We start from the raw sequence: 57,671 nt of genomic DNA, 5'->3' as shown, positions 1-57,671 counted from the left end.
CCTGCTGGAATCGGAAAATCAAAGGTCCACTCATAATCGATCACAACCTGTCTGTCCTTCAGGATCAGGATATTGGCAGGTACCAGATCAATATTGGACATTTCTGCGCACGGATACTCTCCGTTCAGCTGTACATCCCCAAATACCCGGATAAACTCCGGTGTTTTTATAAATGTGCTTCCACTGTGAATACTCTGAATCTTTTTCAGATAAGAAAAGAACAGTTCCTCCAGCTCTGAAAATTTCCCCTGAGCCAGAAGCCGATCCAGCTTTTCTTCCAGAGTCATTCCCTCCAGATACTCCAGTCTTGCAGCTCCGTTTACTGTTTTGCAGAGATTAAGTTCCAGCCCCTGCTTTTTATAATCTTCTGTAAGTTCTGCACAGATCCGTTCCAGACCGGCTGTATGCTCACAGGCCTTTTCATTTGCAGGAAGCTTCTGCACATATCTCTCAAATCTGCCCGGCTCACAGATATCTGTTCTCAGAGCAAAACGCACGTCCCGCTCGTTGGAAAACTTGGTATACACAATCTCCGGGCAGATCTGTTCTTTTCCGATCAGGAGAAGAAAGGAATTGGAAAACTCCGGAAACATATCATTATCCAGAAGCGAATCATAAACAGGAGATTCCTGAAACAGCTGCAGACGCAGCCGGTCAAAATTCGTTTCCATACGGTTCAGCTCTCCCTTTAAAGGAAGCCGCCTGTCTGAATATATGGTCATGGGAAGCTTGTAATCTGGAAACGGATAATACCACTGGGCTTTCAGATTCCCTGCTTTTTCCAGAATTTCTGTAAGCTCTTTTTTGGTAAAGGTCTTTACACCCTTTGTTGTCGGATAGCCTTCCAGCCCCTCGAATAATGTTCCAAAGTGATCCTCTGTACAGCCTGCCCAGTATTTCAGTCCAAAACGGTTTTCGATGGCAAGAACGATCTGTCCGCCCGGTTTCAGATGACGGGCAATGGTTTTCAGAAAATCCACATAAGGGGTATCACTCTGAATATAGTTTTCCCCATACTCAAAAACGCCGATCAGAGTAATGTAATCATACTTCTCCGTCAGCGCAGGCTCGATCTCCTGAAAATTTCCCATAAGTATTGTGAGATTTTCGCAGTCTTTATGTCTCCAGGCATTGATCTCACTTCGTTTTTTGGACAGCTCAATACAGGTGACTTTCTCTGCTTTTTCACAGAGCGCACCTGTAATAGCGCCACAGCCGGAACCGATTTCCAGCACATTTTCTTTTCCGGTAAACGGAAGCCAGCTTAAAATATTTTCCCTTACGTGGGAAAAATGATAGAGAATGGGCCAGCTTTTTCGCTGTGCGATCACCTGGTTCCACTGCTCTTTGGGATAAGTTCTGGCAATTTCCAGCATTTCATCCTCTATGGCTCCGTCACTGTATAAATCCTGTCCCGGATAACAGGTATCATCCAAGACTGCCTTACCGATTTTTTCTATCATGCTTTTTCTCCGTAGCGAATCTCCACTTTTGAGTTCATATCATAAAATCCAACTGTGTTCTTGTTGGAAACCACTGTGATATTACATGCGTCATACAGCCTGTGGAAAACTGTAAACTCTCCGTCCTTATATCCGGTGCAGCCAAAGGAAAGGAGATATTCCCCTCCCTGCAGGAACATTTCCTGCTCAAAGGTCACAGTACAGCAGTCTCCTGACTGAGAATGTTCCACCGATTTTTTTTCAAACAGAGTGTTGGTCCCTGTGATCTCTGTACCCTTGATATCCTTAAAGGTATAGGCCATGATCGGTTCCTGAATATCCTGATGAAATACCACCTTCATCCGAATCCGGAAGCTGCTGCCCTTTTCAATAGTATTGGTACAGCGGCCTTTATCATCCAGAACTGCAAAATCCACAATCTCCGCAAGCTTGGTTCCATATTCCAGCATATTGGGATTTACCTGGAACTGCTGGCTCCAGTTTTCTTTCTGCTCTTCTTTCTTTTCCTCGGCTTTTGCAGGATCCTGACCTACCAGAAGCTGCTTGTACATATCCACCATCTGTTTTGGAGAACCTTCTTCCAGCTTCACTCCCTTGTTCAGAAGAATCACTCTGTCACAATACCGGGAAATGCTGCTCAGGTCATGGCTGACAAAAAGAATGGTTTTTCCCATTTTTTTAAATTCTTCAAATTTCCGGTAGCACTTTGCCTGAAAGAACACATCTCCTACAGACAGCGCCTCGTCAACGATCAGAATTTCCGGATCAATATTAATGGCAACCGCAAATGCCAGACGGACAAACATACCGCTGGAATAAGATTTTACAGGCTGATAAACAAAATCTCCGATATCTGCAAAATCCAGGATATCCTGAAGTCTGGCATCTACCTCTTCCTTTGAAAATCCCATCATGGTTCCGTTGAGATATACGTTTTCGATTCCTGTATATTCCATGTTAAATCCGGCTCCCAGCTCCAGAAGAGCGGAAATCCTTCCGTCCACCTTCACTTCTCCTGCAGTGGGATTCAAAACTCCGGTAATGATCTTGAGGATTGTGGATTTTCCGGAACCGTTTGTTCCGATGATCCCCACAGTTTCTCCCCGCTCCACCTGAAAATTCACATCTCGCAGAGCATAATGCTCTCTGACCGGAACCTTAAAGCCCAAAGTTTCCCGCAGTCTGTCTGAAGGCTTATTATATAATTTATACATCTTGTCCAGATGTTTTACCTGAATTGCAAATTCACTCATTTTTTTCTCCGTTTACAGTACATCTGCAAAATGTACCTGAAGTTTTTTGAACAGTCTTGTTCCAAGGAAAAACAGTACCAGTGTAAAGGCCCAAAAATACAAAGTCAGAGCCGGATGCTGCCAGAATCCCACATGATCGATCAGAGAATCACGATATCCCTGTACCACATAAAATACCGGATTCAGCTTCAGGATCTTTGTAAGGATTCCCGTAAGACCAAGGTCGCTGAAATTCCACATAATGGGAGTTACCCATATTCCTACCTGAAGCGCAATGTTGATGATCTGACTGAGATCCCGGAAAAATACCACTACTGCGCTGGAAAAATAAGTCACTGCCAGGATCAGCATAAAAATACAGAAGCTGTAATAAATAAGCTGAAGCGCATACCAGGTAGGCGGATAGCCCATACAGGTATAGATCACCAGAACGATCAGCACAAAGAAGCAGTGGACAAACCCGGCTGAGATCACTTTTACCACAGGAAGGATGCGGATATTAAATACTACCTTTTTTACCAGATAATTGTATTCCAGAAGAGAATTTGTACCGCCTGTAAGACCGTCCTGCAAAAAGAACCAGGGTACCAGACCTGCCACCAGCCAGAGAACAAAAGGAACTCCTCTGTCAGCTCCGCTTCTTAAAGCCAGACCAAACACAAACCAGTACACACAGATGGTAACTACCGGCTGGATAAAGGCCCATATGGTTCCGAAATAGGAACCTGCATATTTTGTTTTAAAATCGTTTTTTGCCAGGGAAAAAACCAGTCGTCTGTTCCTGTACAATTCCCCTGGCAGCCATGTCTCTTTTTTCAATCCTTTTTGCTCCTGTTTGCGGAATATTCCTGAAAACTTCCCCATTTTTTATCCTTGTCAGAAAGAATCAGTTCCATTCCCTCCGGAATCGGCCATTCTACTGCAATATCCGGGTCGTTGTATGCAAGTCCTCCCTCATCATTTGGATGATAAAAATCTGTGCACTTATAGGCAAACTCAGCAGAATCAGAAAGAACAAGGAATCCGTGTGCAAAGTTCTTGGGAATGAAGAACTGTTTTTTATTTTCTGCAGAAAGCAGAACTCCGTACCACTGTCCATAAGTAGGAGAACCTTCACGAAGGTCCACAGCAACATCATAAACCTCTCCGCTTACTACACGGACCAGCTTATCCTGCGGGTAATTGATCTGAAAATGAAGTCCCCGGAGAACGCCTTTTCTGGAGCTGGACTGATTATCCTGAACAAACTCCTGGTCAATACCTGCTGCCTTGTAATCATTGTAATTGTAAGTTTCCATAAAGTATCCGCGCTCATCGCCGAACACTGCAGGAGTGATCACTTTTAATCCTTCAATATGGCAGGTCTCTACTGTAATTTTTCCCATTTTATAAGCCCTCCGCTACTTCGATCAGATATTTTCCATATGCAGTTTTGAGAAGCGGCTGCGCCAGCTCCACAAGCTGCTCTTTATTGATAAATCCACGTTTGTAGGCAATTTCCTCAATACAGGAAACATAAAGTCCCTGACGTTTCTGGACTGCGGAAACAAAATCAGCTGCGTCCAGAAGAGAATCATGGTTTCCTGTATCCAGCCATGCAAAGCCTCTTCCCAGAGTTTCTACCTTCAGAGTTCCTCTGTTCAGATATTCATTGTTGATGCTTGTGATCTCAATTTCACCTCTTGCAGAAGGTTTTACATTTTTTGCGATCTCCACTACATCATTGTCATAGAAATAAAGTCCCGGAACTGCATAATTGGACTTCGGATGCTCTGGTTTTTCCTCAATGGAAAGAGCGCGGCCATTCTCATCAAACTCTACCACACCGTACTCTCTCGGATCTCTTACATAATAGCCAAAGATTGTTGCACCCTTTTCCTCTTCTGTTCTCTTATATGCATTCTGAAGCACTCTGGAAAAGCTCTGACCGTAAAAAATATTGTCACCCAGAACAAGGGCAACCGCATCATCTCCAATAAAGTCCTCTCCAATGATAAATGCGTCTGCCAGTCCCCTGGGCTGTTCCTGAACCGCATACTCAAAACGCATTCCAAGCTGTTTTCCATCTCCCAGAAGCTCTTCAAACACCGGAAGATCTCTCGGTGTGGAAATGATCATAATTTCTCTGATCCCTGCCAGCATCAGCGTAGAAAGCGGATAGTAAATCATAGGCTTGTCATACACCGGCATGATCTGCTTGGAAATTGCCTTTGTCAATGGATATAATCTTGTTCCTGAACCGCCTGCTAAAATAATACCTTTCATATTTCTCCTCCTATTTTCTGGAACCGTACATTTTTTTCTCTTTAAAGTAAAGGGCTGTCATTAATGCCACCAGAATCACAGCCATCACTGCCATCACTCCAAGAAGGACTTTTGACGTATCGGAAAGTCCATCCTCAGCTTCCTGTTCCGGCATCTCCGGTTCTTCCTGTACTGTCTGTGCGCCGGAAGTGTTTTCCCCTGTTCCCGCTGCTGTCTGCACAGCCTGCGGTGTGGGAATTGCGGCCGGCGCCGCATAACCTACATACTGTCCGTTATAAAAATAACGGTTCAGCATTTTTCCGTTTTTGTCCACCTGCTCTACAGTAAGCTGATCCGCTGTTACACCTTTTGGTACAGTCATTTGTTTTCCGTTGACTGTCAGCGTATCAAAATGATCAAATGCATAATCAAAAAGCGCGATACTGTCTGTACAGTTTGCTCCCAGATCTGCTGTCCGCATGGTAACGGCAATATATGTTCTTCCGTTCCGCTCCGCAGCAACTACAAGGGTATGACCTGCGTCATTGGTATTGCCTGTTTTTCCGCCAATGCATCCTTCATAATAAAGATTGGATTCTTTTGCCATAAGAGGCATATGAGTATGCATTCCCCTTGCCTCGCTGAGATTTGTAGCCGGAATCGTATAATTGGCTGCGCTGATCACTTTCCGGAACCTGGGGTTCTGAAGTCCTGCCCGCATGATCTTCGCCAGATCATAGGCTGTCGTATAGTGATTGGAATCCGGAAGCCCGCTGGCATTGGCAAAATGTGTGTTTTTGCATCCAAGCTCCCTGGCCTTCTCATTCATCATATCAATGAACTGAGCTTCTGTTCCCCCTACATATTCTGCCATCTGAGCGCACACTTCATTGGCAGATTTGATAATGGCCGCATACCAGCAGTCTTTCATGGTAATGGTTTCACCCAGCTTCATTCCAATATTGGAGCTGTCCCAGGTCACATCCCGGACCCCGGTTTCTGTAAAGGTTACCGAATCCTTCGGGGAGCTGTTTTCGATTGCTGTCAGCACAGTCATGATCTTTGTGGTACTTGCCGGATAACGGTACTCATCTTTTCCTTTGTCATAAAGTACGGCGCCTGTATCCGCATCGATCAGAACTGCTGTCTCAGAAACTGTGTCCGGTCCTTTCGGCCATCCCTGGATACTATCGGAGCTTACTGCTGCCGCCGTACCGAAATTCACAGTTACCGCCTGCACGGACACTGCCGGGATCAGCAGCGCCGCAATTCCGGCTGCCACAGTGCCTGCTATTTTATTTTTCATTATGCTTCCTCCGTCAAAACTCAAATGAAAGTATTTTTTCTGTAATGTATTCCACATCAGATATTTCCAGATTATAGAACATAGGCAGTCTTAAAAGCCGTTCGCTTTCCCGAGTGGTATAAACATCCTCTCCGTTAAAACGCCCAAATTTTCTGCCTGCCGGAGAGCTGTGAAGAGGTACATAATGAAAGGCAGTGCAGATTCCGTTTTGTTTCAGATAAGAAATCAGTCTGCTTCTGGTCTCCAGATCCCTGACCTTTATATAGTACATATGAGCATTGTGCTTGCAGCCTTCCGGTACAAAAGGTCTCTGGATCTTTCCCTGATCCTCCAGGATCTTCAGTCCCTCATGGTAATAGTCATAGATCTGATGCCGTTTGCAGTCGATTTTTTCCGCTTCCTCAAGCTGAGCATAAAGATACGCGGCATTCATCTCGCTTGGAAGATAAGAAGAACCGTAATCGATCCAGCGGTATTTATCTACCTGTCCCCGAAAAAATTTACTTCTGTCTGTTCCTTTTTCTCTGAGGATCTCTGCCTTTTCCTGATATTCATTTTTCTGGAAAACAAGGGCTCCGCCCTCTCCCATAGTATAATTCTTTGTTTCATGGAAGCTGTAGCAGCCAAAGTCTCCGATTGTTCCCAGAGCTTTTCCATGGTAATAGGCTTCCACACCCTGGGCAGCGTCCTCCACTACCTTCAGATGATATTTCTCTGCAAGAGCCATGATCGCATCCATCTCGCAGGCAACGCCCGCATAATGAACCGGGACAATCGCCTTTGTTTTTTCTGTGATTGCCTGCTCGATCAGGTTTTCATCCATGTTCATAGTGTCCGGCCTGATATCCACAAACACGATCTTCGCTCCTCTCAGAACAAAAGCGTCTGCTGTGGATACAAAGGTATAGGAAGGCATGATCACCTCATCTCCGGGCTCTATATCACAGAGAAATGCCGCCATTTCCAGAGCATGCGTACAGGAGGTTGTCAGAAACACCTGATTTGCCTGAAACCGTTCCTTCATCCATGCAGAACACAGCTTCGTATACTTGCCATCCCCGCACAGCATTCCCTGGTCTACAGCGTCTTTAATATATGTCAGTTCTTTTCCTACAATTGCAGGCCTGTTAAAATCTATCATTTGTTATTCCTGTTTCTTAATTATCTGCGTTGTCAGTTTTCTCGGAAATATTTTCTTTGTCACGGATCACATACTGAGGTGTCCTGTTTACATTCAGCATCAGTTTTCCCAGATATTCTCCCATAATGCCCAGCATCAGAAAGCAGATGCCGAACAGTACCAGCAGGGCGCACATCAACGAAGACCAGCCAATGGCAACTGCCGGATCCAGAAGTTTACGGATAAAGACAATAACTGCGCCTATAAAACCTGCTGCCGAGAACAAAGTCCCGAAAAATGTGGATACCCTCAGAGGGATCACCGTAAAATTCAGACAGGACATAAACAGTTTCAGTCCCCGTTTGAAATTATAGTTGGAGGTTCCCACCTCACGCTCAAAATGTTCGATCTCTATGTTTGCAATATTATGTGTGGTCCGGAAAAACAATACCTGAAGAAACGTATTATAGCCGTCATATTTGACAACCTCGTCTCTCACATACTTTCTGCAGCACCAGAAACTGCTCATCTGGATATCCTTCGGACGGTCCAGCAGATGCCACAAAAGGAAACGGCTTACTGCGCCGGTAAGATTTTTAAACCAGGAAAATTTCCTCTGTTTAAACACTCCGAACACAATATCATAGCCCTCTTCCATTTTGTCAAGGAACTGAGGGATCTGTGACGGATGATTCTGCATATCGTCATCCATTCCCAGGATCAACTCTCCCCTGGCATAATTCATTCCGGCCATAATCGCATTGTGCTGTCCAAAATTCTTAGCCAGGTTGATTCCTTTTACATTTGGATATTTTTCCGTAAGAGCATGTATGGATTTCCATGTGTTGTCTCTGGAATAATCATTTACCAGAACAAACTCACACTCGTAATCTTTCAGTTTCTCAAATTCTTCAATTGCAAGCTCCACCACTTTACCGATGGTCTGCTCTGAATTATAGCACGGTATAACAATAGATACCAGCATCTCTTTTGTCCCTCGTTTCTATAAGTTAAATATGACGATCCCTGCAAGTATCAGGGCAAAACCCATAAGTTTCCGCCTGCTGAATCTTTCTTTCAGAAAAATATATCCCATTACTGATACAAAGATGTAACCTGAAGATTCCAGGATCGGCGACATGGAAAGAGGCACATGTTTCAGAGCCAGCATGGTCAGTATCACAGAGCAGAAAAAAAGCCCGTAAGCTCCGATCACCATAGGATTCATATATTCTTTCAGAGTGCTTTCATAGGTTTTATCTGCTGCTTTTTTCAGAATGATCTGAGATACAGATGAGATAAAAACCGACAGAAGCAAAAGGCATACGGATATTCCAAGACTGCTCATGAATCCTCACCATCCTTTCCGGTATTATCACTTGTCACAAGATAGATTCCTGCAAAGATCACAGCTGCTCCGGCGATCATATTCCAGGTGATCTTTTCTCCAAAAATCAAAGCCCCCCAGACAATCCCCCAGATCAGAGTTACAGGACGATTTGCATAAGCCACCGTAAGAGGCATTCTTTTAAGGATCTGCTGCCAGATAATGGCATATCCGAACATGATCACAAAAACAAGCCCAAACCAGAAAATAAACGGCAGGGAAAAAATATGATCCGTATATCCGGAAGCTTTTTTTGAACAGACACCGCTGAGGGAGCTGAACAAAAGGCTTATATGCAGCAGCAAAAATGTACTTTTCTTTAAGGCATGGTCATTATTTCTCATGTTATTTTCTCACAATCATACTGTAAATTCAATGTTAATTTTCGACAAAATCTCATCCAGCCGATCTTCGCAGTCCTGAAGTTCTTTCCCTGCAAGAATGATCTGTCCGATGCGATCCCTTCCATTCCGGTACTGATTCACATAATCTCCCGGCTGGATATTAAAAGAAAGATCTACAATATCCTCTGCGGGCGCATTTTCATTTCGGATCGCTTTTACGGTTCCGCTTCTGTCTGAGGTAAGAATTTTTGACAGACTGGCCTTTCCCGGATGCGCTCTGTCAAAAAGCTTTTCCGGCTCCATATCAAGAGCAAGACGCACAATAGCCTCATAATAGTTGATTCCGTAATACAGCCCCACTGTTTCCGGAAGACAGGTAGCTCCTGCTCTTCCCGTGATCTCGATCACATAAACCTTTCCGTCTTTTTCAATGAGATCACAGTTTACTGCACAGTTATCCAGCCCTACCGCACGGATAGCAAGCTTCACCTGGCTTTCCGCCTCTTCACCCAGACTGGACTGTTTTTTCCAGGGAACTGAATGACCTACCGGAGTAGGCACATAACTCTGAAAGGCATCTATATTATTAGGAAGGCAGTATAAAAGCCTGCCATCTGACATCATTGCCTCACAGCCAAAGGGCTCTCCCTCAATAAACTCTTCCACAAGACAGTAATCCTTGCCTGTGGCTTCCATTGTTTTTTCATAAAAGGAAAAAGCCTGTTCACTGGTATTACACCGGAAAATCCCACGGCTTCCCATCAGATCCACTGCCTTTATCACTACCGGAAAATCCAGTTTTCTCAAAGCTTCTGCAAGTTCTTCCCGGTTTCTGATACAGATATGACGGGCGCAGCGTACGCCACCTGCCATAAAAGCTTCTTTCATTTTAAATTTGTTGCTGCTGACCTCAGCCGCCTTTTCTGACAGACCTTTCAGCCCCAGTTTCTCACAGGCATAACCGATTGCCCTGACTCCGGTATCCAGACAGCATGTGGTAATGCCGTCCACCTGAAGCTTACGGGCAGCTTCCATAACTGCCGACGGATCAGAAATATCTGTATATGTGCTTTCATCTGCTGCCTGAAATCCCGGCCAGTCACCGGTAGTGCTTGCAGCTACTGTTTTTATACCAAGCCTTTCTGCTGCCTCATAAAGAGGAAGCTGGGAATAGCTGGCTCCTAAAATCATAAGTTTTTTCATATTTACAGGTTGTACTCCTCCAGAAAATCAAAAAACAGCGGCGTTCCTCCTGTGTGAAGGAACAGAATGTTTTTATCCCGGATCTGATGATCCTCCAGATATTTTACCATACCACAAAAAGCCTTTCCTGTATAGGTCATATCAAGGGGGATACCTTCCGACCGGTAAATCTGCCGGATCAGATCTGCCGTATCCTGTGAGTAGGTTCCATATCCGTTTTCCATGTATTTGTCCGTAAAGAAAATCTTCTCTTTAAAGTTTCCGGGCAAACAGTTTCCATGCATCTGCGCATACTCCTCCAGATTACGGGCAATTACCTGTTTTCCCCTGTTCTCATTTCTGGAAACAGAAATTCCCACGATATTCCTGTCATCATTTTCTTCCAGACTTCCTGCAAGCAGACCGGACTGTGTAGCGTTGGTGCTGGATGCAAGAAAAATATAATCAAAATGGATCCCCTGCTCTTTTTCCTGACAGCAAATTTCCTGATAAACCTCTCTGTAGGCCTCCATAGGAACCCATTCTCTGCCTTCGCCTCTGGTGTTTCCGTAAATATAATAAGGCTTACAGCCTTTTTCCCTCAGCTCATCCATAGCCTGCTGCACAGCCTCAGAGATTTCTGTTTTTTTGCAGGGAATCTCTGTCACCCCCATACTCCGGATGATCCTGCTGTTCTCTGTTTCTTTATCCTCTTTTATATCCTCTGTATTATGGACCATATAGCACGGAAGATGAAGCTGGTAACAAAGAGTGGCAAGGATCCGGCAGAGATTGGAATGATAATTTCCGTAAATGATCATGCTGTCACAGTGTTCTCTTTTCATATCCTCAATAAACTTCCGGGCAAAGCGAACCTTATTCCCCCCAAAAGAATAAGGAAGAAGATCCTCTCTTTTCATGTAAAAATGATTGTGTGTATGCGTTGTTTCAGCATCTTCCCTGCTGCTTCTCGTAAATCTCAGCTTTTGTATGGGAGTTTCCGGAAGTTCCTTCAGAGGATTTTCCCAGGGACCGTGATAAAAAAGCTGTTCCATTTCTTCCATGGTATCAGTCTGAAGGATGAAAAAACCGGGACGGCTTCCGCTGTCTGTGATCCTTGCCTGTTCCACATCACCCTCCATCACCACTTTTTTCACCTTGTCCGGATGTTCTTTCTGAAGTTCCCGAAGATGTTTCAGATCATTTCCGTCCATAAGGAAACGAATCGCTGAAATCTTTTTGTTTTTTTCCGTAAAAACCGGTGGTTTACCGGCAGCAGTATCTACTACCATTGCCACAAAATCCTGGCCTGTAGACAATGGAACAAGATCGGAACCAATACAGTCTCCGCCCATTCTGGAACCAATCTCAATGATCCTTATATTTCCTTTTTTGTCAATACGGAGTTCGCTGTGCCCTGCTCCGTTTCTGATTTCAAGAGCATCGAGAGCGCCAAAAACTGTGTCCCGGATTTTTCCGTACATCTCCTCCGACACAGGAGCCGGCTGCAAATGTCCGGTTTCAATATAATGAGGACTGCCTGTTGTAAATTTTTTTGTTACTGCAAGACAGGTGTGCTCCCCCTCATAGCTGATGGTTTCCACACTGTACTCGGCGCCCTCAATATATTCTTCCACAATCGCTCTGTGTTCAAAAGACTGTTCTGCTGCCTGTATGATGGCCTGTTCCAGATCTTCCTGAGCATAAACCTTTGTAATGGCTCTGCTTCCGGAGCGGTCTGTGGGTTTTACAATAACCGGAAATTTATCCGGAACCACTCTGTCTCCCACAGATACGGCCTGAAAAAAGGGAACCGGTATTCCCGCCTTCCGAAAAGCAGTCCTCATGGCAAACTTGTTGGTGGAATTTTCAATACATGCGCTGCTGTTTCCCGGAAGCCCAAGTTTTTCTGCCAGATACTGCACTGTAATATTTGCCAGGTCAGAGCCTATGGTTGCAACTGCGTCCGGTTGTATTTTACGGCAGATCTCAAGAATCTGCTCTTTTTCCGTAATACTGATCTCATAAAAAAAATCCGCATCCCCGGCTCCTGTAGCCCCCTCTCTCCAGGCAAATACATGAGTCTCATATCCCATTTCTCCGGCTTTTTTTATTAAAGGGCGCTGAAAATCATTGGCCCCGATAATCACAATCTTTTTCATGGATACCTCTTTCCTGTCCGGATCACGGACATTCATCTATAGGGTATTTTATCATTTTATCCCGAAGCTTTCCACCTTATTTTCATGCCGCGGAAGCACGCATCTTCAAGCCGTGGAAACACGCATTTTCATGCCGCCAAAATACATATTTCCAAGTTGCTGTGACACACCTGAAACGGGAGGTGCTGTTCCTTTTGTTCCCGGTGACTGTTCCAAAATACATTCCTGAGCGCCCTCGATGATAATATTTCGTCCTGTATCCCCCGAAATTTCAACTAAAATGCCTTGTGGGATACAGCCTGCAAACAATAACCGGATCGTTGCACATAGATATCTGATTTCCAGAAATACCACCCAAAGACTTGACACAGAGCCAAAAAATGCTGCAGTTCTGGCTCCCCGGCCAGTTCACTGCAGCATCTTCATCAGTCAGACATCATATCCTTTTTTCAGGAAGCATTATTTTGTCTGATACATATCATTATAATATTTCTGGTAATCACCACTTGTTACGTTTTTCATCCAGTCCTCATTTTCAAAGAACCATTTGATAGTCAGGCGGATTCCATCCTCAAAGCAAGTTTCCGGATACCAGCCTACCTCTTCTTTGATCTTGTCCGGAGCAATCGCATAACGGCGATCATGACCCTTGCGATCCTCTACATAAGTGATCAGGTTTTCACTGACAAGTTCTCTTCTTGGATCTCCCTCCGGGAGCATTTCCTTCAGAGTATCCAGGATAATATGGATGATCTGGATATTCTGTTTTTCATTGTGTCCGCCGATATTGTAGGTTTCAAAAAGGCGGCCTTTTTCCTGAACCATATCAATACCTTTTGCATGATCCATAACATAGAGCCAGTCTCTTACATTCTTTCCATCGCCGTATACCGGAAGCTTTTTGCCCTGGAGAGCATTGTTGATGATCAGAGGAATCAGCTTTTCCGGGAACTGGTACGGACCATAGTTGTTACTGCAGTTCGTAATATTTGCAGGGAACTTATAGGTGTCCATATAAGATTTTACCAGCATATCTGAAGACGCCTTGCTGGCAGAGTACGGGCTGTGAGGATCATAAGGAGTTGTCTCATAAAAATATCCGCCATCTTCCTCCAGAGAACCGTAAACCTCATCTGTAGACACATGAAGAAACTTCTTGTCCGGCTTAAAGGTTCCATCCGGAAGCTCCCATGCAGCTTTTGCAGCATTCAGCATAACAAGTGTTCCAAGTACGTTTGTTTTTACAAAAACTTCCGGGTTACGGATGCTTCTGTCCACATGACTTTCTGCCGCAAAGTGAACAACACGGTCAATGTCATTTTCCTCAAAAAGCTTCATGATAGTTTCGCTGTCACAGATATCCGCTTTTACAAATGTATAATTATCTCTGTTTTCGATGTCTTTGAGATTTTCAAGATTTCCCGCATAAGTCAGTTTATCTACATTAATAATGCGGATTTCATTGTCATACTTCTCAAACATATAGTGAATGTAGTTGGAACCAATAAAACCTGCTCCTCCTGTTACCAGATATGTTCTCATATATTTTTTCCTCCTGATAAAAGGCTATTGCAGAACCTTATTTTCCACAGGATTTGCAACAGCCTCCTTTTTTATTGATTAATTATAGTTCGGATCTGTAGGATCGAAAGTTCCGCTTCCCCTTAATGGTTTCAGTGGATTTCTTCCCAGAGGTCCCTTGAAACATTCATCTGATTTGTACTTTCCGTCAAACACACGAATTGTAGATCCATTACAGTTTTCCCAGATCCATTTGGCATCTGCCACACAGCAGCGGATACATCCATGGGAAGCCGGATTTCCAAGCTTCAGATATTCTCCTGCCGGAAGGTTGTTTCCATTTGGCTGTCCGCTTGCCACTGAATGAATATAAATTCCATTCACCACATGAGATCCATACTGTCCCCAGGACGGTCCCATCAGAAGCTGCCAGCGATCCGCTCTGGTAATCTTAAATGTTCCAACTTTTGTAGGTGTCTCCGGAAGACCAACAGATACACGGATTGTTTTAATCGGAGTTTTTTTACTGCTGCTTGTATAAACAGTCATAACTCCATTTACACGGTCGCATTCTAAATAATAAGATTTCTGTCTGAACTCACTTGTTCTGTCATTGACACGGTTTCCATATTTATCAAAACGATAATTTACCCCATCAATGGTTTTGGTCATATTCTTCATCAATCTTCCGGTTTTTGGATCCATGTAACGCACACGGTTCTTTGAATTATCTATAATAATCCACTCAGTTGTAAACTTTCCGCGCTCATCAAGACGTCCATATGTACCGTCTGTGTACTGGATATTATAATTGGTCAGCGCAGTACAATTTTTGAAATAATATTTACCGCCATGGATTGTTCTCCAGCCATTGGTAGCCAGATTTCCTTTGCTTCCTGCATAATAATATTTATTATTATACTTGATCCAGGTTCCCTTATACATCTTTCCACGATATTGTTTTGTGCTGGAACGCTCAAAGAAATAATAAGTATTATTTACTTTTGTAACACCACTTGCCATTCGACCATCCGGAAGATAATATCTGTCGGAAGCCCAGTAATTCTGTACATTGTTACCGCCATTGGTAAACAGGAACCAGCCTACAAACTTTCCATTGACAGTAACCTTCTGGATTCCCTTTTTCTCCTGAACACATCCGGATGTATTACCAAAGTAATAGTAGCGGTTGTTGGTATTGGCTCCCAGTTTCACCCAACGGTTTCTCCAGGCAGCTCTTGTTCCATCACTACAGAAATAATATCTGTATTTTCCATATTTCTGAAGGCGGTTTCTGTATACATGACCATACTTATTTGACAGATAATACTTGCCATTTCCGGCACGGATCATTTTGTCTTTAACCTGATATCCACTGCTGTCAATTAAATACAGAACATCTTTATCTTCAAGAAGCTTATATGCTCCACTTTCCATCTTTTTATAACGTCCGTCAGCCTGGAAGTACAGCCACTGATTTCCCTTTGACATCCGTCTGTATGACCAGCCGTTCTGGATCATCTGACCCGGAATACCTTTGTCATTCTTGGATGTACTGAAAGCATAGTAAGACTTTTTCGGTTTAATATATACAATACCTTTGTCATAAGGTTTACCGTCAGCCTGAACGTAATAGCTTACGCCATCGATCTCATAAATATCAGCTTTAATCTCCTCTTCCCGTCCATCAGCGCCGTAATAGTGGAAGGCTTCGCCGTCCCATATCCATCCGGTCTGCATCTGACCCAGGTCAGAATTAAACGGCGTAGGAATTTGTGCTGCTCTATACATGGAAACATCTACAGCTGCATTCTCCACCTCAGCCCTGCTGTCATCCAGGAAAAAGAATTCCGCATCCGTATCAAAATCAAAGCCGTCTGTTCCCTGTTTTACAACAGCCTGACCCGTTACAAGATATCCGTCCTGATCAAAGTAATAGCTACCTTTTTCCATTTCTGTTCCATTGCTGTCTACAGTAGTGATTTCTACCATAGCGTCTTTATAATACTGCTCAGCATCCATTGGATCAGTCGGCATTTCTGTTTCAGGAACTGTCTCTGTTTCCGGAACCGTTTCAGTATCAGGAACAATTTCCGGAATTGTCACCGGCTGATCTGCTTCTCCCTGAATATTTTCTGCTTCCGGAATAATTTCTTCCGCTGCATCCGCTGTTCCCTCAGCTGATACCGGTTCAATACCGATTTCGGAATCCTGTTTTTCTGGCTGAACCTCTGTAGCAGATTCCTGAAGCATTCCAGCATCAGCTGCTGTTCCGTCCAGAACCTCTGCATTTCCGGTGTCAGATGCATTCTCATTTGCCTTTGGAAGCTTCTGGAGTCTCCATTTATTGGTTTCTTCGTCTAACATCCAGCGGGTATAAAGCAGAGTTGCTGTATGCTTTTCTATATCCTCTGATTCAAAAGCTGCTGCCGGTTCTACAGTTGTATTTTCCATTTCCGGTATAGTCTGAGGCTTCTGTTCCAGTTCAGACATATTATCACCTGAACTGAAAAGATCATCTGCAAATCCCACATCCGGTTCTGCGCTGTCTGTCACGTCATTGCTGTCTGTATTATCAGAAGGTTCATCAGAGGGCTGCTGCGCCTCTCCCTCAGAATCTTCAACAAAAATATCTCCACCATCCGTATCTTCCGGCTTTTCTGTTTCAGTGCCATCCATCGGCGCTTCTTCCACTGTAACATCCGATGAAGAATCCGAAAAGCTGCTTTCAGAATCAGACTCTACTGCCGTATCCAACATTGCTGCCGCGCCGGCCTCAGTTACCATAGATGAACACATTGTCAGGCTCAAAAGAATCGCCACTACTCGTTTTTTCAACGTACTTCCTCCTTATTTATTCTTCTTCATTCCACATGTTATTATTTATTCACCAAGGCCACTGCTAATCGCTTTGACCATAGCTTTCATTGCTTCCTCCTCGTCTGCGCCTTTGCAGACAAGCTCAATTTCATCCCCGCATTTTACGCAGGCGCCCAATACACTGAGTACACTCTTTGCATTGGCGGTTCCCCCCTCGTACGTAAAGGTAATCAATGACTGATACTTGATCGCCTCATTACACAAATTCCCTGCCGGTCGCAAATGAAGCCCGGAAGGATTATGGATTGTAATTTTCTGACTGACCATACTGCCTTCTCCTGTTTAACTGTTTTCTTCTGCGCTGGAAATCCTGGACACCTCAATCCCAGTCTTTACCTCATCTACCAGTTCATATCCCTCAGGGATCTTAATATCAACGATCACCTCATAAGTTCCTTCTTTTTTATCTTTCAGATCAATGGAGGCTTTGATATTTTTTTCTTTCAGATCTCCCAGGTCTTCTTTTGTTTTCTTTACACGAAGTTCTATCTGCGCTGCATCAAATGCCACCTGCATTCCATCCGGCACATTTTCCACTGTGATATTCTTTGTAGGCACCTCGCATACCGTGCTGCCTTCCGGAAGAATATTCACATGAACAAATACATCTTCACTGGAATCGCTGGTCAGCTTCAGTCCATCCGGAAGATAATCAGATATGTTTATTTTTTCTTCATAGTCTTTATCCATGCCAATGATATCGATAGCTTCTGCCGGGATCCATACCGTATTATTCTGCTCGGCAAGAGCATGCAGAGCCTCGTCGCTTCCTGACACGCTGATCACATTTGGCGTAGTGGTAACACTCTCTATCTGATAACCGTCTGCCGGTGTTCCGGAGCACTCAGCACTGATCTTTACATCTGTACGCACTTTCCACAAACGGGCAGTTACATAAACCTTTGATGCGTTCAGGTATGACAGATCCTGACTGCTGAACTGCTCTCCATTTTTATCAATGACTGTCACGTCTGTTTCCCGGGTCACATCAGAAGTTGCGCCACTGACATCAACAGATGCTGTTACTTTATCTATTTTATTAATCAGTGACGTTGGACCTGTAATCCTGATTTTCTCAGGACTGGATACCAGGTTTCCGATCTCATATCCTCTTTCAGGTTTTGTTTCTCTTGTTGTCACATTCACAACAAACTCCTGCGTTTCCTTGTCTTCTATATGAAGACTGAGGTTCTGAGGAGTCACCTGGATATTCCCCGGAGCAATATTATCTACTGTAGCAGTTATAGGCACCATGACCGGATTTGTGTCCAGACTCACTGCCTGCTGCAGATCTGCCACCGCCCGGATATCCGATGATGTCAGATCATCCAAAAGCTTTCTCTGAGCTTTTATTGTCACACGGATCGGCTCCTGCTCGTCATTTCGCATACACATTTTACCGTCGGCATCAATATAAGCCTCGTTCAAAAGCTGAACGTCTGTTACAATAAAAGTTTTTTTCACAATCGGGTTGTCGATATTGATCGCAAGAAGCCATACCAGAATAGCAACAAACAAAGAAAGAATTTTCAGAGAGAGATTATTTGTCAGTTTTTCCTTCATGCTTTGACCTCCCCTTTAAAAGCTGTCTCAGTTTATTATCCACAATTGTTTTATTCTGTGCTTTTTCAAGAATTGCTCTCAGTCTGGCAGATGAAACGTTTCTCTCCAGTTTTCCTTCCTGTGCCACGGAGATCTGTCCGGTTTCCTCTGAAACTATAATTGTTACCGAATCCGAAACTTCACTGATCCCTACACCTGCACGGTGCCTAGTTCCAAGCTGCTTGCTCAGTTCCATGTTATCAGACAGAGGCAGATAACAGGTAGCTGCAACTATACGGTTTCCCCTCATAACAACTGCTCCGTCATGGAGAGGCGTATTATGCTCAAATATATTAATCAGAAGCTGACTGGAAAGAACCGCATCAACATTGATTCCTGTACGAATGTATTCATCCAGACGGTTTTTCTGTTCAATAACGATCAGTGCTCCGGTTTTAACCTCTCCCATATCAAAACAGGCTTTTACAAGTTCATTGATCGTCTTATCTGTAAAACGTTCCTTTACTTCTTTCCCCACATCAAAGGGAATGATGGCTGACATGATACGCTTCTGTCCCAGCTGTTCCACAATCTTGCGCAGCTCCGGCTGGAAAATAACGATTACCGCCATGATCAGTACACTGGAAAGTTTTGACACGATCCAGAGGATTGTATTCATCTTAAAAATGTATGCAATGATCAGAAAAGCACTGATGATCAGAAGGCCTTTCAGGAGAGTATAGGCACGGGTATATTTAATCCATACCATAAACTGATATACAAATACAGAAATCAACAGAATTTCTATTACATCAATGATATTGACAGAAGGCATGTTGATATGCGATACATATCTGTCCAATACACTTATGATGTTCTGCATAACTGTTCCTCTCTTTCTCATACATTTTCAGGTTACAAATCATATTTCTGTTACAGATCTTTCAGGGATTCCTCCAGTTTCTTCTCAAAGTCAACATTATCCACAGAAGGTCTTCTGAGAAGCTGCTCCTCCTGCTGTGGCTGAGGTTTTCCGGACTTTTTTTCCGGTTCCTGTCCATGGAACAGCGGCTCGTTATATTTTACCACATGTTCGTTCTGTTTTTTTTCTTCCCGTGACGGCTCGGCATTGATTTTTTTGATACTGCGGTCAGAAGTAGCTACAAGAGCCTTGGGAACTGCTTTTACATAATAATAATACTCATCGTCCTCATATTCAAGTCTTTCTGTACGTGTATAGTCTCCTCCATATACAAAAAATTCAAGGACAAGACCAATAAGAACAGACACAACGGAAAAGATGATCATAGGAACCACAGAAATGGAAATTCCCATAAAAATACTTCCGATCAGCATGATGACGATATAAGTCACACCGCCGGCAACAATAGCAATGCGCCATGCATAATCAAACATTCTGGTTCTGATCAGATTCACAACCAGGATCACAGCTACAAAAGCAACAAGAGTCAGCCACATCTCACCGTTGTTCATAAGTCCGTCAGAGAGAAGCGTAATTCTGTCCAGGATCTCACCGTCCGGATTCTGCAGTATCTGTGACTGGCTTCCGATAAATCTTACAAAATAATAAATGATCACACCGCCGGCCGCAGGAAGAGCTGAAAGCACACTGCTTAAAAGGCCGCATCCAACCGGCAGGAGTACCGGAAGGTCAAATGCACAGGCAAGCGGAGTCAGAACCACAACAATGTTCTGTTCTGTACTGAATCTGAGAAATACGATCATCATAAAAAGAATCAGAACAAGCATGAAGCCAGCAACATCAAGTCCCAGAGCATAGCTGTGTCCCACCATCATGGCAAATCCGGTAAATATGGTCATTCCGGATGGCAGAATAGAACAGATCAGCGCAAGTATCAGTACCACAAATATATTGTCCAAAGCTGTCATATATCCCATATTGGAATTGATCCATATAAAATATATCAGAGCCAGAGCAAACTTCATCAATGGCTGCAGATACATTTCATATTTTGCGTAGAATCCTTTTATTTTCTGTTTAAATTCCAGTAAAGCTGTCATTTCCGATACCCTCCTGCAGTTCCTCTGCCTGCTGCTTTTTTCTCTTCGCGTACATAAATCTTGCTGAGTTCAGTAAGCTGGGTATAATATTCCCGCACGCTCTTTTTGGCTTTATAATACCGCACTGAATACTGAATATAGGTAAGAACAGAATATATCACAAGAACAGCCGCATATCCTGCAATTATGTAAATACCCAGGGAAACAAGATTCATCTTATGGATATTCTCCATCAGATATTCACCAAAATATACGGCTACTGCTGCAATTGCCAGCGCATATCCTATGGTAACAAGAAAAAAGTTCTTGATCAGAGCCAGCCCGATATAATCGCTTCTGTAATACTTGCTGACCGGAAGATATCTTCTGCCTTTTCCCTGTTCATACATCGCAATTTTGGTCATTATTTTAACCTTTTCTTCGTTGATCATGATCTACTCCTCAATAAGCAATCTGTTTCTGAATAAACCGCCGGAGATATCTGTCTCCGGCATTTCCTGAAAAAGGATACAGATACTCACAGTAATTTAATTGTAACATATATCACTATCCATGAAAAGTGTTTTTCTGGTTTTTCTACTGCTGCCCTGTGCACAGCGTAATAAAATAAACATATTCAGCGCCTGCTGCCTTCAGACACCTGGCCATTGCATCCACTGTACTTCCTGTTGTGTATACATCATCAATTACAAGTACGGTAAGACCCCGGATATTTTCCTCTGTTCGGAAAGCATCTGCAAGATTTCTCTTTCGCTGAGCTGCATTCAGCTTTTTCTGAGATTTTGTATTATGGATCTTTTTTACCAGTCCATGAGCCACCGGGATCTGAAACTGCTCTCCCACTCTGTCAGCCAGATACGCAGATTGATTAAAGCCTCTCAGCCTCTGTTTCCGACCTGTAAGGGGAACCGGAACGATTACATCCGGCTGCCATCTCATGATATCTCTTCTCATATACCTGCATATAGCATCCGCATAATAATCTCCATATTCTCTGCATCCATAATATTTGTATCGCACAAGGGACTGTCTCAGCTTTCCGTTATAAACAAAAACAGATTTTCCCTGATCAAAGCTGCGGCAGAGCCCTGAACATTCCCTGCAGTATTCTTCCTGTTTTTTTACAGGTTTGCCGCATTTCAGGCAATAGTCCTTCCCCACCCTGCAAAATGCCTGTTCACATTCCGGACAGATCAGCATTTTCTGGTCTTTCAGAATTCTGTGACATGCAGGGCAGTGTCTGGGATAAAGGATATTAAGTAACACCTCTACATATTTATTCAATAACAGTCCTTTCTCCCCGATGAAAAAGGTATCTACAGCTCTTCCTTCAATCTGATGTCAAGAGAACTGTAGCGTCTCTGCTGCTTTTCATTTTTTATCATTTCCCGGAAAGTTTCTTCGCTGCCCACGATGGTCACACACCGGCGCGCTCTTGTGACAGCCGTGTACAGAAGATTTCTGTTTAAAAGCATTCTTGGTCCTGACAGAAGAGGGATCACCACTGCCGGATACTCAGACCCCTGAGATTTATGTATGGTCACTGCATAGGCAAGCTCCAGCTCCTCCAGCTGTTTAAAGGAATACTCCGCGCAGCGTCCGTCCTCAAATTCTACTTCTGCAGTTTCTGAAAATTCATTGATAGATTTCAGGATTCCTGTATCGCCGTTAAAAACTCCCACACCTTTATCCACAGGAATTCCGTATCTTCCACGGATTTCCCACTCAAGCTGATAGTTATTCCGGATCTGCATGACTTTGTCGCCTTCCCGGAATAAACCCTGACCATACTCCTTCTCTTTTTTGGATGGATCCGGAGGATTCAGATAGCGCTGCAGGATCTGGTTCAGTCTTTCCACACCAAGCAGTCCCTTCCGCATAGGCGTAAGAACCTGAATGTCAAAAGGCTTTGCCTCAACATATCTGGGAAGCTTTTCCTGGATCAGAGCGATCACCACTCTGATAATAATATCTGCATCCTGTCTTTTCAGAAAAAAGAAATCACTGCTTTTGTTACTGAGAGTCACCTGTTCTCCCCTGTTGATCTTGTGGGCATTGACAACTATGTCGCTTTCTGATGCCTGCCTGAAGATTTTTTTCAGCTCTACAACCGGAAATTCTCCACTTCGGATAATATCCCTTAAAACATTTCCCGGTCCCACACTGGGAAGCTGATTTTCATCTCCCACAAGGATCAGCCGTGTTCCTGCTGTTACTGCCAGGAGAAGAGAATGCATTAGCTGAATATCCACCATGGACATTTCATCAATGATGATCACGTCTGCTTCCAGAGGATTTTCTGCATTACGCTCAAAATGAACTGCCTGTCCCTGCTTTTCCTCTTCCGGCATTCCGTTTAATTCCAGAAGCCGGTGTATGGTCTGGGCTTCATAGCCTGTGGCCTCTGTCATACGCTTTGCGGCCCTTCCTGTAGGCGCTGCCAGACGCAGTTCACTGCCTTCCCCTTCAAAAAAGCGGATAATAGCATTGATGGTTGTTGTTTTTCCGGTTCCCGGACCTCCGGTTAAAATAAAAAGACCGTGGCCGGCAGCCTCGGTCACTGCTTTTTTCTGCATTTCGTCAAGAGTTGTTCCTGTTTCCTTTTCGATCTGGGCAATCCTGCGCTGCACAAAATCTTCATCCTCAGGACAGTGAACATTCAGCTCTCTTAACATTCTGGCAGTATTAAGCTCCAGATAATAAAAGCGGCTTGGATAAACCAGTATCTTTTCCCCTTCTTCTTTCTGGATCACCTTGCGCTCCATGGAAAGATCCATAAGATGCTTTTCCATATAAGAGGCGTCTACTCCAAGAAGCTCGGAGGCTCTCCGGAACAGTTCTTCTCTGGGAAGATATACATGGCCTTCTCCTGTTGCCTGTAAAAGAGTATACATCATTCCGCTTTTAATTCTGTAATCTGAATCCGTATGGATACCTATGCGTCCTGCAATCTCATCTGCGATCTTAAATCCCACGCCACTGATATCATCTGCAAGACGGTAAGGATTCTCCTGAAGAACACTGTAAACAGAATCCCCGTACTTCTGGTAGATTTTTGCCCCAAGATTCAGGGAAATACCATATTTCTGCAAAAACATCATGGCTTTTCTCATGTCTGCTTTTTCTTCCATCTGAGCAGCGATCTCACGGGCCTTTTTTTCACTGATCCCCTTGATCTCGGCCAGACGCTCCGGCTCTTCTTCCACGATCCTCAGAGTGTCCGCCCCAAACCTGCGGACAATCCTGGCAGCCAGAGCCGCTCCGATACCCTTGATTGCTCCGGAACCCAGATACCGCTCCATTGCCATGGCGTCCTCGGGCATTTTTTCTATAAAAGAAGTAATCTGAAACTGTTTTCCATAAATATGATGATTAATAAATTTCCCGGAAGCCTCAATGGTTGCTCCCTGACTGATCACAGGAAAAGTTCCCACACAGGTCAGCTCCTCATCGTCGCCTTCTGTTCCTTTCAGAACAAGAACCGTATATCCGTTGTCTTCATTTCTGAATATAATATGGTCAATATATCCTGTTACACTTTCGCTCATCTTATTCTTCCATTCTTGCTCTTACTTCAGCATATTTTCCTGTTCCCACAGCAACTACACTCATAGCGTTCTGCACAGTCAGTGTGCTGACTCCTGTTTTCCGTTCGATCAGAGCATCCATTCCCCGAAGAAGAGCGCCGCCTCCTGTAAGAACGATTCCGCGGTCAACGATATCTGCCGCCAGTTCCGGCGGAGTTTTTTCAAGAACCCCGTGTACGGTCTCTACAATCTGTCCGGTAGCGTCCTTCAAAGCCGCCCGCACTTCTTCAGAAGTCAGCTTAACGGTCTTGGGAAGTCCCGTCATAATATTTCTGCCCTTTACCTCCATAACGTGAGGGCTGGACTCTTCGATCGCCGTTCCTATTTTAACTTTTATTTCCTCTGCCATGTCCTCTCCGATAAAAAGGCTGTGAGTCTTCCGCAAATAATTCATGATGGCCTGGTCAAATGCGTCGCCTGCCACCTTGACAGATGCAGAAACCACCACGCCTCCCAGAGAGATCACTGCCACATCTGTGGTTCCTCCGCCAATATCAACGATCAGATTTCCAAAAGGCTTTGTCACATCCACACCGGAACCGATTGCTCCGGCAATTGGTTCATCCACCAGAAAAACTTCTCTTGCCCCGGCCTGATAAGTAACTTCCTCAACGGCTTTTCTCTCAATTTCTGTGATCCCGCTTGGAACACAGATACTGATTCTGGGTTTACGGAACACCCGGTTTCCCATTGCCTTTGTTATAAAATATTTCAGCATTTTTTCTGTAACAGTAAAATCAGCGATCACGCCCTGACGTATAGGGCGGATCACTTCCATATTAGAGGTCACATGGCCTGCCATCTGACGCGCCTCTTCCCCTATGGCTTTGATCTTTTCTGTATTTTTATCATAAACAACTACAGAAGGTTCCTGAAGAACAAGTCCCTTTACCGTAGAATACACCAGGCAGTTTCTGGTGCCCAGATCGATTCCGATATCACTTGCAGGCATAATGCCCTCCTTTCTGACCAGGCTGCAGCCATATTACAGTTTTTGTTCCGGAAAAATAAAAGCCTTTACCTCTCCGACAGTTCTCTGCTTACGGCTCCAGATATCTGGCCACGTACTGTCCTGTATAAGATTCCGGGATTTTTACAATTTCCTCGGGAGTGCCCTTCGCGATCACTGTGCCGCCCCGGTCGCCTCCCTCAGGTCCCATATCAATAATATAATCTGCTGTTTTGATCACATCAAGATTATGCTCGATCACTACTACTGTATTTCCGCCATCTGCCAGACGTTTCAGAATATCTACCAGTTTATGCACATCAGCAAAATGAAGGCCTGTGGTAGGTTCATCCAGAATATAAATAGTCCGTCCCGTACTTCTTCTGCTGAGTTCCGTTGCCAGCTTGATTCTCTGGGCCTCTCCTCCGGAAAGTTCCGTAGACGGCTGTCCCAGACGGATATAGGAAAGTCCCACATCATATAAGGCCTGGATTTTCCTGCGGATAGACGGGATATTTTCAAAAAATCCCAGGGCTTCTTCCACCGTCATATTCAGCACATCATAAATATTTTTGTCTTTATACTTCACTTCCAGAGTTTCACGATTATATCGCTTGCCTTTGCAGACTTCACAGGGAACATAGACGTCTGACAAGAAATGCATCTCTATCTTGATGATTCCGTCTCCGCTGCAGGCCTCGCATCTTCCGCCCTTTACATTAAAACTGAAGCGTCCTTTTTTATACCCTCTTGCCTTGGCGTCTGCCGTGGAGGCAAAAAGATCTCGGATCTGATCAAAAACTCCTGTATAGGTTGCCGGATTGGATCTGGGAGTTCTTCCTATAGGCGACTGATCGATGCTGATCACCTTGTCAAGCTCTTCCAGGCCCAGTATTTCCTTATGTTTTCCCGGAATGATACGGGCTCTGTTCAGATCTCTTGCCAGAGTTTTATAAAGCACTTCATTGATCAGAGAACTTTTTCCCGAACCACTGACACCGGTGACACAGGTCAGGATTCCCAGGGGAATATCCACATTCACCTGTTTCAGATTATTCTCTGAAGCTCCCCGGATCTTCAGCCATCCTGTGGGCTTTTTCCGCTCTTCAGGTACCGGGATCTTGCATTTCCCGCTTAAATAAGCTCCTGTTATGGAGTTTTCATTTTTCATCAGATCTTCTGCGGTTCCCATTGCCACAAGTTTTCCACCGTGTTCTCCTGCTCCGGGACCAATATCCACAACACAATCCGCTGCCCGCATGGTATCCTCGTCATGCTCTACCACGATCAGACTGTTTCCCAGATCTCTCAGACGCATCAGTGCTTTCAGAAGCTTATCGTTATCTCTCTGATGAAGTCCGATGCTCGGCTCATCCAGAATGTATGCCACGCCTACAAGACCGGAGCCGATCTGAGTTGCAAGACGGATTCTCTGGGCCTCTCCTCCGGAAAGTGTTGATGTAGCCCGCCCCAGCGACAGATAATCAAGCCCTACTTCTGCCAGAAATCCTACTCTTGCCCGAACTTCCTTCAAAATCTGCCTTCCGATCAGCTCCTGCTGCTCTGTCAGCTTCAGTTCAGACAGAAATTTTTTAAGATTTTCTATGGAAAGGGCAGTCAGCTCATAAATATTCTTATCACCGACTGTAACAGCCAGAGCTTCTTTTTTCAGACGCTGACCTTTACAGGTTTTACATGGTGTGATCCGCATAAAGGTTTCATATTCCTGTTTCATAGCATCTGAACCGGTTTCCCGGTATCTCTGCTCCACATTTTTTATCAGTCCCGGAAACGCTACATCATAAATGCCTTCGCCCCTCTGGCCTTTATAATGAACCTTAACAGAACGTCCCTCTGTTCCATGGATCAGAACGTCTTTTATTTTCTGCGGATAATCCTGGAAAGGTGTGTCCAGACTGAAATCATACTCATTTGCCAGAGCATCCAGAATGGCTCTTGTAAAGCTCCCCTTGTCCGTACATGACTGCCAGCCTGTCACTGCAATGGCTCCCTGAGAAATGCTCAGAGATTTATCCGGGATCATCAAATCTTCATCAAATTCCATTTTGTATCCAAGACCGTAGCAATCCGGGCAGGCTCCAAAAGGATTGTTAAAAGAGAAGCTTCTGGGCTCTATCTCATCAATGCTGATCTGACAGTCCGGGCAGGAAAAACTCTGGCTGAAAGTCAGAACATTTCCGTCCATGGTGTCAACCATGAGAAGTCCCTCGGCAAGATCCAAAACAGTTTCAATGGAATCCGCCAGCCTTTTTTCGATTCCCGGTTTTACCACAAGACGGTCTACGATAATTTCAATGTTATGTTTGATATTTTTGTCCAGTTTAATCTCTTCTGACAGCTCATACATGCTTCCGTCAATCTGGACACGGACAAATCCGCTTCTCTTTGCCTGCTCCAGAAGCTTGACATGGGTTCCCTTCCGCCCTCTGACTACCGGAGCCAGCAGTTGAAGCTTTGTCCGCTCCGGCAAAGACATGATATGATCCACCATCTGATCCACAGTCTGTTTTTTAATCTCTTTCCCGCACTTTGGACAATGAGGGATTCCGATTCTTGCATACAAAAGTCGAAGGTAATCATAAATTTCTGTAACGGTTCCTACTGTAGAACGTGGATTCCGGTTGGTAGATTTCTGGTCAATGGAAATTGCAGGAGGAAGTCCTTCGATCATTTCCACATCCGGTTTTTCCATCTGACCCAGGAACTGTCTTGCATAGGAAGAAAGAGATTCCATATAACGTCTCTGTCCTTCTGCATAAATGGTATCAAAAGCCAGAGAGGATTTTCCGGATCCACTGACACCTGTCAGGACCACAAATTCATCTCTTGGAATATCCACACTGAGATTTTTCAGATTATTTACATTTGCACCGCGGATTCTGATAAACTTTTTGCCTGTTGTATGTTCAGCCATTTGTTCCTCCACTTTCTATCCTGTATACACTTCGATTCTGTATCTTTTTTATTTCAGTCTGTCAGTCCTGCAAAAAATCTGACAGAATGTGATTGCTTACATGAATTCCTTTTCGCGTAAAACGCCAGAACCCACTGCTTTTTTCCATAAATCCCATAGCTTCATATTTTCTCAGGACTTTTCCGTAAATTTCATCTATTTCTTTTCCAAAACGTTCCCTGAACTCCTGAACAGAAATGCCTTTTGTCATCCGAAGTCCAAGAAACATAAACTCTTCCTGCTGTTCCTTTTCTGACAAAACAGCAATGTCACGGCGGAGCATCCGGGGATTTCTGCTGTTTTCCAGATATTCCTGCATATTCCGGGTATTGCAGAACCGGTATTCCGCCTGTTCTGGACTGCGGTATTCTTCATTGATGCACTCTCTTTCAAAGTTTCCGCTGCTCCTCTCTCCACAGAGGTGTTTCCATAAATCTTCGCCTGTAAGAGAGGCCGCGCCCAGTCCAAGACCAAGATACTCTGTTCTTTTCCAATATCCCAGGTTATGTCTGCACTCATATCCATTCTTCGCATAATTGGATATTTCATACTGTTCAAATCCATAGCTCTTCAGAATATCTGCCGTATCTTCATACATCTGATACTCCTGTTCTTCATCAGGAAGCTTCAATTCTCTCTGTGCAAAAGGAGTTCCCTCCTCTACGATCAGACTGTAGGCAGATATATGCTCCGGCTTCAGCTCTGCTGCAGTTCTCAGATTATGTATCCATTTCTCACAGGTCTGTTCCGGAATTGCTGACATCAGATCAATATTGATATTGTCAAACCCGGCAGTTCTTGCCAGTTCATAGCTTTCCAGAAATTCTTCATAGGTATGAATTCTTCCAAGAATCTGAAGTTCCCTGTTATCTGTTGACTGAAGCCCCAGACTGAGACGGTTGATACCGGACGCCCGGTATATTTCCAGCTTATCAGAAGAAAGTGTACCGGGATTGGCTTCTATGGTGATCTCCGCATTCTCAGAAAACTCAAACTTATCTCTGAGCGCTGTCATAATCCGCTCCATATCCGGAGCATCCAGAAGAGACGGAGTTCCACCTCCTGTAAATACAGAAACAATTTCTCTGTCCAGGTCATCCGGAAGCGCCTGAATTTCTCTAAGAAGAGCCTCTGTATATGCTTTCCTGTTCTCTGCTCCGAAAGGGCCGGAAAGAAAGTCACAGTAATCACATTTTTTCACACAAAAAGGAATGTGAAGATAAAGTTCCAGAGGTTTTTTCCCTTTATTCCTCAATGATGTCCTCCTGGTCTGCTGTGTCGCCGCCGTTATCAGTTTCCTGGTCGGAGTTTTCTGTGTTTTCCGTGTTCCCGTCTGTTTTGCTGTCTGTTTTTTTCTCTTCTGCCTTACCTCTGTTGATCAGATATTCATTTACCATGGTGATATTCCCATTTTTTACAACTGCATCCTGATCTATTTTATCCGGTTCAGGCGAAGGCGACGGCTCAGGTGTGATACTGATCTTCAGAACCTGCTGAGTGGCAGGATCCTTTTTCTTTTTGCCGCAGCCACATCCTGCCATAAACACACAAAGCAGAAGCACAGAAACGACAACCAGCTTTCTTGCTGTATTTTTTTTCATTTCCTATCTCCAATTCTGACAGGTTCAGACCTGTTCAGATTATTCACGTTACTGTTCAATCTGTTCGCATCCCTGTAAACAGTAACCTGTTTGTCACTGTTCTTGTCCTTCACAGAATTTCTTATTTCTCATCCAGCTTCAGGACACTCATAAATGCTTTCTGAGGAATTTCCACATTTCCTACCTGACGCATACGCTTCTTTCCCTCTTTCTGTTTTTCCAGAAGCTTTTTCTTACGGCTGATATCACCGCCATAGCATTTTGCAAGCACATCTTTACGCATGGCTTTAACCGTTTCTCTGGCAATAATCTTGCTTCCAATCGCTGCCTGAATAGGAATTTCGAAAAGCTGTCTCGGAATTTCTTCTTTCAGCTTCTCGCACATTTTACGTCCTCTTTCATAAGCAGTTTCTGCATGGACAATAAAGGAAAGAGCATCCACTTCTTCCTTGTTTACAAGGATATCCAGTTTCACAAGCTCGCTGCGCTCATAACCGCAGAGATCATAATCAAGAGATGCATATCCTCTGGATCTGGATTTCAGGGCGTCAAAGAAATCATAAATAATCTCATTGAGAGGCAGTTTATATTTCAGGAGCGCACGAGTTTCTTCCATATAATCCATGCCGAGATACTGTCCCCGGCGTTCCTGGCAAAGATCCATGATCGCGCCGATAAATTCCGTAGTTACCATGATCTCAGCGTTTACCATAGGCTCTTCCATATATTCAATTTCTGAAGGATCCGGAAGATTGGACGGGTTGGTAAGTTCGATCACTTCGCCGTTTGTTTTATATACCTTATAAATAACACCCGGAGCAGTGGTAACAAGATCCAGATTATACTCTCTCTCCAGTCTCTCCTGAATGATTTCCAGATGAAGCAGTCCCAGAAATCCGCATCGGAAACCAAAGCCCAGAGCCACAGAAGTCTCCGGTTCATAGAACAGAGAGGCATCATTTAACTGAAGCTTTTCCAGCGCATCCCTGAGATCTCCGTATTTGGCGCCGTCTGCCGGGTAAAGGCCGCAGTAAACCATGGGCTGAACTTTCTTATATCCCGGAAGCGCCTCTGCACACGGTCTGGATACTTCAGTAACAGTATCACCTACCCGGGTATCGCTGACATTTTTGATACTTGCTGTAAAATATCCTACCATTCCCGCAGACAGCTCATCACATGGAATGAAACGTCCGGCTCCGAAATATCCAACTTCCACAACTTCTGTTGTAAAGCCTGTTGCCATCATTTTTACTTCTGTGCCTTTCCTGATCCGTCCGTCCATCAGTCTGCAGAATACAATAACACCTTTATAGGAATCATAGATGGAATCAAAGATCAAAGCCTTTAACGGAGCATCCGGATCTCCTTCCGGCGCCGGGATCTTCTCCACGATCTGTTCCAGTACATCCTCAATATTCAGTCCTGTTTTTGCAGAAATCCTTGGTGCATCCTCTGCCTCCAGTCCGATCACATCCTCAATCTCACTGATAACACGATCCGGCTCCGCACTTGGAAGATCGATCTTGTTGATCACCGGAAGCACATCCAGATTATGTTCAAGAGCCAAGTAAACATTTGCCAGTGTCTGAGCCTCGATTCCCTGGGCAGCGTCTACCACAAGGATTGCTCCGTCACAGGCCGCAAGGCTTCTGGAAACCTCATAATTAAAATCCACATGTCCCGGTGTATCAATCAGGTTAAAGATATATTCTTCTCCGTCCTTTGCCTTATATACAATACGGACTGCCTGGGATTTAATAGTGATCCCGCGCTCCCTTTCCAGATCCATGTTATCCAGGATCTGCGCCTGCATTTCCCTCTGTGTCAGAAGTCCTGTCTTTTCAATAATACGGTCGGCAAGTGTGGACTTACCATGGTCTATATGTGCAATAATGCAGAAATTACGAATCTTGCTCTGATCTGTCATTCCGCAGTCTTCCTCCTCTTATCTCAGTGTATTTTCATTATATCGTGCCCCATTATAGCATATCTGCCCTCATCAAGTCCAGTTGTCAGCCCTGCTTTCCGAAGCCTTTCCCCGCAGTATATGCCACTTATTTTTCTGTTTTTATTATACAAACATACGTTCACATTTTCAAGACCTATTTTTATTTTCCCCTGTCAAAACTCTGTTCAGTATATCAGCAAAAGGTTCCATTGCATTTTTGACCTCCTGAACTGTATTTGTCTGAGCTCCGGCTTCCAGAAGGACTGCTCTCCTGCAAAGATGCAGATTATATCTTAGTCCGGACAGATAAATCCCCCTGTAAAAATCCGGATAATACTGCGCAGCCTGGTATTCCATCTGAAAAGAAAAAGCAAGATTATCCTGTATGTATGGATTTGGCAGATAATCTACCGGTCCGCCTGACACCGTGTAACTGAGTCCGTTAAAAAACATAATCTGCGCGGTAGGTTTGCCGTTGATCTCTGTTACCAGATGGCGTTCCTCCGCCACACCGTCCCTGTGCAGATCTATTACTACTTCTATAGAAGGATTTTCTTTCAGGATCCGCTCTATATAAGGCCGGGCATAGTCATAGGCTTTATTTCTGTCCAGCACACCTTCTGCAAGGTCAAATTCTTCTGTTACATGAAGAACCTGATATCCATAGGTTTCTGTAAGAATTTGTGCCAGATAATTTCCCACCCCCACAATCGAATCCTCCACCACGCCTTCTCGGGAATCTGCAAAAGCTTCCTGAGTGTGACTGTGATAAATCAGAATCTGAGGTACCTGCGGATCCTTTTTTACAGTTAGATCATTGGCAAAAAATTCTGCGGCATTCAGCTGTTCTGCACTGGTGGACGTGCCTTCGTCCACAATAAAAAAATTATTCAGCAGATAATCATAATCTGCCAGAGCCTCCGGTGCCAGATCAATAACAGGAGCAGGCTGTATCTGTGCAAGAGCAGGCTGAGCAGTCACAACCGAACCGGCTTCCTGGTTCACATTCGAGTCTGATGCGGAACCTGACGGCGGACCGGCTTCCTGATTCACATCTGGAGTCGATGTGGGAACCATCTCTTTCTCAGAGTTTTTCCGTTCTCCGGCCGTCTGCTGCTCCTGAGAATGCCTGTCCGATTCTTGTGGTTTTTCTTCCTGATTTTTATTTTCCGTCAGATCCGCTTCCGATTTGCCTTTTTCTTCTTCATCAGCTGTCTCCATTCTTCCCTCCATAGCATCGCTGCCTGACTGAAGATTTTCCGCTTTCATCATATCAGCCAGGTATTTTGCATTGCTTTCTACAAGTTTTTCATATGTTTCCGGATCCTCTCTCTGAGGAACACTTCTTGCCTCTTCCTCCAGAAAGCAGTAAAGCGGCAGCTGCCTGTACACATTTCCCCGCAGAAAAAACGGTCCCGGAACCAACAGCAGAACCGCAAAAAAGAAAACACTCAGAATAATACAGGATACTTTCTGGAGCTTTGTCATGGAATCACCTCTTTCAAAGAATCCTATGACAAACATGATATGATTATAACCCTGTATTTCCGGAAATATATTACTGTTAAATTCTTTCTCAATAATATATTTCGGATCATTTACGGCATCCGCATACTTTATGCCTGCAGAAATCTATCGCTTTTCATCAAACTCCCGAAAAAGCCATATTCAGTCCCTCTGATATAGTAAAGCTTAAGTATTTAACAGTTTCATCCACATCCTTTGGCGTAACAAACATACTGTAAAGGTTTGGTGCGATCATTTCCTCCAGAAACTCTTTCTGCTCCTGTTCTTCCAGCGCGTCCAGAAGATGTTCCATAGAATCATGGACAATGGTCGCCGCATCTACTACTGTGGGAACTCCGATTCCAATGACTTTTACCTGAAGATTTTCTTCAGTAAGTCCAATCCTGTGATTTCCTACCCCTGAACCGGGATGGATACCCGTGTCCGTAATCTGCACCGTTCTATTCAGTCTTCGGATGCTGCGGGCTGCCAGAGCATCCACTGCAATCACAAGATCCGGTTTTGTCTCTGCTACCACACCCATTACAATTTCAGAAGTTTCCATTCCCGTCTGAGCCATAACTCCCGGGGCAAGTCCGCTGACCCGGTGCAAAATTTCCTTTTCCGTGCTTTTAAGTCCGTATTCTCTGATAATATGACGGGTCATTCTGAGGTTATCTATCACATGAGGTCCAAGGGCATCTGCTGTAATAGCCTGATTTCCCAGACCTACCACAAGAACCGATGTCTCCCTTTTCAGATTGACAAGTTTTCTCAGATGGCGCGCAATCTCTTCTGAGATTTCCCTGTGATAATCCTCATCAGAAGCCGAAAGATCAGGCGCTTCTATGGTAATATAAGTTCCCTGAGGCCGTCCCATAGCCTTCGCTCCGTTTTCTGTGGTTATTTTTACAACCGTGGTTCGGATATCCCTCTCTTCGTCATATTGTTCTTTCACTTCCACTCCCCGAAGCTCCGTACTTCCCTGCGAAAAACTTTCCGTTGCTTCAAGAGCCAGATCGGTTCTGATTCTGCTGTTTCCTAACATTTTTCCCTCCATACCTGTAAATAATATTGGTAGTATCTTCTTTTCCGCTATACACCCAGTTTGGTCCGATGTCATACAAATAATACTCTCATTTTCCCGTAACATCTGAAACAAATTCCAGCGTTATACTGTGTATAAAGCAATTAAAAACTCTTTTTCTATAAGATTTACATTTTTATGAGAATTATGTATTGACATTCCAGAATATGTATACTAAAATAAATAAGCATGTTTACAGGAGCGCCCGTGTCTGTTCCTGTAGCAATTTATCAAAAAACTCGAAATGGAGGTGTCCACATTGGCTAACATTAAATCTGCAAAGAAAAGAATCTTAGTAAACAGAACTAAAGCTGCGAGAAATAAGTCTATCCGTTCTGCTGTTAAAACTTCCATCAAAAAGGTAGAAGCTGCAGTTCAGAATAACGACAAGGCTGCTGCACAGGTTGCACTTAACGAGGCAATTGCTACAATCAGCAAAGCTACATCCAAAGGTGTTTACCACAAAAATAACTGTGCAAGAAAAGTTTCCCGTTTAACAAAAGCCGTAAACAACATCGGCTAATAGAAACGCCTTTTATTTTTAATTATAAGCTTATAATTAAAAAAGACAGTCACAACCGTCATGTGACTGTCTTTTTATGTATTTGCCCCCTCTCCCATCTATAATAATCTTATAAGATCCTTTTTCATCCCTCTGTCAGTTCTTTTGTTCCACTACAAAAAAATACGTCTTCAAAATTCCCTCAGGCTTTTCTGTCGTCATAAGAGTTACCAGGCCACACCGAAAACCATCAGCAGCATCCCTGCCGCAATCGGCAACGCTGTAAATAAAATCTTTTTTTGATTTTCTTATCGTAATTACCTTTTTAATCTTTTATTTGTAATTTTACGTCTGAGTATTATATCTGTAAGTGATAAATATTATTTTTTATATGTTCGGAAAATTTCCGGTTCCGTTTTTCCAGACAACAAAAGGAAGCGCTTTCGCACTTCCCTTTGCCATATATAAATATATATTTTTTATTCAACCATTTTTCTGATGCATCTTCCTGCGCCTTCCATTATTTCCTGCGAAAGCTCGATTTCTTCTCCAGCAGTTCCTCTCAGGCAATTATAAACATCCATTAAAGTAGTAACTTTCATGTCCATGCATGTAAGAGAAACAGACAAAGGATAAAACTTTTTGTCCGGATAGGAGAACTGCAGATGTTCTACAATACTGTTTTCTGTTCCGATAATAAATTCTTCTGCATCCGATTTTTCTACGTACGCCATAATTCCTGTTGTAGAACCCACATAATCGGCCTGCTGCGTCACCTCCGGACAGCACTCCGGATGCACAAGAAGAAGGGCGTTCGGATGAGCAGCTTTTGCTTTTTCTGCCTCCTGTCCGGTAATCCTCTTATGATGCGGACATCCTCCGTCATAAAAAGCAAAAGTCTTTTCCGGAAGCTGTTCTGCCACAAAATGTCCAAGATTAGGATCCGGAATAAACAGAATCTTGTCATTATCAAGCTTTTTACAAATTTCCAGTGCAGAAGCTGAGGTCACACATACGTCGCACTCTGTTTTCAGCTCTGAAGTGGTGTTTATGTATGCTACAACCACATAGCCTGGATATTTCTTCTTCAGCTGGCGGAGACTCTGAACATCAAGCTGCTCAGCCATAGGACAGCCTGCTGCCGGATTTGCCAGCCAGACTCTTTTATCAGGATTCAGAATCTTGCAGGTTTCAGCCATAAACCGAACACCGCACATGATCATGCCGCTGCAGTGACTTTTTGTGGCTTCTACGCTTAATCCGTAAGAATCTCCTGTATAATCCGCAACCTCCAGAATCTCATGTCCCTGATAGGCATGTGCCAGAATACAGATGTTTTTTTCTTTTTTCAGGCGAATGATCTCTGCCTGTAACTCCGCTACTGTCATCTTATGTTCTCCTTTTTCTCTTTCTTTTCCCAGGGCTGCAAAGGTGCCAACAGTCCTGCGTTCTCCAGCTGACGACCGATCAGATCCAATCTCTGCTGACTTTCCGCTTCCACTAAATGATAATGATAACCTGAAGTGGCGTTGCTCAGAACTGTAGAATGACTGCTGTTCAAAGCTTCTACAAATTCCGTTACATCATGCCTGGAACGAATATCCATTTCTGCCGAAACACGTCCATATACACGATGGCTGATGCTGATATTTTTGACACGTCCTCCGCAGTCCACGATCAGATTCAGTTCCTGCGCTGCCTGTTCCTGGCTGTGACGAACCTTAAATTCTCTTGTACAGCTATTTTCCTGCTGTATGGTATAACCCTTTGTAGTGGAAAGGATTCCCGGTGTTGACGCTCGTATCACCGCCATATCCTGAACGATCACCTGACGGCTTACGCCAAATTTTGCCGCAAGTTCTCTGGCTGCCACCGGAAAATCCGAGCTCTGAAGCGTTTTCAGAATCTCTTTTCTCCTCTCAGAGGTATTCATGCTTTCCCTCCTCTCAGATCGCATGAAGATTTTTCATGGAAATATCAAGAATCGGAGCAGAATGAGTAAGTGCGCCGCTGGAAACATAATCAACGCCCACCTCACGGATTCTGGCAATATTTTCTTTTGTGACATTTCCTGAACATTCTGTCTCCGCTCTTCCGTCAATAAGCTCTACTGCCTCTTTCATCTGTTCCGGAGTCATATTATCCAGCATAATAATATCAGCTCCTGCCTCAACAGCCTCTTTTACCTGTTCCAGAGATTCTACCTCGATTTCAATTTTGCGGACAAAGGGAGCGTAGGCCTTTGCCATGGTAACTGCTTTTGCAACGCTTCCTGCTGCGCCGATGTGGTTATCTTTCAGGAGCACTCCGTCAGAAAGATTGTATCTGTGATTGTTTCCTCCACCTACACGCACTGCATATTTTTCAAACACACGACAGTTAGGGGTTGTTTTTCTTGTGTCCAGAAGGGTAAGATTGCTTCCTTCAAGAAGTTTTGTCACCTCTCTTGTATAGGTAGCAATTCCACTCATTCTCTGAAGATAATTAAGAGCCACACGTTCGCCGGAAAGAAGCACACGGATATCTCCTGTTACCTTTGCAAGGAGCTGTCCGTTTTTTACTTCCTCTCCATCTTCACAGAAAAATTCAATTTCTGTTTTGTCATCAAGAAGTGTAAATACCCTTGCATAAACCTGAAGACCTGCCATCACTCCGTCCTCTTTGGCAATCAGGTCAACCGTTCCTTTCTGTGCCTTTGGCATAACAGCATTTGTAGAAACATCCTCACTTGTAATATCTTCTCTCAGAGCCATCATAATCAGCTCGTCTGCCTGCATTTTCATTGTAATTTCATTCATGACTTTTTTTCATCCTTTCAATTTCATTTAAAATCACTGTACGGTATCCCGCCATAAGATTTTCCCGGTCCTCATATGCCTTTCGGTCTACTGCGCCGGCCCGGCATGGCTCCGGCTTTTTCCCAAACAATATATCATCAGCTGCCCTTCTTGCAAATACAAGAGATTCCAGAAGAGAATTGCTGGCAAGACGGTTCTTTCCATGAACACCATTGCAGCTGGTTTCTCCGCAGGCATAAAGTCCCTGCATGGAGGTTCTGCTTCCCAGATTGACTTTAATTCCTCCCATAAAATAATGCTGGGCAGGAACTACAGGAATCGGTTCTTTTCTTACATCAAAGCCTTCCTCCAGACATCTGCTGAAAATATTGGGAAAGTGCTTCATAATCGCAGTTTCTCCCAGTGGTCTCATATCCTCCCAGACAAATTCTGTATCCTGCTTTTCCATCTGAGAAAAAATCGCCTGACTCAGAAGATCTCTCGGCTGAAGTTCATTTGTAAAACGCTGACCGTTTTTATCATAAAGATAAGCGCCTTCTCCTCTTACTGATTCCGAGATCAGGAAACGTCTTCCGGGCTTTTGGGAGTACAAAGTTGTGGGATGGATCTGTATGTAATCAATGTTTTCCAGCATAACTCCATGCTTCATGGCAATGCCTAACGCATCGCCTGTAATATGCGGAAAATTTGTAGAATTCTTATACAGACCGCCGAGACCTCCGCAGGCAAGTACCACATAAGGAGCGCGGATTTCGTAAATTTCATCCTGTTCGTCCATGGCGACAACTCCGCCGCAGATATTATCTGCGGAAATCAGATCTACCATTGTCATATATTCAACAATTTCAATATTTTCTCTGGTTTGTGCCTGAGCCAGCAGTTTCGAGGTGATCTCTTTACCTGTAATGTCCTTGTGAAAAAGGATTCTCGGCTGAGAGTGAGCGCCTTCTCTGGTAAATTCCAGATCTCCTTTTTCATTTCTCTCAAAATCCACCTCTCTCATCAGAAGATCCCGGATAATACTGTTGGAACTTCTGAGCATCAGATCCACTGCCTTTTTATTATTTTCATAATGTCCGGCCCGCATGGTATCCTCAAAATAATCTTCGTAGTCATCCTCGCCTCTGAGCATACAGATTCCGCCCTGAGCCAGAAAAGAATCAGATTGATCTGCTTCCTTTTTTGTGATCATCAGGATATTCTTTCTTTCCGGAAGGTTCAGGGCACAATAAAGGCCTGCTGCACCGGTTCCCACAATGATCACATCATAATATTCTTTCATTTTTTCCCTCGCACCCCACAGCTGCCATTTGCCGACACCTGAGCGGTTTTCTTTACATAATCTTTGGATATTCTTAACATTTTTTTGCAAGTATACCACCAAACTTGATAGGTGTCAAGACACCTGTAAAGGACATAAAAAAGCCGCGCTTTCGCACGGTTTTTTATATATTTTTATTCACTCTTTGATTTTCTTTTATAAAATACTTCTCTGTGTTCCATCTTATTTTATCAAGACAGTTTTCTCACCGCGCAGAACTGTATTTTACGATCAGAAGCTCCACACTCAGCACATCCTGAAGCCGCCCTGTTTTCACAGCTTCTTCTGCCTCCACAAAATCTTCCTCTGCTTTCCGAAGTTCTTTCGAAGAATAGGAACGGGCGCAGGCAGAAATATTTCTTGCAACAAAGGACGGCACCCCTAATCGGGAAGCAATTTCCGGCTGAGCCACTCCCTCCTCTGCCATTTTTTTTGCCAGGAAAAGCTGGTGAAACTGTTTTGCCAACAGAAAAAGGATCCTCATGGGCGGTTCTTTCAAAGTCAGCAGATCATAATACAGCTCCAATGCCCGTTTCTGGTTTCTTTCTGTTACTGCGCGTACCATGTCAAAAATCTTGTTTGCAGTCTGGGTGGTACACACTGCCTCAATATCCTCTGATGTGACAATGTCCCGTCCCTGAGTGTAAGCGATCAGCTTTTCCAGCTCCATACGGATATTTCCCATATCGGTTCCTGTTTTTGTAAAAAAAAGTTCCATATCTGAGGTTCTGATTTTCCGACCTTCTTTTCCCAGAATTCCTGCCGCCCAGCGCATCAGAGATTTTTCGTCCTGTCTGGCAAATTCCGTAATACGTCCGCAGGCTTTTACAGCCTTATACATACGGCTTCGCTTGTCCACTTCCTCTTCTACAAAGATCATTCGTATATAATCAGGAAGTGTTTTCATGTAATCAGCAAGTTCTTCACATTTATTCTTAAAAAATCCGGAGTTTTCCACAAGTATCACCCTGTTCTCTGCAAAAAAGGGCATGGTTTCACAAAGGTCGATCATTTCACGGACCTCTATTCCCTTCCCTTCATATCTGGTAAAATTCATGGTATCTCCATCCGGATTCAATGCCTGTATCAACTTATCCTTATACTGTTGTCTGAGATAAGCCTCTTCTCCAAACAAAAGATACGCCTGTTTAAAATTTCCTGTTTTTAAGTCTTCCTGTAAACTTTTCAAGTCCGAACTCCTTTATGTTATGTAAATGCCACATCTGAATTTTGAGCGATATTATGAACAGTAACTGTTTCTCTCTGATTCTTTTTATAGGCTCTGATTTCTTTTATTATACAAACAATCCATATTTATCGCAAGAATAACAGTCTTTATATTCTCCCTGAACACAAAAAATCCCGGATATTTTTCTTTTACAACATATACCTCAGATTTTTCCCGTGGTAAAATGCATATATAAAATTCACGTATACTCGCAGGAGGATTTCAATATGAAAGTTGTTGCAGTGAATTCTTTTAAAGGAAGTATGACTTCCATGGAAACCGGAACTGCAGTAAAGGCCGACATTCTGGCTGCGCATCCTGATGCAGAGGTTACTGCTGCTCTGACCGGAAAAGCTCATTCACTGGCAAAGGGTGCCGGGGTAGCCGGCGGACTTGGATTTGCTTTTTTAAGTTATCTAAACGGCAGGCTTACTCCCGGCGTCCAGCTGCTTCTGAATGCAATTAATCTGGAAGATAAAATAAAAAATGCAGATATTGTAGTTACCGGAGAGGGGCAAATGAAGCATCAGCCTGCAACCAGGCGGGTATTGATGCTTTCTTTCCCATAGTAAGGGGAATCACCACTCTGAAAGAATCCATGGATACAGAAACCGCAAAATATAATATGCGCTCCAGTGCAGAACAGGTTTTCAGGCTTCTGTAAACAAGAACAGTGAACACACCTGACAAAACAAGGGTACTGAAAACTTATATTTTCAGTACCCTCACCATAAATCATATCTTAATTATATTTACTATTACACCAGACGTCTTACAGACAGAATGGTTCTGTAGGTTGCATCATTACTGATCTTAATACCGTCTTTTGCATTGGATGCATGTACAATTTTTCCATCGCCCATATAAATTGCAACATGTCCGCCATAGCAGATCAGGTCACCTGGCTGCGCATCAGCATAAGAAACCTCTGTTCCTGCATTCTGCTGCTCATAGGAAGTTCTAGGAAGGCTTACACCAAAGTTTGCATATACACTCTGTACAAACCCGGAGCAATCTGCACCGTCAGTAAGGCTTGTTCCGCCCCATACATATGGATTTCCTACAAACTGTGTTGCAAAATCAACTACCGCAGAACCTGAGCCTGAGCCTGAACTCTGGTAATCTTCCGGATCTACTGTATTATCACTGTCAATTACATTTCCGTACTCATCGTACTCAACTTCCCCGTCACTTTCCTCTTCGTCTGTAACAGAGTCAGGATCGATTTCATTTCCCTCTTCATCGTAAAGAGTTTCACCGTTTTCCAGAGCATCTTCAGCGTCTACTTCGTTGCCCTCTTCATCATAAACAGGTTCTTCATCTTCTTCTGATTCTTCAGCTTCCTGACGAGCCGCCTCTTCTGCTGCTGCAAGCTCTGCCTGACGTCTTGCCTCTTCCTCGGCTGCGATTCTCTCTGCTTCAAGCTGTTCAATTTCTGCCTGCTGCTGCTCGATCAGGGCTGCATACTCATTTGCCATCTGCTGAGCGTATGCAATCTCATTATCACAGTCCGCAGAAACTGCTCTTCTCTCGTCAATTGCAGTCTGAAGGTTTACTGATTCAGCCTCATATTCCTGCTTCATTCCTTCCAGTTCTGCTTTTTCCTGCTGGTATTTATCACCAAGCTTAGTTACCTGCTCAATTGTATTTGCGTATTTTTCAAGGCTCTGTCTGTCATAATCATACATCTTCTGTGTATACTCAGCTTTTGTAAGAAGCTCGGAAAGATTCTCTGCATTTACCATCATCTGGAACCATGCATCATTTCCGCCTTTCTCATAAAGATACTGAATACGCTTTTTCATAGCTTCATACTGTTTATCTTTTGCATTCTGAGCTTTCTGAAGATCTGACTGTGTCTGCTCGATATCGGCCTGCTTATTGCTGATATCTCCTTCCAGAGTCTGAATGGAGACCATGACATTTACAAGATTCGCGTCCAGTGTAGCAATTTCGTTCTGAAGCTGCTCCTTAGCTGCATAAAGCTGATCGATCTGGGAATATGTAGCATCAAGCTGTGCGCTTGTCCATGCCTGCTCATCTCTCAGCTCTTCCTCTCTGGAAGCGCTTACAGTAGTAACCTGTGTGCCCATCATCATAACTGCTAACATCAGACATACAATTCGTTTTTTCATGTTTCTCACCTCATATAATAAACAAGTTTTGTAACATTTGCGAAATATTTTTCTTAAGTTCTTTTACATATTAACATAAGCTTTCATTGATTGCAAGAGGAAATTGAGAATTAGTTTAATATTTTGTAATATTTGTTAATGATTGCGAAACAGAATCCTCAATTTCTCTCTAAAAAAAGGAGATGCTTCATAAAGAAACATCTCCCTGTAAGTCACTATATTTACTTTTCTTTAACTGAACAGATCTGCCAGAATCTGATCTGCTGTTTTGTACTTATATCCGTTTGGATCATTCAGAGTAGAAGAATTCCATCTGAAATAAGAACCTCTTCGAATATAGTTACCTGATGAAGTATGATAGAAGTCAGCTCCCATCTTCTGATATCCAGGAAATTTCGTCATATACTTCTTCGCCAGCGAAATTGCCTGACTGGAATAATCACCATTCGGTGTAGGAGTTCCGGAAATCTGTACACCGGCATTCGGTGTAGAGTGAAGAATCACCGCACTCTTATCACTGCACTGTCCAAGGATAATCCAGGTATGTCCATCATCAAAACCAATATCGCCCGGATACAGCTTGTATCCTGTCCTGTTCAGATAATTCTGATTGTAAACCTGACCCCAGCCACGTCCTTTATAGAGGCTTCCGATTTCTCCTGACACAACAGTTGAATGGGTTCTCATTGTCTGATAAGTTGACCAGCCTACATAACCGGAACAGTCAAGTCCTTTAGAGCGATTGCTTTCACTGAGATCATCATAATTATGATAATCATAGCTGCTGTTCTGACTGTTAAAGAAAGAAGTCCATTTGGTACTGATTCCCTTTCTGGTAGCATCACTGTAATTATGTCCTCCACCCCAGATATAAAGAGTTCTTCCTACTGGCTGTATTGCATTAAGCAGATAATTCTTCACTGTTCTCGATGCTGAAGGAGCCGGCGGTTCTACAGGACTGTCTACTTTTCCGGTCAGTTTACCAGTTTCATCAAACGTATACGTCACACCGTCAATGGTATGTGTTCCTGTAACCATTTGGAATGTTTTCGGATCAAAATATCTCTTTTCAGACCCTTCTGTTACCCATCCGCCCTGGGCAATTCCTGTCTTTTTGTCAAAATAATAATATTTGCCATCGACAGATTTTCTTCCTTTATACATCACGCCATTAGATGTATGGAAAAATCTCTTTTCACCCTTGGATGTATTTATCCAGCCTTTTGCCATCTTATAGGTGCCGCCTCGAAAATATCTTGTATTTCCATTGGCTGCTGTAAGAAATCCACTTTTGGCAGCTCCTGAGTTCCCATCAAAATAATAGGAATCACTTCCTATTGTTTTCAGGCCTTTATACATCACTCCGTTACTGGTATTAAAGTACCATTTCTGTTTCTTGGAATTTGTCATCCAGCCCTTTGCCATAATGTAATTGCTTGGCTGGAAATATCTTGTATTTCCATTGGCTGCTTTTAAGAACCCTGTTTTTGCCCATCCGGTCTTCCCATCAAAATAATATGAATTTCCGGCTATCGTTGTAAGGCCTGTTTCCATAACACCTGTCTTCGGGTCAAAATATCTGCATCTGCCGTTACTGATCTTATACCAGCCCTTATACATTATTCCGGTTTTAGCATTAAAATAATATTTATTTCTTCCGATTGTAAGCCAACCTGTTACCTTTTTTCCATTTTGGTAATAATATGTGTTTCCTCCAATCGTCTGAAAGCCATTCCTTGCCGCCTGAACTTCTACGGTAGTGGAATGCATGGAAAAGCCGGCTGCAAATAGCATCAGCCCCAGCAAAATCCCCCAGAATTTCCAGCGTTTGCATACCTTATTCATAAATATTTCCTCTTCCTGGACTTTATTTTTTACAATCTTGTTACAATATTGTGTAATTATTATATCTCAACTTTTTCCATGCGTCAATATTTTTATTACATTTTGTAAAATCAGCCTAAAAAAAGAGCAAAGCCTTTGCAACTTCACTCTTTTGTAAAATTTTTTATTTATTTTTTAAAGGAGATGTTTTCGTAATTCTGCTCCATCCATAGCGCTCAAATATGCCGGTGCAACATCAAAAACGGTTTTGCAGCCTTTCTGTCCTTCCTGACTCATACGATGTGCGGCTCTTGCATACGCTACGATCACAGAAGAAGTAAATTCCGGATTAGAATCCAGTTTCAGGCTGTACTCGATCACATGTTTGTTTTCATTGTTCCATCCGGTGCTTCCTGTACGAATAACAAAACCGCCATGAGGAATTCCGCTGTGATCACGTTTCAGTTCTTCTTCTGAAATAAAATGTACTGTTGTATCATAATCAGCAAAATAGTTCGGCATGGTCTTGATCTCCTGCTCAATACGAGCCAGATCCGCGCCTTCCTCTGCAACAACAAAACATTCTCTTGTATGTTTCTGTCTTGTTGTCAGCTCAGGATTTTCTCCGTTTCTTACAGATTCCAGAGCAGCCTCTACCGGAATTGTATACTGTTTTCCGTCTTTTACTCCGTCAATTCTTCGAATTGCATCAGAATGGCCCTGGCTTACACCCTTGCCCCAGAAGGTATAATCTTTTCCGTTGGTAAGGATAGCGTTTGCATACATTCTGTTCAGAGAAAACATTCCCGGATCCCAGCCTACAGAGATGATTCCCACATGACCGCTCTCTTTTGCCGCTTTATCCACATTTTCGAAATGCTCCGGAATTTTGGCATGTGTGTCAAAGCTGTCCACAACATTGAACCACTGTGCATATTTAGGAGTCTGTACCGGAAGATCTGTTGCGCTTCCGCCACAGATGATCAGAACATCAATTTCGTCCTTCATACTCTCTGCATCATCTACATGGCAGACCTTTGCTGTCTCTGTAAGGATTTTTACGGTTTTCGGATCACGACGTGTAAACACTGCCGCAAGTTCCATGTCAGGATTGTGTTTTACTGCACATTCCACACCTCTTCCCAGGTTGCCATATCCCATGATTCCAATTCGAATACTCATAATAATTTCCTCCTCATTTTTTCTGCTTATATATTAATCTTCCAGAGGAATAATGTCAATTTTTTTCTTTTGCTCCCGACAAAATTTATGCCATGTTAATTGTTGTTCACTCCGGTCACAACAGCCTGGATAAAATGTCTTCCATTTTCTCTCAGGTAATAGCATTTTCCCCACATTATGCTACCTTTTGCAATCACTACAACAGACTGTACTGTTTCTGTCAGCAGCACATGATCCCGCTTCCCGGACAGCAGCAACTGCAGGCAAGATTTGCCATCAGACATTTCATACAGAGATCATTTCCTGCTGTAGGCATTCCACCAAAGGGATTCTGCTGTTCCTGATACCAGTTTCCGCCGCCTTCCATACGCTGAAGCATCATACGGTATTGCATATTATCAGGCTCCAGACGCACAGCCTCACGAATATGGTTCATGGCATTTACATTATTTCCAAGTCCCATATTTGCAACTGCTGACAGATAATACCACTGAGCATTCCTCTCTTTTAATGAGGACAGAACATTCATTGCCTCCTGATAATGACCGCTCTGAACGTAATTGGAAGCAGCCTGTCTGCGAATGGCCTCCTCATCCTGATAGCCGGTGTTACTCTGGTTTCCGCCATAGCCTCCAAATCCGCCAAAACCTCCATATCCCGCATTTCCGCCATATCCATAATTTCCCGTGGAACCGTATTCCCGTTCTTTCATGATCTGATCATAAGCCTGCTGAATTTCTTTAAACTTTTCCTCAGCCTGGTCCTTATTGGGGTTATTGATATTTGCATCCGGATGATATTTCCGGCTGAGCTTTCTGTATGCCTTTTTTATTTCCTCATCAGATGCATCTCTCGATACACCCAGAATACTGTACGGATCAAACATGTTCTTTCTCCTGTTTCTTCTTCCTTTGCTCTGAAACTGCCTCAAACCGACACCACACGCCGGAATACAAAATATTTCGCAGAATATCCGCATATTTAATAATAGGAAGCTTTTCAAATTCCCGGCACGTCTCAGCCATCATCATGATCAGTATCTGACGCACACGTTCCTGGAACCCTTCCATTATATAATCCTGAGCAAACGGATTGTAATTTCCTTTTTCCAGATCCTCCTCAACATCATCATAGGCATCCATCAGATAGATAAATTTTCCCAGATAAAATCCCATTCTCCTTAAGGCAGGTTCCCATTCATCCTCCCTCCAGGCGAGAATCTCCTCCATGATTTTCCCAAAGCATCCGGATATTTTATCTATATCCGTTTCTCCCGCTTTCTCCATGGCAGAAATCTCGTTCAGATGTTTTATAATGACTGCCGTCTTTTTTCTCCAGAGAGTTTCCGCCTTTTTGTCCTTATTTTTCAAAAGTCTGCTGTATGCCAGTCTGGAAAGCTTTTTTTCGTCCTTCCAGTCGTCCACACATTTGTAATAAGCAAGAAAGACATTCATATCAGCCGCATATTCTGTCACTTCATTTTTGCGTACCGGCTGCTTTCTTACCGGGTGGACTATACAACGACTTGTTCCTTTTTTGGTAGGCGGTTCATATAAACCACTGAGAAGCAGGATCACAAAAGTCATATCATAAGTCAGTGTGATCTGACCTGAGATTCCATAGCGTTCTCTCAGTTCTCTGCACAATCCGCAGTAAAAGGACCGATACAGATCATAATCTTTAAATTTTATTTCCGGCCGGTTCATCACCACATATCCAAACATAACTCCTCCTGCTTATCCTCAGGCTTTTCAGCTGTTTTTAATAAATTTTGTATGACACTTGGGACAGTCGATCTCAATTTTTCCTTTTCCCCTAGGGATCCTGATCTTCTGTCCGCAGCTGGGACAGGTATAAATATGATGCGTTTTTCTCTGTTCCATCATATTTTTTTCTTTTCTGAAACGCTGTCTGATCTTTGCTGTCATGGAAAGATATTTCTGATTTTCCGCATAGCGTTTCTGGATATTTCTGGAAAGCATACGAAAATATGTATAAATGATCGCAGCCAGACCTACTGTATTCAGAATCGCTCCCATAGTGCTTCCGTTACGGAAAAAAATAGAAACCACAATGCATACCAGGGCAACTCCCATGGTAAACCGCGCAAATCCATCTACACCATAGCGTCCTTCCATAAATTTTATAAACTTTTCTTTCATGTCAATGCATCTCCTGTCTTTGCTTATCGTTCACTGCATACCTGAAAAATATAAAACTTCAGATAATAAGATTCATCAGATGCCCATAAGATCGGATGATCCGGAGCCTGGGTTCTGTATTCTACCTGACGCAGTCTCTTATGCGCGCTGCGCGCAGCCTGTCCGATCGTTTTTGTAAAAAGCTCGTAGGTCATAAAATGCGAGCAGGAACAGGTTGCCAGAAATCCGCCGTCTTTTACAAGCTTCATGGCTCTCAGGTTGATCTCTCTGTACCCTTTCACCGCATTCTTTACAGAATTTCTGGATTTTGTAAAAGCAGGTGGATCCAGAATCACAACGTCAAACTTTTCTCCTCGTTCCTCCAGCTCAGGAAGAAGTTCAAATACATCCTCACAGATAAACTTCACCGTACCGTCAAGTCCGTTCAGCTGCGCATTGGCAGACGCCTGATCTACAGCAAGCTGAGAGGCGTCTACTCCGGTTACTTCACTGGCGCCTGCAATTCCCGCATTCAGAGCAAAAGATCCTGTATGGGTAAAGCAGTCCAGCACTTTTGCATTTTTGCAGAGCTTCTGGATCGCCAGACGGTTATACTTCTGATCCAGGAAAAATCCTGTTTTTTGTCCGTCTTTTATATCCACCTGATACCTTACTCCATTTTCTTCGATTTCTACCAAAGTAGGAAACTCCGGTCCGATAAAGCCCTTATAAAGCTCCATTCCCTCCTGGCGTCTTACCTTGGCATCGCTTCTCTCATAAATTCCTCTGACAGCTACACCGTCTTCTTCCAGAACTTTTTTCAGAAGTTCCAGTATCTGCAGTTTCAGCCGGTCAATTCCCAGGGCAAGAGACTGAACAACAAGTACGTCCGAAAATTTGTCAACAACAAGTCCGGGAAGAAAATCAGCCTCTCCGAAAATCAGCCTGCAGCTTCCTGTATCTGTTACCTTTTTTCGATATTCCCAGGCGTCTCTTACTCTCTGCTCAAGAAATTTCTCATCAGTCTTCTGATTTTCATCCCGTGTGAGCAGTCTTACTGTAATTTTGGAGTTTGTGTTAATAAATCCTCGTCCCATAGGATATCCGTCAAAATCTCTTACCAGAACAATATCTCCATTGACAAAGCTTCCCATCACAGAGGCTATCTCGTTGTCAAACACCCACATTCCGCCGGATTTCAGGAGACGTCCTTCCCCTTTTTTCAGCGTTACTACTGCCAGACTCATGTATTCTTCTCCTTTCGGAAATATATTTTCACTGTATTCGTCAGCATTTCCATTTATTGTAGCACACACAATCTGAATTTTCCAGTATTTCTGCCAAGACACAAAATAATCACATTCTTCTCCTGATACACAAAAGACCCCAGTATTATTTCTAATACTGAGATCTTAATCTGTTGTGTTAATTTATGTTTTCCCTGGGCAAAACACCCTTTGCCCTATATAACAGGTCTGCTGTCTTTAGGATTATTCAATTACTTCTTCCTGTGCGGTTTCAGCAGAAGTGTTACTCTCTCCATACAGCTTTTCAAAGAATTTCATAGTATCACTGTAAAGCGCCTGTCTTGTTTCCGGTGTTTCATTTACCAGAATGTCATCCTCAGCCGGATCCAGTTCTATACTGAAGATCAATCTCATTTCCGCATTAACCATGTTCAGCTCTGCAGAGAGATATGTGTCTGTATCAGCCGGAATATAACTCATTCCTCCGTCTTTCAGAACCTTGATATAGGATTTCAGTACCTTCTGAGTCAGCTCTGCACCGATTTGCGGATCGATTGTAGCTGATGCCATGGCATCCTGCCCCATTACACTATGAAGAGAATCAATATCTCCCTCATACTCTCCCTTACAGAAGCTTTTTGCCTGTTCAAAGGATGCCTTGGCTTCTTCACTTAAAGAATCTGTATTCAGAGGATCTTCTGCTGGATTTTCCTCCGGTGTTACACTCATATCATCCTGAGCGGTTCCGTCAAGAACAGTTTCGTCTTCTGTAGTTTCCGGAGCTACAGCCATGTCATCCTGGGCGGTTCCGTCAAGAACTGTTCCGTCCTCTGTGGCTTCCGGAATTCCTGTTTCTTCATCAGTCCCGACATTCTCTCCTTCCTGAACATCTCCCATAGTTTCTTCCTGAAGACTCGGATCCTCTGTGAAACTCTCTTTAATATCTTCTCCAAGAGCATCCGGATCTACATTTTGTGTAATGTCTTCTCCATCTGTACTGTCTTCATCCACGAAACCATCATCTTCAACTACGCCATCATCCTGAGCGGTTCCATCAAGAACCGGTTCATCAGAAGCTTCTTTATCCAGATTCTGCTGGATGTTTTCCAGAGTTTCTTTCATCTGTTCAATATCATAACTCTGCTGCGCGATCTCCTGAAGAAGAGCGACGATTGTTTCCAGTTCCTCCTGGCTTAATGTAACATTATTCTGAACAGCAATATTATTTACAATATTGTAAATCTCGTCTGCGTTCTGGACATTTTCACCAATGATCTGAAGTTTTGCCTGGTTAATGATATTGGTTGCATTGTCATTTCCTACCTGCTGTGCAAGATCACCGGTAACAACAACCTCTTTTGTGGCAAGATCTTTTTTGGTACTGTCCAGTTTCTGTCCGCTTGCGCTTTCATACGCCATGATCACACCTGTCAGGGCGCCTGTACCGGATACTTCATAAGGGCATGCTGCAACAGCCTCACAGTTGGTTACTCCTGCAGTGGAAAGAGCATTGGCGATCATATTTCCTGTTACGTAATTCAGATTGGCAGTGCGGACTTTGATTCCACCTGACTGTGTAGGTTTTACATAGGCGCAGCTCAGAGTTCTGGTTCCGATCTGCTCCAGCGGAATATAATGTCCCAGATGTTCCCTTTCATCCTTATTGGTGATAGTAAGGATCTGAACCTGACTGGCATCTGTTTTAAAATAACGCATCATGGTGTCCTTCTGATCCTGTGTAAGGTCTGCACCAAGTGTTACAACTTTGGCTGAATCTGCCATGGCCGGAACCGCTCCTCCGGCTGTCAGACACAAGCTGCAAAGTAATGCTGCGATCACACTTCTTTTTTTCATCATCCTGTCCTCCATTTTATAAAAATATTCTGTTATCAACTGATTTTCTTATTTTTCTGTTCAGTCCGAAGAATCCGGATCTGTTATGAACCCTATTATAGCATACATTTTGGTATATTTGTATTCCATATTTTCTCACAGCTGTCGTGTCCCGTCAAAGCCGCCATTTCTAATGTAGCATACGGTATTGATCTCCCTCTGCAGAATCATCTGCACATAACATGATATCTTCCTGCTTATTACAAAATATCATTCACATACAACTGGATACCTTTCCGTTTATTGCAAAATATCATCCTCATACAGCTGGATATCTCCCTGCTTATTACAAAATATCATCCTCATACAACTGGATACCTTTCCGTTTATTGCAAAATATCATTCGCATACAACTGGATGCCTCTCTGTTTACGCCAAAACACCCCACACTCTGTGATAATGCGACAACTTACAATCTAACCGCTGTATTGTCAAATACCAGTTTAAAGCACCTCCAGAAAAACTCTGATTCTTCCTCCGCAGACAAGTCCTTCCTCTTCTGCCTCCTGCCCGGACATATCCTCAAGCACAAGGCGGCTTTGGGGTTTCTCCTCTTTCAGCATATGCAGACACTGATGCTGGATTCTGCTTTCCATACATCCGCCCCCAATGGTACCAATAATTCTTCCATCTGCAAGCACTGCCATCTTTGTTCCAATCTCTCTGGGGGCAGATCCCTGTCTTGCCACAATGGTAGCAAGAGCCTTTTTCTGCTGCGGATAGCTTTCCCCTGTCAGACATGCCAGAAGTTCTTTGTCATACCCGCCTGTTTTTTTTATACTGTTTTTTATCATAATCAGTTCTGCTACTATGGAAACTGCAATTTCCTCCGGTGTTTCCGCATGAATAGAGAGCCCTACCGGTGTGTGAAGAAGTTCTACTTCACTTTCCGGAAAGCCTTCCTCTACCAGTCTTTTTTTCAAAAGTATTCCACGTTTCCTGCTTGCCATCATCCCTACATAGGCCCGTTCCTTTTTAAGGATTGAAGTAAGACATATTCCGTCATACCGATGACCTCTTGTAACAACCAGAAAATAAGTATCACTGCCTCCGGGGATTTTTTCCAGCGCTGAGGCAAAATCATCGCAGATCACCTGATCTGCCCCTGCCGCCCGTGCCTGATCTGCAAAAAACGGCCGGTCCTCAAGCACAGTCACATGAAATCCTGTCTGCTTTGCCAGAATCACTGTCTGCTGCGCCACGTGACCTCCGCCACAGATCACAAGCTTTGCAGGTTTCCTCAGTATTTCCACAAAAATCCGGCATCCGTCTGCCTCAATAATACTGCTTTGTTCTGTTTCTGCCAGCCGGCTTATCAACTCCTCGGAAAACTTTTTTTCTCCACTTTCAGCCACAAGCCTGCCTTCAGTAAAAAACAGACGTTTCCCTGTATTTTCTCCTTCTATTACTGTAGCCAGCATATTGTTATTTTTTTCCATATGCTCTGCCATAATCTGATACAGTTCCTGATCCTTCACCCTTTTTCCCCCTTATATCCTAATACTGTAAGTAATAAAACCGTATATGTTACTGGTTTTTGTCTGCTACATAACATAAGAAACTGATTGCTGTTTACAGATAGTCCTTACCAAATTCGATAGTTACCCTTTTATCGTTATCTGTTTATTTTATCATATATCCACTGAAAAAGCAGTATGTTCCTTTTTGAAAAAAGGACCAGGGATTCTATGTGAATCTCTGATCCTTCTTTTTTTTGCAGACTGTGTTTCCACAGCCTCTTTTCTAAAATTTCTGCTGCCGCAAACAGTGTGATCCACTGTTCACTATCCCACAAGGTATTTCTGCTTATATATGCAAAAATACCAGAATCCACAGGTCAAAATACCATCACCCAAGGTGAGCGAAAAGTATTTTGGTCAGATCACTGTAAACGGAGTGAGCAGTGACATAATCTCTACTCCAGTATATGCTCTCTTCCCTGGGCGATCATTGTTCGTACATGATCGTCCGCCAGAGAATAAAACATGGATTTTCCTTCTCTTCTGTTCTTTACCAGACGGCTCTGTTTCAGGATACGAAGCTGATGGGAAACTGCCGACTGGGTCATATTCAATGCTCTTGCCAGATCACAGACACACACCTCTGTCTCAAAAAGGACAAACAGAATTCTGATTCTGGTAGGATCTCCGAAAACCTTAAAAAGCTCTGCCAGCGAATCCAATTCTGTCTCATCAGGCATTGTTTCATCCACGATCTTTAAAAGCTCTTCATGAATTTCCTCTGTATCACAACACAGACTCTCTTTTGTTTCTGCCATGTAATTTCCCTGCCTTTCCTTTTTATCATATCACATGCAGGGATTTTCTGCACGGGTATTATAGTTTTTTTACAAACAGCGCACGGATGGCATTCAGAACTGCAATTACCATAACGCCTACATCTGCAAAAATAGCAAGCCACATATTTGCAATTCCCACTGCGCCCAGAAGCAGGCACAGAATCTTGATTCCAATAGCGAAATAAATATTCTGGTAAACGATCCTCATGCATTTTTTTGCAATCCTTACTGCCTTTACCACTTTCAGAGGATCATCGTCCATCAGAACCACATCTGCCGCTTCAATGGCAGCGTCTGATCCCAGCGCTCCCATTGCAATTCCGATATCTGCCCTGGAAAGAACAGGGGCGTCATTGATACCATCTCCTACAAATGCAAGCTTTTCTCTGGGGTTCTTTTTCTCCAGAAGTTCTTCCACTTTTGCCACTTTATCTGAAGGAAGCAGTTCACTGTACACCTGGTCTACGCCTGTTTCTGCAGCAGCCTGCTGAGCTGCCCGGTCAATATCACCTGTCAGCATTACTGTTTCACGAATACCTGATTTTTTCAATTCCGCTACCGCAGCCTTTGCCGTTGGCTTCAAAACATCTGCAATCAGGATATGACCTGCATAAGAGCCGTCAATGGCAACATGGACAATGGTTCCTGCCTGGTGACATTCCTTAAATTCAATTCCCAATCTTTCCATCAGTCGGCTGTTTCCCACTGCAACTGAAATCCCGTCCACTCTGGCTGTCACACCGTTTCCACTGATCTCCTCAATATCCGCTACACGGGTACGGTCAATTTCTTTTCCATAAGCCCTCTGAAGACTCCGGCTGATCGGATGTGAAGAAGAACACTCTGCCAGCGCCGCATATTCCAGGATTTTATGGTCTTCCATAACATTATGATGTATGCCGCAGACCTCAAACACACCTTTTGTCAGAGTTCCTGTTTTATCAAACACCACATATCTGGTCTGAGCCAGTGTTTCCATATAATTGGAACCCTTTACCAGAACACCTGCATTACTTGCTCCGCCGATTCCCGCAAAAAAGCTGAGAGGAATACTGATCACAAGGGCGCAGGGACAACTGATCACCAGAAAGGTCAGCGCACGGTAAACCCAATCTCCCCACTGAGGATCCAGTCCCATAAATATTAACCGGACAAGAGGTGGGAAAATTGCCAGCGCCAGCGCACTGTAACAGACTACAGGCGTATAATAACGGGCAAATTTGGATATAAAATTTTCGGATCTGGATTTCCTTGAACTGGAATTCTCTACCAGATCCAGTATTTTGGAAACTGTAGATTCTCCAAACTCTCTTGTGGTACGGATTTTCAGAACGCCTGTCATATTAATGCATCCACTGATGATCTCATCACCCTCTTTTGCATCTCTGGGCAGGCTTTCTCCCGTAAGAGCACTTGTGTTAAGCGTTGTTTTTCCTTCTGTGATAATTCCGTCAATAGGAACTTTTTCGCCCGGCTGTACTACAATAATACTGCCGATCTCCACCTCGTCAGGATCTACTTTTTCCAGAGTCCCGTTTCTTTCTACATTGGCATAGTCCGGGCGGATATCCATAAGCTCACTGATATTCCTGCGGCTTCTTCCCACCGCATAACTCTGAAACAGTTCCCCGATCTGATAAAACAGCATAACCGCTGTTCCTTCCTTAAAATCCCCCAGACAGATAGCGCCTACTGTAGCCACTGCCATAAGAAAATTTTCGTCAAATACCTGTCTGTTCCTGATTCCCTTCCATGCTTTTAAAAGAATATCATATCCGATCACCAGATACGGAACCATGTACAGCGCCGCTCTGAGATATCCCTGAACAGGTATCAGCGACAGCGCTACAACCATTACTGCCGCAATAAGGATACGAGTCAGCATTTTTTTCTGTTTTTTGTTCATATCCTTCCCTTATCCTTTCACTTATTACAGATAGATCTCACAATCATCTTCCACTTTTTTACAGTTTTTCAAAACCTCTTTCATAACAGCTTTCGGATCCTGACCGTCCTCAAATTCTACATTCATTTTTAACATCATAAAATTCACTGTCGCATCTTTTACTCCGGCTGTTTTTCTTGCAGCCTCTTCCATTTTGTTTGCACAGTTTGCACAGTCTACTTCGATCTTATAGGTTTTCTTCATGTTTTAATCTCCTTTTCATTTACGTTTTATCATATGAACAGTTATTCATATGTTTGTTTGTATTATATACAGATAAACTAAAAAAGTCAACTACTTTCTTCTACTATTGATATTTTCAAAAAGAATTTCTTCCTATATAATAGTCTTATCCAAATAACTGTTTACCTTAAAAAGGAGGCTTCCATGAACGTACCTCTTAATCATCAAAATTCTAAAAAACTGAAAACTCTTTTTCTTTCCACTTTGTATATCAGCACGTTTACTTTTGGAGGCGGCTTTGTGATCGTAGGATTTATGCGCAGAAAGTTTGTCCATGATCTTCACTGGATAGATGAAGAGGAAATGCTTGATTTCGCAGCTCTGGCTCAGTCCTGTCCCGGAGCAGTGGCTGTCAATGCCGCCATTTTAGTCGGATGGAAAATCTGTGGATTTGCAGGGATGCTCACTGCGGTTCTGGGAACCATTCTTCCTCCCATCGTCATACTTTCAGTGATCTCCTTATTTTATTCTGCATTCGCCTCCAGTCCTCTGGTAGCAGCCGTTCTTCATGGTATGTCAGCCGGGGTTGCCGCCACAGTTCTGGATGTTGCCTGTGACCTTGGTATGGAAACGTTCAAAACAAAAAGCAGCCTTTCCATTCTCATTATGGCAGGGGCTTTTGTACTGAATTTTGTTTTTCATGTAAGTGTTATCTACATTATCCTGGCTGCCGCCATCATCGGGGCTGTCAGACTTCTGATCATACGACACTTTAACAGGGAGGTATCCAGATGATCTATATACAGCTTTTTTTCAGTTTTCTGAAAATAGGACTTTTCAGTGTAGGGGGAGGCTATGCAGCCATTCCTCTTGTCCAAAGTGAAATTGTCAACGGTCACGGCTGGCTCAGTATGCAGGAGTTTACCAATCTTATTACGATTTCTTCCATGACACCCGGGCCTGTTGCAATTAACTCTGCTACCTTTGTAGGACTTCGCATTGCAGGTCTGCCCGGAGCTGTAACAGCCACTCTTGGTTCCATTTTTCCTGCTGTTATCCTGGTATCGCTTCTTTCACTGGTTTACAGAAAATATAAAGGAACCACTGCCATTGACACAATCCTCGGATGTCTGAGACCTGCTGTTGTGGCTTTGATCGCTGCCGCAGGCCTTGCCCTTACTCAAACCGCATTGTGGGGAGAACTTCCCGCAAGCCTCTCTTCTGTTGACTGGATCAATGCGCTGCTTTTCCTTGGAGCCTTTATCATTCTCAGAAAATGGAAATGGAATCCAATCCTTGTTATGTGCCTTTGCGGAGCAGGAGGACTGCTTTCCTTTTTAGCTGGTAAATTCTTCTGATGCCACACACTTTTGAACAAAATAATATCGCTGAAAAAAGATCTAACAACATTCTTTTTTCCTAAATATAAGAGAGCTGTCACTTAAAGCAACAGCTCTCTTATATTTTTTATATTTGTATTTTATAATTTTTCCATTAATTCTTCCCTGCTGAAATTCACAAGCACAGTCAGTGCTACCGGAAAGGCCACCAGACCCACCAGACCAAAAAGCTTCAGTCCCAAAAAGAGCGCCGCCAAAGTTGCCAGCGGATGCAGTCCGATCTGCTTTCCGACAATTCTTGGCTCTACCATATTTCTCACAATAAGGATCACCAGATACAGAATCAATATTCCCACTGCCAGTCCATGTTCTTTCATAATAAAAAGGATTGCCGCCCAGGGAAGAAGCACGCCGCCTGTACCCAAAACAGGAAGAATATCAAACACTGCAATACACAAGGCCAGAAGAGCCGGATAAGGCATTTTCAGGAGAAACATTCCGATGCACAGCTCTGTAAAAGTCAGAAGAAACAGAAAGCTGTAAGATCTGATATAAATAAACAGAACGTTTTTTACATAGGACTGTCCCTTTTCTACCAGAGCTACCTGTTTCGGTGTCAGAAGCTTCTTAAAAAATGCAATGATCCCGTCATAATCTCCAACAAAGAAAAATGTTGCAACAACGGTGATCACAAGCTTAATAACAAATCCCGGTACTCCGCTGATCCCACCTGATATGATCTGTACCACTTTTACAGACAGACCGGATACATAAGATCCCAGATTATTAGTCATCTCTTCAAAAGAATTTTCAATGGTATTTGCCACAGAAGGATGTACCGAAGCCATCGATTCCTCCAGATAATCGGAAATCGTCTCAATTACCGGAACTACTGTTGTATTATAAAAGTGAGGAACCTGCCGTATCAGATTTTCTACCCCGTTCAGAAGCTTCAGACTGGCCCAGGCTGCCAGCAAAAGCAAAATCCCATAAAATACAGCGCAAAAAACAATAGACAAAAGCTTTTTCTGTTTTTTGGATCCCCGAAACTTTCTTACCGGCACCTGAATCAGAGCCGCTACCAGAAACGCAATGATAAACGGCATCATCGGTGAAACCAGATATTTACATCCAATCCATACAAGTATGCCGATCAGGGCGTAAAATACTACATTTATAATAAATTTCTTCTTTCGCTCCACTTTGTTTTCCATGCGTCTCACTCCCTGACAAATACCGCCACAGCCTCCGTCCAGACTGTCTGGCAGAACTGATCCACACAGCAGGCTTTTTCCAGACGATAGCCTGCATGAAGAAAGGTTTCCATATCTCCGGCAAGACTGGTGGCTTTACAGGATACATACACGATCCTTTTTACGCCATAGGAAAGGATCTTGGGAAGGGCTTTTGGATGAACACCTTCTCTTGGAGGATCCAGAACAATCATATCCGGCTTTTCTTTCAGATCATCAAGAACTTTCAGAACATCTCCCGCAATAAAACGGCAGTTGGACAGCCCGTTCAGCTCCGC

General features: G+C 43.5%; 51 protein-coding genes and 1 pseudogene (2 of these 52 cut by a window edge). 4 read left to right on the top strand and 48 right to left on the bottom strand.

Annotated features, from left to right (window positions below; all coding sequences use genetic code 11):
* From LU279_RS03885 to gpr, 28 genes are all read right to left on the bottom strand, one after another.
* Window positions 1-1,463: the 5' portion of a class I SAM-dependent methyltransferase gene (locus LU279_RS03885; RefSeq protein WP_274421256.1), read on the bottom strand. It extends 721 nt beyond the left edge of the window; 1,463 of the gene's 2,184 nt are visible here — the first part of the coding sequence; it begins with the start codon at window positions 1,461-1,463; its stop codon lies off the left edge, out of view.
* Window positions 1,460-2,716 carry an ABC transporter ATP-binding protein gene (locus LU279_RS03880; protein ID WP_274421255.1) on the bottom strand — a complete coding sequence of 419 codons (1,257 nt, stop codon included), beginning with the start codon at window positions 2,714-2,716 and terminating at the stop codon, window positions 1,460-1,462. Before LU279_RS03880 ends, LU279_RS03885 begins: the two co-directional genes overlap by 4 nt.
* 12 nt (window positions 2,717-2,728) lie before the next feature.
* Entirely contained in the window at window positions 2,729-3,535 is an 807-nt protein-coding gene (locus LU279_RS03875; RefSeq protein WP_274421254.1) for an ABC transporter permease, read from the bottom strand.
* Complete coding sequence (rfbC, locus tag LU279_RS03870; RefSeq protein WP_274421253.1) at window positions 3,532-4,101, bottom strand: dTDP-4-dehydrorhamnose 3,5-epimerase; 570 nt, start codon at window positions 4,099-4,101, stop codon at window positions 3,532-3,534. Before rfbC ends, LU279_RS03875 begins: the two co-directional genes overlap by 4 nt.
* A 1-nt stretch (window position 4,102) precedes the next feature.
* Window positions 4,103-4,981, bottom strand: a complete 879-nt coding sequence (gene rfbA / locus LU279_RS03865) for a glucose-1-phosphate thymidylyltransferase RfbA (RefSeq protein WP_274421252.1) — start codon at window positions 4,979-4,981, stop codon at window positions 4,103-4,105.
* 10 nt (window positions 4,982-4,991) lie between these two features.
* Window positions 4,992-6,266 carry a D-alanyl-D-alanine carboxypeptidase family protein gene (locus LU279_RS03860; protein WP_274421251.1) on the bottom strand — a complete coding sequence of 425 codons (1,275 nt, stop codon included), beginning with the start codon at window positions 6,264-6,266 and terminating at the stop codon, window positions 4,992-4,994.
* Window positions 6,267-6,279: 13 nt separating this feature from the next.
* The gene (gene rffA, locus LU279_RS03855; protein WP_274421250.1) at window positions 6,280-7,407 is read right to left on the bottom strand and encodes a dTDP-4-amino-4,6-dideoxygalactose transaminase; all 1,128 of its coding nucleotides are present in this window, start codon (window positions 7,405-7,407) and stop codon (window positions 6,280-6,282) included.
* A gap of 16 nt (window positions 7,408-7,423) precedes the next feature.
* Window positions 7,424-8,371, bottom strand: coding sequence for a glycosyltransferase family 2 protein (locus LU279_RS03850; protein ID WP_274421249.1), 948 nt, complete (start codon window positions 8,369-8,371; stop codon window positions 7,424-7,426).
* Between the two features lie 18 nt (window positions 8,372-8,389).
* Entirely contained in the window at window positions 8,390-8,734 is a 345-nt protein-coding gene (locus tag LU279_RS03845) for an EamA family transporter (protein WP_274421248.1), read from the bottom strand.
* Window positions 8,731-9,117 (bottom strand): DMT family transporter, encoded by a 387-nt coding sequence (locus LU279_RS03840; protein WP_274421247.1) that lies wholly within the window; start codon window positions 9,115-9,117, stop codon window positions 8,731-8,733. The genes LU279_RS03845 and LU279_RS03840 overlap by 4 nt, the downstream gene beginning before the upstream one ends.
* Window positions 9,118-9,132: 15 nt before the next feature.
* Complete coding sequence (locus LU279_RS03835) at window positions 9,133-10,320, bottom strand: ATP-grasp domain-containing protein (RefSeq protein ID WP_274421246.1); 1,188 nt, start codon at window positions 10,318-10,320, stop codon at window positions 9,133-9,135.
* 2 nt (window positions 10,321-10,322) lie between these two features.
* Window positions 10,323-12,461, bottom strand: a complete 2,139-nt coding sequence (locus tag LU279_RS03830; protein ID WP_274421245.1) for a pyridoxal-phosphate dependent enzyme — start codon at window positions 12,459-12,461, stop codon at window positions 10,323-10,325.
* Window positions 12,462-12,920: 459 nt separating this feature from the next.
* On the bottom strand, window positions 12,921-14,003 hold the full coding sequence (gene rfbB, locus LU279_RS03825) for a dTDP-glucose 4,6-dehydratase (protein WP_274421244.1): 1,083 nt from the start codon (window positions 14,001-14,003) through the stop codon (window positions 12,921-12,923).
* A gap of 78 nt (window positions 14,004-14,081) precedes the next feature.
* Window positions 14,082-16,820 (bottom strand): L,D-transpeptidase family protein, encoded by a 2,739-nt coding sequence (locus tag LU279_RS03820; RefSeq protein ID WP_274421243.1) that lies wholly within the window; start codon window positions 16,818-16,820, stop codon window positions 14,082-14,084.
* 45 nt (window positions 16,821-16,865) lie between these two features.
* On the bottom strand, window positions 16,866-17,129 hold the full coding sequence (locus LU279_RS03815) for an HPr family phosphocarrier protein (protein ID WP_274421242.1): 264 nt from the start codon (window positions 17,127-17,129) through the stop codon (window positions 16,866-16,868).
* Between the two features lie 15 nt (window positions 17,130-17,144).
* A complete protein-coding gene (locus tag LU279_RS03810; protein WP_274421241.1) occupies window positions 17,145-18,425 on the bottom strand; it encodes a CdaR family protein in 1,281 nt (426 codons plus the stop codon).
* Window positions 18,403-19,287: a diadenylate cyclase CdaA gene (gene cdaA / locus LU279_RS03805; RefSeq protein ID WP_274421240.1), complete on the bottom strand. Its 885-nt coding sequence runs from the start codon at window positions 19,285-19,287 to the stop codon at window positions 18,403-18,405. Before cdaA ends, LU279_RS03810 begins: the two co-directional genes overlap by 23 nt.
* 50 nt (window positions 19,288-19,337) lie before the next feature.
* The gene (locus tag LU279_RS03800; RefSeq protein WP_274421239.1) at window positions 19,338-20,447 is read right to left on the bottom strand and encodes a hypothetical protein; all 1,110 of its coding nucleotides are present in this window, start codon (window positions 20,445-20,447) and stop codon (window positions 19,338-19,340) included.
* Complete coding sequence (locus tag LU279_RS03795) at window positions 20,444-20,878, bottom strand: hypothetical protein (protein ID WP_274421238.1); 435 nt, start codon at window positions 20,876-20,878, stop codon at window positions 20,444-20,446. The genes LU279_RS03800 and LU279_RS03795 overlap by 4 nt, the downstream gene beginning before the upstream one ends.
* 145 nt (window positions 20,879-21,023) lie before the next feature.
* Window positions 21,024-21,731 carry a ComF family protein gene (locus LU279_RS03790; protein WP_274421237.1) on the bottom strand — a complete coding sequence of 236 codons (708 nt, stop codon included), beginning with the start codon at window positions 21,729-21,731 and terminating at the stop codon, window positions 21,024-21,026.
* 32 nt (window positions 21,732-21,763) lie between these two features.
* Window positions 21,764-23,995 carry an SF1B family DNA helicase RecD2 gene (recD2, locus tag LU279_RS03785; RefSeq protein ID WP_274421236.1) on the bottom strand — a complete coding sequence of 744 codons (2,232 nt, stop codon included), beginning with the start codon at window positions 23,993-23,995 and terminating at the stop codon, window positions 21,764-21,766.
* Window position 23,996: 1 nt separating this feature from the next.
* Window positions 23,997-24,986, bottom strand: a complete 990-nt coding sequence (locus LU279_RS03780; protein ID WP_274421235.1) for a rod shape-determining protein — start codon at window positions 24,984-24,986, stop codon at window positions 23,997-23,999.
* Between the two features lie 88 nt (window positions 24,987-25,074).
* On the bottom strand, window positions 25,075-27,918 hold the full coding sequence (gene uvrA / locus LU279_RS03775; protein ID WP_274421234.1) for an excinuclease ABC subunit UvrA: 2,844 nt from the start codon (window positions 27,916-27,918) through the stop codon (window positions 25,075-25,077).
* Window positions 27,919-27,979: 61 nt separating this feature from the next.
* Entirely contained in the window at window positions 27,980-29,212 is a 1,233-nt protein-coding gene (gene hemW, locus LU279_RS03770) for a radical SAM family heme chaperone HemW (protein WP_274421233.1), read from the bottom strand.
* Window positions 29,202-29,558, bottom strand: coding sequence for a hypothetical protein (locus tag LU279_RS03765; protein ID WP_274421232.1), 357 nt, complete (start codon window positions 29,556-29,558; stop codon window positions 29,202-29,204). Before LU279_RS03765 ends, hemW begins: the two co-directional genes overlap by 11 nt.
* A 121-nt stretch (window positions 29,559-29,679) precedes the next feature.
* Window positions 29,680-31,488 carry a translation elongation factor 4 gene (lepA, locus tag LU279_RS03760; protein WP_274421231.1) on the bottom strand — a complete coding sequence of 603 codons (1,809 nt, stop codon included), beginning with the start codon at window positions 31,486-31,488 and terminating at the stop codon, window positions 29,680-29,682.
* 168 nt (window positions 31,489-31,656) lie between these two features.
* The gene (locus LU279_RS03755; RefSeq protein WP_274421230.1) at window positions 31,657-32,997 is read right to left on the bottom strand and encodes a stage II sporulation protein P; all 1,341 of its coding nucleotides are present in this window, start codon (window positions 32,995-32,997) and stop codon (window positions 31,657-31,659) included.
* 157 nt (window positions 32,998-33,154) lie between these two features.
* Window positions 33,155-34,063, bottom strand: a complete 909-nt coding sequence (gene gpr / locus LU279_RS03750) for a GPR endopeptidase (protein WP_274421229.1) — start codon at window positions 34,061-34,063, stop codon at window positions 33,155-33,157.
* Between the two features lie 283 nt (window positions 34,064-34,346).
* On the opposite strand from gpr, the gene rpsT reads away from it, so the two are divergent.
* Window positions 34,347-34,625, top strand: coding sequence for a 30S ribosomal protein S20 (gene rpsT, locus LU279_RS03745; protein ID WP_138270776.1), 279 nt, complete (start codon window positions 34,347-34,349; stop codon window positions 34,623-34,625).
* A gap of 458 nt (window positions 34,626-35,083) precedes the next feature.
* Here the strand turns inward: rpsT and nadA are convergent, their stop codons facing one another.
* From nadA to holA, 5 genes are all read right to left on the bottom strand, one after another.
* Complete coding sequence (gene nadA, locus LU279_RS03740; protein ID WP_274421228.1) at window positions 35,084-35,992, bottom strand: quinolinate synthase NadA; 909 nt, start codon at window positions 35,990-35,992, stop codon at window positions 35,084-35,086.
* The gene (locus LU279_RS03735; RefSeq protein WP_138270771.1) at window positions 35,989-36,537 is read right to left on the bottom strand and encodes a transcription repressor NadR; all 549 of its coding nucleotides are present in this window, start codon (window positions 36,535-36,537) and stop codon (window positions 35,989-35,991) included. Before LU279_RS03735 ends, nadA begins: the two co-directional genes overlap by 4 nt.
* Window positions 36,538-36,550: 13 nt before the next feature.
* Complete coding sequence (gene nadC, locus LU279_RS03730) at window positions 36,551-37,402, bottom strand: carboxylating nicotinate-nucleotide diphosphorylase (RefSeq protein WP_274421227.1); 852 nt, start codon at window positions 37,400-37,402, stop codon at window positions 36,551-36,553.
* A complete protein-coding gene (locus tag LU279_RS03725) occupies window positions 37,395-38,684 on the bottom strand; it encodes an L-aspartate oxidase (protein WP_274421226.1) in 1,290 nt (429 codons plus the stop codon). The genes nadC and LU279_RS03725 overlap by 8 nt, the downstream gene beginning before the upstream one ends.
* Window positions 38,685-38,928: 244 nt before the next feature.
* Entirely contained in the window at window positions 38,929-39,912 is a 984-nt protein-coding gene (holA, locus tag LU279_RS03720) for a DNA polymerase III subunit delta (RefSeq protein ID WP_274421225.1), read from the bottom strand.
* Window positions 39,913-40,178: 266 nt separating this feature from the next.
* Between holA and LU279_RS13455 the strand changes: the two are divergent.
* Window positions 40,179-40,615: pseudogene (locus tag LU279_RS13455) on the top strand (glycerate kinase).
* 94 nt (window positions 40,616-40,709) lie between these two features.
* On the opposite strand, the gene LU279_RS03710 reads toward LU279_RS13455, so the two are convergent.
* The 13 genes from LU279_RS03710 to LU279_RS03650 form a co-directional block, all read right to left on the bottom strand.
* A complete protein-coding gene (locus tag LU279_RS03710) occupies window positions 40,710-42,086 on the bottom strand; it encodes a C40 family peptidase (RefSeq protein ID WP_274421224.1) in 1,377 nt (458 codons plus the stop codon).
* 231 nt (window positions 42,087-42,317) lie between these two features.
* The gene (locus tag LU279_RS03705) at window positions 42,318-43,931 is read right to left on the bottom strand and encodes an N-acetylmuramoyl-L-alanine amidase family protein (protein WP_274421223.1); all 1,614 of its coding nucleotides are present in this window, start codon (window positions 43,929-43,931) and stop codon (window positions 42,318-42,320) included.
* Window positions 43,932-44,105: 174 nt separating this feature from the next.
* Window positions 44,106-45,092: a diaminopimelate dehydrogenase gene (locus LU279_RS03700; RefSeq protein WP_274421222.1), complete on the bottom strand. Its 987-nt coding sequence runs from the start codon at window positions 45,090-45,092 to the stop codon at window positions 44,106-44,108.
* A 95-nt stretch (window positions 45,093-45,187) separates the two neighbouring features.
* Window positions 45,188-45,322: a hypothetical protein gene (locus LU279_RS03695; RefSeq protein ID WP_274421221.1), complete on the bottom strand. Its 135-nt coding sequence runs from the start codon at window positions 45,320-45,322 to the stop codon at window positions 45,188-45,190.
* Window positions 45,313-45,978, bottom strand: a complete 666-nt coding sequence (locus tag LU279_RS03690; protein ID WP_274421220.1) for a J domain-containing protein — start codon at window positions 45,976-45,978, stop codon at window positions 45,313-45,315. Before LU279_RS03690 ends, LU279_RS03695 begins: the two co-directional genes overlap by 10 nt.
* Window positions 45,971-46,816 (bottom strand): DUF5685 family protein, encoded by an 846-nt coding sequence (locus LU279_RS03685; RefSeq protein ID WP_274421219.1) that lies wholly within the window; start codon window positions 46,814-46,816, stop codon window positions 45,971-45,973. The genes LU279_RS03690 and LU279_RS03685 overlap by 8 nt, the downstream gene beginning before the upstream one ends.
* A 27-nt stretch (window positions 46,817-46,843) precedes the next feature.
* A complete protein-coding gene (locus LU279_RS03680) occupies window positions 46,844-47,254 on the bottom strand; it encodes a hypothetical protein (protein WP_274421218.1) in 411 nt (136 codons plus the stop codon).
* A gap of 23 nt (window positions 47,255-47,277) precedes the next feature.
* A complete protein-coding gene (locus tag LU279_RS03675; protein ID WP_274421217.1) occupies window positions 47,278-48,480 on the bottom strand; it encodes a class I SAM-dependent rRNA methyltransferase in 1,203 nt (400 codons plus the stop codon).
* Between the two features lie 243 nt (window positions 48,481-48,723).
* Window positions 48,724-50,337: a DUF1002 domain-containing protein gene (locus LU279_RS03670; protein WP_274421216.1), complete on the bottom strand. Its 1,614-nt coding sequence runs from the start codon at window positions 50,335-50,337 to the stop codon at window positions 48,724-48,726.
* 479 nt (window positions 50,338-50,816) lie between these two features.
* Window positions 50,817-51,851 carry an XdhC family protein gene (locus LU279_RS03665; protein ID WP_274421215.1) on the bottom strand — a complete coding sequence of 345 codons (1,035 nt, stop codon included), beginning with the start codon at window positions 51,849-51,851 and terminating at the stop codon, window positions 50,817-50,819.
* Window positions 51,852-52,288: 437 nt separating this feature from the next.
* Window positions 52,289-52,651, bottom strand: coding sequence for an ArsR/SmtB family transcription factor (locus LU279_RS03660; protein WP_022068361.1), 363 nt, complete (start codon window positions 52,649-52,651; stop codon window positions 52,289-52,291).
* A 58-nt stretch (window positions 52,652-52,709) separates the two neighbouring features.
* Window positions 52,710-54,578: a heavy metal translocating P-type ATPase gene (locus tag LU279_RS03655; RefSeq protein ID WP_274421214.1), complete on the bottom strand. Its 1,869-nt coding sequence runs from the start codon at window positions 54,576-54,578 to the stop codon at window positions 52,710-52,712.
* Window positions 54,579-54,602: 24 nt separating this feature from the next.
* Complete coding sequence (locus LU279_RS03650; protein ID WP_274421213.1) at window positions 54,603-54,821, bottom strand: cation transporter; 219 nt, start codon at window positions 54,819-54,821, stop codon at window positions 54,603-54,605.
* 183 nt (window positions 54,822-55,004) lie between these two features.
* On the opposite strand from LU279_RS03650, the gene LU279_RS03645 reads away from it, so the two are divergent.
* Window positions 55,005-55,595: a chromate transporter gene (locus tag LU279_RS03645; RefSeq protein WP_274421212.1), complete on the top strand. Its 591-nt coding sequence runs from the start codon at window positions 55,005-55,007 to the stop codon at window positions 55,593-55,595.
* Window positions 55,592-56,158, top strand: a complete 567-nt coding sequence (locus LU279_RS03640; RefSeq protein ID WP_274421211.1) for a chromate transporter — start codon at window positions 55,592-55,594, stop codon at window positions 56,156-56,158. Before LU279_RS03645 ends, LU279_RS03640 begins: the two co-directional genes overlap by 4 nt.
* A gap of 122 nt (window positions 56,159-56,280) precedes the next feature.
* Here the strand turns inward: LU279_RS03640 and ytvI are convergent, their stop codons facing one another.
* On the bottom strand, window positions 56,281-57,354 hold the full coding sequence (gene ytvI, locus LU279_RS03635) for a sporulation integral membrane protein YtvI (protein WP_274421210.1): 1,074 nt from the start codon (window positions 57,352-57,354) through the stop codon (window positions 56,281-56,283).
* A 5-nt stretch (window positions 57,355-57,359) separates the two neighbouring features.
* Window positions 57,360-57,671: the final stretch of a 23S rRNA (uracil(1939)-C(5))-methyltransferase RlmD gene (gene rlmD / locus LU279_RS03630; RefSeq protein ID WP_274421209.1), read on the bottom strand. It continues 1,077 nt past the right edge of the window; 312 of the gene's 1,389 nt are visible here — the last part of the coding sequence; its start codon lies beyond the right edge, outside the window — the gene reads right to left on this strand; the stop codon is at window positions 57,360-57,362.

The organism is Blautia sp. XA-2221, assembly GCF_028767025.1.
Lineage (GTDB): Bacteria > Bacillota > Clostridia > Lachnospirales > Lachnospiraceae > Blautia_A.
This window is presented reverse-complemented; position numbering and strand designations above follow the sequence as displayed.

Coding starts and splice junctions, on each gene's coding strand:
- nadA (WP_274421228.1), bottom strand. CDS start 35,992: ATGACAGTAGCGGAGTTACAGGCAGAGATCATTCGCCTGAAAAAAGAA.
- LU279_RS03660 (WP_022068361.1), bottom strand. CDS start 52,651: ATGGCAGAAACAAAAGAGAGTCTGTGTTGTGATACAGAGGAAATTCAT.
- rffA (WP_274421250.1), bottom strand. CDS start 7,407: ATGATAGATTTTAACAGGCCTGCAATTGTAGGAAAAGAACTGACATAT.
- LU279_RS03810 (WP_274421241.1), bottom strand. CDS start 18,425: ATGAAGGAAAAACTGACAAATAATCTCTCTCTGAAAATTCTTTCTTTG.
- LU279_RS03815 (WP_274421242.1), bottom strand. CDS start 17,129: ATGGTCAGTCAGAAAATTACAATCCATAATCCTTCCGGGCTTCATTTG.
- cdaA (WP_274421240.1), bottom strand. CDS start 19,287: ATGCAGAACATCATAAGTGTATTGGACAGATATGTATCGCATATCAAC.
- LU279_RS03755 (WP_274421230.1), bottom strand. CDS start 32,997: ATGACAAAGCTCCAGAAAGTATCCTGTATTATTCTGAGTGTTTTCTTT.
- LU279_RS03710 (WP_274421224.1), bottom strand. CDS start 42,086: ATGAAAAAACGAATTGTATGTCTGATGTTAGCAGTTATGATGATGGGC.
- LU279_RS03670 (WP_274421216.1), bottom strand. CDS start 50,337: ATGATGAAAAAAAGAAGTGTGATCGCAGCATTACTTTGCAGCTTGTGT.
- uvrA (WP_274421234.1), bottom strand. CDS start 27,918: ATGGCTGAACATACAACAGGCAAAAAGTTTATCAGAATCCGCGGTGCA.
- LU279_RS03650 (WP_274421213.1), bottom strand. CDS start 54,821: ATGAAGAAAACCTATAAGATCGAAGTAGACTGTGCAAACTGTGCAAAC.
- LU279_RS03645 (WP_274421212.1), top strand. CDS start 55,005: ATGAACGTACCTCTTAATCATCAAAATTCTAAAAAACTGAAAACTCTT.
- rpsT (WP_138270776.1), top strand. CDS start 34,347: ATGGAGGTGTCCACATTGGCTAACATTAAATCTGCAAAGAAAAGAATC.
- LU279_RS03680 (WP_274421218.1), bottom strand. CDS start 47,254: ATGAAAGAAAAGTTTATAAAATTTATGGAAGGACGCTATGGTGTAGAT.
- LU279_RS03845 (WP_274421248.1), bottom strand. CDS start 8,734: ATGAGCAGTCTTGGAATATCCGTATGCCTTTTGCTTCTGTCGGTTTTT.
- LU279_RS03765 (WP_274421232.1), bottom strand. CDS start 29,558: ATGAAAAAAAATACAGCAAGAAAGCTGGTTGTCGTTTCTGTGCTTCTG.
- LU279_RS03835 (WP_274421246.1), bottom strand. CDS start 10,320: ATGAAAAAACTTATGATTTTAGGAGCCAGCTATTCCCAGCTTCCTCTT.
- gpr (WP_274421229.1), bottom strand. CDS start 34,063: ATGTTAGGAAACAGCAGAATCAGAACCGATCTGGCTCTTGAAGCAACG.
- LU279_RS03725 (WP_274421226.1), bottom strand. CDS start 38,684: ATGAAAGAATATTATGATGTGATCATTGTGGGAACCGGTGCAGCAGGC.
- LU279_RS03735 (WP_138270771.1), bottom strand. CDS start 36,537: ATGAATACCTCTGAGAGGAGAAAAGAGATTCTGAAAACGCTTCAGAGC.
- ytvI (WP_274421210.1), bottom strand. CDS start 57,354: ATGGAAAACAAAGTGGAGCGAAAGAAGAAATTTATTATAAATGTAGTA.
- LU279_RS03640 (WP_274421211.1), top strand. CDS start 55,592: ATGATCTATATACAGCTTTTTTTCAGTTTTCTGAAAATAGGACTTTTC.
- LU279_RS03780 (WP_274421235.1), bottom strand. CDS start 24,986: ATGCCTGCAAGTGATATCGGAATCGATCTGGGCACCAGAAACTGCCTG.
- LU279_RS03800 (WP_274421239.1), bottom strand. CDS start 20,447: ATGACAGCTTTACTGGAATTTAAACAGAAAATAAAAGGATTCTACGCA.
- rfbA (WP_274421252.1), bottom strand. CDS start 4,981: ATGAAAGGTATTATTTTAGCAGGCGGTTCAGGAACAAGATTATATCCA.
- lepA (WP_274421231.1), bottom strand. CDS start 31,488: ATGACAGATCAGAGCAAGATTCGTAATTTCTGCATTATTGCACATATA.
- LU279_RS03690 (WP_274421220.1), bottom strand. CDS start 45,978: ATGTTTGATCCGTACAGTATTCTGGGTGTATCGAGAGATGCATCTGAT.
- LU279_RS03675 (WP_274421217.1), bottom strand. CDS start 48,480: ATGAGTCTGGCAGTAGTAACGCTGAAAAAAGGGGAAGGACGTCTCCTG.
- LU279_RS03700 (WP_274421222.1), bottom strand. CDS start 45,092: ATGAGTATTCGAATTGGAATCATGGGATATGGCAACCTGGGAAGAGGT.
- LU279_RS03655 (WP_274421214.1), bottom strand. CDS start 54,578: ATGAACAAAAAACAGAAAAAAATGCTGACTCGTATCCTTATTGCGGCA.
- LU279_RS03795 (WP_274421238.1), bottom strand. CDS start 20,878: ATGATCAACGAAGAAAAGGTTAAAATAATGACCAAAATTGCGATGTAT.
- rfbC (WP_274421253.1), bottom strand. CDS start 4,101: ATGGGAAAAATTACAGTAGAGACCTGCCATATTGAAGGATTAAAAGTG.
- recD2 (WP_274421236.1), bottom strand. CDS start 23,995: ATGAGCGAAAGTGTAACAGGATATATTGACCATATTATATTCAGAAAT.
- rfbB (WP_274421244.1), bottom strand. CDS start 14,003: ATGAGAACATATCTGGTAACAGGAGGAGCAGGTTTTATTGGTTCCAAC.
- LU279_RS03705 (WP_274421223.1), bottom strand. CDS start 43,931: ATGAATAAGGTATGCAAACGCTGGAAATTCTGGGGGATTTTGCTGGGG.
- LU279_RS03860 (WP_274421251.1), bottom strand. CDS start 6,266: ATGAAAAATAAAATAGCAGGCACTGTGGCAGCCGGAATTGCGGCGCTG.
- LU279_RS03850 (WP_274421249.1), bottom strand. CDS start 8,371: ATGCTGGTATCTATTGTTATACCGTGCTATAATTCAGAGCAGACCATC.
- LU279_RS03685 (WP_274421219.1), bottom strand. CDS start 46,816: ATGTTTGGATATGTGGTGATGAACCGGCCGGAAATAAAATTTAAAGAT.
- LU279_RS03840 (WP_274421247.1), bottom strand. CDS start 9,117: ATGAGAAATAATGACCATGCCTTAAAGAAAAGTACATTTTTGCTGCTG.
- LU279_RS03880 (WP_274421255.1), bottom strand. CDS start 2,716: ATGAGTGAATTTGCAATTCAGGTAAAACATCTGGACAAGATGTATAAA.
- nadC (WP_274421227.1), bottom strand. CDS start 37,402: ATGAATGAAATTACAATGAAAATGCAGGCAGACGAGCTGATTATGATG.
- LU279_RS03830 (WP_274421245.1), bottom strand. CDS start 12,461: ATGAAAAAGATTGTGATTATCGGGGCCAATGATTTTCAGCGCCCTTTA.